57 protein-coding genes, 2 tRNA genes, 1 other RNA gene and 1 pseudogene (2 of these 61 running past the window's edge) are annotated in these 57,671 nt (G+C 52.5%); 22 read left to right on the forward strand and 39 right to left on the reverse strand.

The features are described from left to right. The 4 genes from curA to HGO41_RS09040 form a co-directional block, all read left to right on the forward strand. A protein-coding gene (gene curA, locus HGO41_RS09025; RefSeq protein ID WP_013576393.1) for an NADPH-dependent curcumin/dihydrocurcumin reductase crosses the window boundary here: on the forward strand, positions 1-134 show its 3' portion. 904 nt of this gene lie to the left of the window's left edge; 134 of the gene's 1,038 nt are visible here — the last part of the coding sequence; its start codon lies beyond the left edge, outside the window; its stop codon occupies positions 132-134. Positions 135-175: 41 nt separating this feature from the next. After that, positions 176-871, forward strand: a complete 696-nt coding sequence (locus tag HGO41_RS09030) for a type 1 glutamine amidotransferase domain-containing protein (protein ID WP_013576394.1) — start codon at positions 176-178, stop codon at positions 869-871. A gap of 37 nt (positions 872-908) precedes the next feature. Further along, positions 909-1,391 (forward strand): kinase inhibitor, encoded by a 483-nt coding sequence (locus HGO41_RS09035; protein ID WP_013576395.1) that lies wholly within the window; start codon positions 909-911, stop codon positions 1,389-1,391. Positions 1,392-1,513: 122 nt separating this feature from the next. After that, positions 1,514-2,794 carry a putative acyl-CoA thioester hydrolase gene (locus tag HGO41_RS09040; RefSeq protein ID WP_013576396.1) on the forward strand — a complete coding sequence of 427 codons (1,281 nt, stop codon included), beginning with the start codon at positions 1,514-1,516 and terminating at the stop codon, positions 2,792-2,794. Between the two features lie 82 nt (positions 2,795-2,876). Here HGO41_RS09040 and HGO41_RS09045 read toward each other — a convergent pair whose 3' ends face one another. Further along, entirely contained in the window at positions 2,877-4,388 is a 1,512-nt protein-coding gene (locus tag HGO41_RS09045) for a methyl-accepting chemotaxis protein (RefSeq protein ID WP_013576397.1), read from the reverse strand. Positions 4,389-4,642: 254 nt separating this feature from the next. Continuing rightward, positions 4,643-5,641, reverse strand: coding sequence for a 6-phosphogluconolactonase (gene pgl / locus HGO41_RS09050; RefSeq protein WP_013576398.1), 999 nt, complete (start codon positions 5,639-5,641; stop codon positions 4,643-4,645). Between the two features lie 170 nt (positions 5,642-5,811). Here pgl and HGO41_RS09055 point away from each other — a divergent pair, with 170 nt between their 5' ends. After that, positions 5,812-6,633: a pyridoxal phosphatase gene (locus HGO41_RS09055; protein ID WP_013576399.1), complete on the forward strand. Its 822-nt coding sequence runs from the start codon at positions 5,812-5,814 to the stop codon at positions 6,631-6,633. A gap of 55 nt (positions 6,634-6,688) precedes the next feature. On the opposite strand, the gene HGO41_RS09060 is transcribed toward HGO41_RS09055, so the two are convergent. Further along, positions 6,689-6,958 (reverse strand): helix-turn-helix domain-containing protein, encoded by a 270-nt coding sequence (locus tag HGO41_RS09060; RefSeq protein WP_015690238.1) that lies wholly within the window; start codon positions 6,956-6,958, stop codon positions 6,689-6,691. Positions 6,959-7,102: 144 nt separating this feature from the next. Here HGO41_RS09060 and HGO41_RS09065 point away from each other — a divergent pair, with 144 nt between their 5' ends. Beyond that, entirely contained in the window at positions 7,103-7,366 is a 264-nt protein-coding gene (locus tag HGO41_RS09065; RefSeq protein ID WP_013576401.1) for a helix-turn-helix transcriptional regulator, read from the forward strand. Positions 7,367-7,378: 12 nt separating this feature from the next. Here the strand turns inward: HGO41_RS09065 and modC are convergent, their stop codons facing one another. The 4 genes from modC to HGO41_RS09085 form a co-directional block, all read right to left on the reverse strand. Then, complete coding sequence (gene modC, locus HGO41_RS09070; RefSeq protein ID WP_013576402.1) at positions 7,379-8,440, reverse strand: molybdenum ABC transporter ATP-binding protein ModC; 1,062 nt, start codon at positions 8,438-8,440, stop codon at positions 7,379-7,381. Position 8,441: 1 nt separating this feature from the next. Further along, on the reverse strand, positions 8,442-9,131 hold the full coding sequence (gene modB / locus HGO41_RS09075) for a molybdate ABC transporter permease subunit (protein WP_013576403.1): 690 nt from the start codon (positions 9,129-9,131) through the stop codon (positions 8,442-8,444). A gap of 177 nt (positions 9,132-9,308) precedes the next feature. Beyond that, a complete protein-coding gene (gene modA / locus HGO41_RS09080; protein WP_013576404.1) occupies positions 9,309-10,082 on the reverse strand; it encodes a molybdate ABC transporter substrate-binding protein in 774 nt (257 codons plus the stop codon). Positions 10,083-10,277: 195 nt separating this feature from the next. After that, positions 10,278-10,433 (reverse strand): AcrZ family multidrug efflux pump-associated protein, encoded by a 156-nt coding sequence (locus HGO41_RS09085; RefSeq protein ID WP_013576405.1) that lies wholly within the window; start codon positions 10,431-10,433, stop codon positions 10,278-10,280. 189 nt (positions 10,434-10,622) lie between these two features. Here HGO41_RS09085 and modE point away from each other — a divergent pair, with 189 nt between their 5' ends. Together modE and modF are read left to right on the forward strand one after the other, a co-directional pair. Further along, positions 10,623-11,405 carry a molybdenum-dependent transcriptional regulator gene (gene modE / locus HGO41_RS09090; RefSeq protein ID WP_015690240.1) on the forward strand — a complete coding sequence of 261 codons (783 nt, stop codon included), beginning with the start codon at positions 10,623-10,625 and terminating at the stop codon, positions 11,403-11,405. 121 nt (positions 11,406-11,526) lie between these two features. Continuing rightward, positions 11,527-12,996: a molybdate ABC transporter ATP-binding protein ModF gene (gene modF / locus HGO41_RS09095; protein WP_250980976.1), complete on the forward strand. Its 1,470-nt coding sequence runs from the start codon at positions 11,527-11,529 to the stop codon at positions 12,994-12,996. Here modF and HGO41_RS09100 read toward each other — a convergent pair. Then, on the reverse strand, positions 12,950-13,780 hold the full coding sequence (locus HGO41_RS09100) for an MFS transporter (protein WP_013576408.1): 831 nt from the start codon (positions 13,778-13,780) through the stop codon (positions 12,950-12,952). The two genes, modF and HGO41_RS09100, sit on opposite strands and share 47 nt — an antisense overlap. A gap of 138 nt (positions 13,781-13,918) precedes the next feature. On the opposite strand from HGO41_RS09100, the gene HGO41_RS09105 reads away from it, so the two are divergent. The 8 genes from HGO41_RS09105 to HGO41_RS09140 all read left to right on the forward strand — a co-directional run bounded on the left by HGO41_RS09105 (position 13,919) and on the right by HGO41_RS09140 (position 22,296). Further along, complete coding sequence (locus HGO41_RS09105) at positions 13,919-14,866, forward strand: LysR substrate-binding domain-containing protein (protein WP_250980977.1); 948 nt, start codon at positions 13,919-13,921, stop codon at positions 14,864-14,866. Between the two features lie 200 nt (positions 14,867-15,066). After that, complete coding sequence (gene galE, locus HGO41_RS09110) at positions 15,067-16,083, forward strand: UDP-glucose 4-epimerase GalE (RefSeq protein WP_112198509.1); 1,017 nt, start codon at positions 15,067-15,069, stop codon at positions 16,081-16,083. A gap of 19 nt (positions 16,084-16,102) precedes the next feature. Then, positions 16,103-17,152 (forward strand): galactose-1-phosphate uridylyltransferase, encoded by a 1,050-nt coding sequence (gene galT / locus HGO41_RS09115; RefSeq protein ID WP_013576411.1) that lies wholly within the window; start codon positions 16,103-16,105, stop codon positions 17,150-17,152. Further along, entirely contained in the window at positions 17,152-18,300 is a 1,149-nt protein-coding gene (galK, locus tag HGO41_RS09120) for a galactokinase (RefSeq protein ID WP_112151661.1), read from the forward strand. Before galT ends, galK begins: the two co-directional genes overlap by 1 nt. Then, positions 18,294-19,340 (forward strand): galactose-1-epimerase, encoded by a 1,047-nt coding sequence (gene galM / locus HGO41_RS09125; protein ID WP_015690244.1) that lies wholly within the window; start codon positions 18,294-18,296, stop codon positions 19,338-19,340. The genes galK and galM overlap by 7 nt, the downstream gene beginning before the upstream one ends. 151 nt (positions 19,341-19,491) lie before the next feature. Beyond that, positions 19,492-19,824 carry a PsiF family protein gene (locus HGO41_RS09130; protein WP_037037122.1) on the forward strand — a complete coding sequence of 111 codons (333 nt, stop codon included), beginning with the start codon at positions 19,492-19,494 and terminating at the stop codon, positions 19,822-19,824. A gap of 207 nt (positions 19,825-20,031) precedes the next feature. Next, a complete protein-coding gene (gpmA, locus tag HGO41_RS09135; protein WP_013576415.1) occupies positions 20,032-20,784 on the forward strand; it encodes a 2,3-diphosphoglycerate-dependent phosphoglycerate mutase in 753 nt (250 codons plus the stop codon). Between the two features lie 246 nt (positions 20,785-21,030). Next, entirely contained in the window at positions 21,031-22,296 is a 1,266-nt protein-coding gene (locus HGO41_RS09140) for a DUF1479 domain-containing protein (RefSeq protein ID WP_013576416.1), read from the forward strand. A gap of 264 nt (positions 22,297-22,560) precedes the next feature. On the opposite strand, the gene HGO41_RS09145 is transcribed toward HGO41_RS09140, so the two are convergent. Continuing rightward, positions 22,561-22,884 (reverse strand): hypothetical protein, encoded by a 324-nt coding sequence (locus HGO41_RS09145; RefSeq protein ID WP_013576418.1) that lies wholly within the window; start codon positions 22,882-22,884, stop codon positions 22,561-22,563. A gap of 137 nt (positions 22,885-23,021) precedes the next feature. On the opposite strand from HGO41_RS09145, the pseudogene HGO41_RS09150 reads away from it, so the two are divergent. Further along, positions 23,022-23,132, forward strand: a pseudogene (locus HGO41_RS09150) (GNAT family N-acetyltransferase); the annotation flags it as partial. A gap of 107 nt (positions 23,133-23,239) precedes the next feature. Here HGO41_RS09150 and aroG read toward each other — a convergent pair. Further along, positions 23,240-24,292, reverse strand: a complete 1,053-nt coding sequence (gene aroG, locus HGO41_RS09155; RefSeq protein ID WP_112151663.1) for a 3-deoxy-7-phosphoheptulonate synthase AroG — start codon at positions 24,290-24,292, stop codon at positions 23,240-23,242. Between the two features lie 203 nt (positions 24,293-24,495). Here aroG and HGO41_RS09160 point away from each other — a divergent pair, with 203 nt between their 5' ends. Together HGO41_RS09160 and zitB are read left to right on the forward strand one after the other, a co-directional pair. After that, positions 24,496-24,825, forward strand: a complete 330-nt coding sequence (locus HGO41_RS09160) for a protein YbgS (RefSeq protein ID WP_013576421.1) — start codon at positions 24,496-24,498, stop codon at positions 24,823-24,825. 126 nt (positions 24,826-24,951) lie between these two features. Next, entirely contained in the window at positions 24,952-25,905 is a 954-nt protein-coding gene (zitB, locus tag HGO41_RS09165) for a CDF family zinc transporter ZitB (protein ID WP_013576422.1), read from the forward strand. A 65-nt stretch (positions 25,906-25,970) separates the two neighbouring features. Here zitB and pnuC read toward each other — a convergent pair whose 3' ends face one another. From pnuC to sdhC, 24 genes are all read right to left on the reverse strand, one after another. Continuing rightward, entirely contained in the window at positions 25,971-26,693 is a 723-nt protein-coding gene (gene pnuC, locus HGO41_RS09170) for a nicotinamide riboside transporter PnuC (RefSeq protein WP_015690252.1), read from the reverse strand. 58 nt (positions 26,694-26,751) lie between these two features. Further along, complete coding sequence (gene nadA / locus HGO41_RS09175; protein ID WP_241917023.1) at positions 26,752-27,816, reverse strand: quinolinate synthase NadA; 1,065 nt, start codon at positions 27,814-27,816, stop codon at positions 26,752-26,754. A 306-nt stretch (positions 27,817-28,122) separates the two neighbouring features. Then, a non-coding RNA gene (locus HGO41_RS09180) (RtT sRNA) lies at positions 28,123-28,242 on the reverse strand. A 14-nt stretch (positions 28,243-28,256) separates the two neighbouring features. Further along, positions 28,257-28,332: transfer RNA gene (locus HGO41_RS09185), tRNA-Lys, on the reverse strand. 143 nt (positions 28,333-28,475) lie between these two features. Beyond that, a tRNA-Lys gene (locus HGO41_RS09190) sits at positions 28,476-28,551 on the reverse strand. Between the two features lie 197 nt (positions 28,552-28,748). Beyond that, a complete protein-coding gene (gene cpoB, locus HGO41_RS09195) occupies positions 28,749-29,540 on the reverse strand; it encodes a cell division protein CpoB (RefSeq protein ID WP_013576425.1) in 792 nt (263 codons plus the stop codon). A 9-nt stretch (positions 29,541-29,549) separates the two neighbouring features. Next, the gene (gene pal, locus HGO41_RS09200) at positions 29,550-30,062 is read right to left on the reverse strand and encodes a peptidoglycan-associated lipoprotein Pal (protein ID WP_013576426.1); all 513 of its coding nucleotides are present in this window, start codon (positions 30,060-30,062) and stop codon (positions 29,550-29,552) included. A gap of 48 nt (positions 30,063-30,110) precedes the next feature. After that, positions 30,111-31,403 (reverse strand): Tol-Pal system beta propeller repeat protein TolB, encoded by a 1,293-nt coding sequence (gene tolB / locus HGO41_RS09205; RefSeq protein WP_013576427.1) that lies wholly within the window; start codon positions 31,401-31,403, stop codon positions 30,111-30,113. A gap of 129 nt (positions 31,404-31,532) precedes the next feature. Then, entirely contained in the window at positions 31,533-32,744 is a 1,212-nt protein-coding gene (gene tolA / locus HGO41_RS09210) for a cell envelope integrity protein TolA (protein ID WP_013576428.1), read from the reverse strand. Between the two features lie 113 nt (positions 32,745-32,857). Then, positions 32,858-33,289, reverse strand: a complete 432-nt coding sequence (gene tolR, locus HGO41_RS09215) for a colicin uptake protein TolR (RefSeq protein ID WP_013576429.1) — start codon at positions 33,287-33,289, stop codon at positions 32,858-32,860. An 11-nt stretch (positions 33,290-33,300) separates the two neighbouring features. After that, complete coding sequence (gene tolQ, locus HGO41_RS09220; protein ID WP_013576430.1) at positions 33,301-33,990, reverse strand: Tol-Pal system protein TolQ; 690 nt, start codon at positions 33,988-33,990, stop codon at positions 33,301-33,303. Beyond that, positions 33,987-34,391, reverse strand: coding sequence for a tol-pal system-associated acyl-CoA thioesterase (gene ybgC / locus HGO41_RS09225; protein ID WP_013576431.1), 405 nt, complete (start codon positions 34,389-34,391; stop codon positions 33,987-33,989). The genes tolQ and ybgC overlap by 4 nt, the downstream gene beginning before the upstream one ends. 149 nt (positions 34,392-34,540) lie before the next feature. Beyond that, positions 34,541-34,834 (reverse strand): cyd operon protein YbgE, encoded by a 294-nt coding sequence (gene ybgE, locus HGO41_RS09230; protein WP_013576432.1) that lies wholly within the window; start codon positions 34,832-34,834, stop codon positions 34,541-34,543. Between the two features lie 2 nt (positions 34,835-34,836). After that, a complete protein-coding gene (gene cydX, locus HGO41_RS09235) occupies positions 34,837-34,950 on the reverse strand; it encodes a cytochrome bd-I oxidase subunit CydX (protein WP_013576433.1) in 114 nt (37 codons plus the stop codon). A gap of 10 nt (positions 34,951-34,960) precedes the next feature. Then, positions 34,961-36,100, reverse strand: a complete 1,140-nt coding sequence (cydB, locus tag HGO41_RS09240; protein WP_013576434.1) for a cytochrome d ubiquinol oxidase subunit II — start codon at positions 36,098-36,100, stop codon at positions 34,961-34,963. Positions 36,101-36,114: 14 nt separating this feature from the next. After that, positions 36,115-37,683: a cytochrome ubiquinol oxidase subunit I gene (gene cydA / locus HGO41_RS09245; RefSeq protein WP_013576435.1), complete on the reverse strand. Its 1,569-nt coding sequence runs from the start codon at positions 37,681-37,683 to the stop codon at positions 36,115-36,117. 723 nt (positions 37,684-38,406) lie between these two features. Further along, entirely contained in the window at positions 38,407-39,279 is an 873-nt protein-coding gene (sucD, locus tag HGO41_RS09250) for a succinate--CoA ligase subunit alpha (protein ID WP_013576436.1), read from the reverse strand. Continuing rightward, complete coding sequence (gene sucC / locus HGO41_RS09255) at positions 39,279-40,445, reverse strand: ADP-forming succinate--CoA ligase subunit beta (protein ID WP_013576437.1); 1,167 nt, start codon at positions 40,443-40,445, stop codon at positions 39,279-39,281. The genes sucD and sucC overlap by 1 nt, the downstream gene beginning before the upstream one ends. Positions 40,446-40,537: 92 nt before the next feature. Next, entirely contained in the window at positions 40,538-41,767 is a 1,230-nt protein-coding gene (gene odhB, locus HGO41_RS09260; RefSeq protein WP_013576438.1) for a 2-oxoglutarate dehydrogenase complex dihydrolipoyllysine-residue succinyltransferase, read from the reverse strand. Positions 41,768-41,813: 46 nt separating this feature from the next. Then, on the reverse strand, positions 41,814-44,621 hold the full coding sequence (gene sucA / locus HGO41_RS09265; RefSeq protein WP_121020042.1) for a 2-oxoglutarate dehydrogenase E1 component: 2,808 nt from the start codon (positions 44,619-44,621) through the stop codon (positions 41,814-41,816). Positions 44,622-45,021: 400 nt separating this feature from the next. Next, the gene (locus HGO41_RS09270; protein WP_013576440.1) at positions 45,022-45,738 is read right to left on the reverse strand and encodes a succinate dehydrogenase iron-sulfur subunit; all 717 of its coding nucleotides are present in this window, start codon (positions 45,736-45,738) and stop codon (positions 45,022-45,024) included. Positions 45,739-45,757: 19 nt separating this feature from the next. After that, on the reverse strand, positions 45,758-47,524 hold the full coding sequence (sdhA, locus tag HGO41_RS09275; RefSeq protein ID WP_250980978.1) for a succinate dehydrogenase flavoprotein subunit: 1,767 nt from the start codon (positions 47,522-47,524) through the stop codon (positions 45,758-45,760). 3 nt (positions 47,525-47,527) lie between these two features. Further along, the gene (gene sdhD, locus HGO41_RS09280) at positions 47,528-47,875 is read right to left on the reverse strand and encodes a succinate dehydrogenase membrane anchor subunit (RefSeq protein WP_013576442.1); all 348 of its coding nucleotides are present in this window, start codon (positions 47,873-47,875) and stop codon (positions 47,528-47,530) included. Next, complete coding sequence (gene sdhC / locus HGO41_RS09285) at positions 47,869-48,258, reverse strand: succinate dehydrogenase cytochrome b556 subunit (protein WP_013576443.1); 390 nt, start codon at positions 48,256-48,258, stop codon at positions 47,869-47,871. Before sdhC ends, sdhD begins: the two co-directional genes overlap by 7 nt. A gap of 827 nt (positions 48,259-49,085) precedes the next feature. On the opposite strand from sdhC, the gene HGO41_RS09290 reads away from it, so the two are divergent. Together HGO41_RS09290 and HGO41_RS09295 are read left to right on the forward strand one after the other, a co-directional pair. Then, positions 49,086-50,369, forward strand: coding sequence for a citrate synthase (locus HGO41_RS09290; RefSeq protein WP_013576444.1), 1,284 nt, complete (start codon positions 49,086-49,088; stop codon positions 50,367-50,369). A 420-nt stretch (positions 50,370-50,789) separates the two neighbouring features. Next, positions 50,790-53,594, forward strand: coding sequence for an autotransporter family protein (locus HGO41_RS09295; RefSeq protein WP_250980979.1), 2,805 nt, complete (start codon positions 50,790-50,792; stop codon positions 53,592-53,594). A gap of 51 nt (positions 53,595-53,645) precedes the next feature. Here HGO41_RS09295 and nei read toward each other — a convergent pair whose 3' ends face one another. Genes nei through pxpB form a run of 5 tightly spaced genes read right to left on the reverse strand, consistent with a single transcriptional unit; the run spans position 53,646 to position 57,433 of the window. Then, a complete protein-coding gene (nei, locus tag HGO41_RS09300) occupies positions 53,646-54,440 on the reverse strand; it encodes an endonuclease VIII (protein WP_250980980.1) in 795 nt (264 codons plus the stop codon). Beyond that, a complete protein-coding gene (pcp, locus tag HGO41_RS09305) occupies positions 54,440-55,090 on the reverse strand; it encodes a pyroglutamyl-peptidase I (RefSeq protein WP_013576447.1) in 651 nt (216 codons plus the stop codon). The genes nei and pcp overlap by 1 nt, the downstream gene beginning before the upstream one ends. A gap of 27 nt (positions 55,091-55,117) precedes the next feature. Then, on the reverse strand, positions 55,118-55,855 hold the full coding sequence (gene pxpA / locus HGO41_RS09310; RefSeq protein WP_112198160.1) for a 5-oxoprolinase subunit PxpA: 738 nt from the start codon (positions 55,853-55,855) through the stop codon (positions 55,118-55,120). Further along, positions 55,845-56,774, reverse strand: a complete 930-nt coding sequence (gene pxpC, locus HGO41_RS09315) for a 5-oxoprolinase subunit PxpC (protein WP_112198161.1) — start codon at positions 56,772-56,774, stop codon at positions 55,845-55,847. The genes pxpA and pxpC overlap by 11 nt, the downstream gene beginning before the upstream one ends. Then, positions 56,768-57,433: a 5-oxoprolinase subunit PxpB gene (pxpB, locus tag HGO41_RS09320; protein ID WP_013576450.1), complete on the reverse strand. Its 666-nt coding sequence runs from the start codon at positions 57,431-57,433 to the stop codon at positions 56,768-56,770. The genes pxpC and pxpB overlap by 7 nt, the downstream gene beginning before the upstream one ends. Positions 57,434-57,657: 224 nt before the next feature. Here pxpB and HGO41_RS09325 point away from each other — a divergent pair, with 224 nt between their 5' ends. Continuing rightward, positions 57,658-57,671, forward strand: partial view of an MFS transporter gene (locus tag HGO41_RS09325; RefSeq protein WP_013576451.1) — the 5' end (the start) only. Its footprint extends 1,417 nt past the window's final position; the window shows 14 of its 1,431 coding nt (coding positions 1-14); it begins with the start codon at positions 57,658-57,660; the stop codon falls past the right edge of the window.

Genomic DNA, 57,671 nt, shown 5'->3' on the forward strand with positions numbered 1-57,671 from the left:
AATGGTTTGAACAAGGGAAAGTGAAATTCCGCGAAGATATCGTGGAAGGATTAGAGAATGCACCGCAGGCGTTCTTTGGCCTGCTTGAGGGTAAAAACTTTGGCAAACTGGTCGTTCGTGTCGGTCAGGACTGATTACTCCTTAACTAAAGCTGACGGCGTCCACAGGAGGTAACATGAAATTACTGATTGTATTGACATCACACGATAAGCTCGGCGAAACCGGTAAGAAAACCGGTTTCTGGCTGGAAGAATTTACCGCGCCTTATTACGAGTTTCTGGATGCAGGCGCCGGGCTGACGCTGGCCTCGCCGAAAGGCGGACAGCCACCACTCGATCCGAAAAGTGATGAGCCGGATGCGCAGACCGAAACAACCGAACGCTTCCGCAGTGATAAAGATGCGCAGAAGGTGCTGGCGAACACGCACAAACTTGCTGATGTTAACGCTGATGACTTCGATGCCATTTTCTATCCGGGTGGTCATGGACCGTTGTGGGATCTGTCTGAAGACCCGCATTCCATCGCGCTGATCCAGGCTTTCTGGGCAGCGGGCAAACCGGTTTCTGCGGTCTGCCACGCGCCGGGGGTGTTGCGCAATGTGCTGGTGGAAGATGGCACGCCGCTGGTGAAAGACAAGCGCGTAACCGGCTTTAGTAACAGCGAAGAAGACGCGGTTGGCCTGACCGACATCGTGCCTTTTTTGGTTGAAGACGAGCTGAAGAAAAATGGCGGCGATTACAGTAAGGCAGCGGACTGGCGGCCTTATGCCGTCACCGATGGCAAACTGATCACCGGTCAGAATCCGGCCTCTTCCAGAGCAGTCGCGCAGGCATTACTGAAAATGCTGGGCGGCGGCGAGGTCGGCAAGTAATCTGCCCGTGACTATTTCATCATCTGAAGAGGGTTCTATGGCATTTACACTCACCAGTAATGATTTGCGCGATGGCGACAAAATGCCGGAAACGCAGGTTTTTAACGGCATGGGCTACAACGGCGACAACCTTTCGCCGCATCTGGCCTGGTCCGGTGCCCCCGAGGGCACCAAAAGTTTTGTGATAACCGTTTATGACCCGGATGCCCCGACCGGCTCCGGCTGGTGGCACTGGGGCGTCGCGAATATTCCGGCAGACGTCACCGAATTGCCGCAAGGCGCGGGCTCCGGCAAAGGCGGTTTACCTGCCGGTGCCGTGCAGACCCGCACCGATTTTGGCAAAGCCGGTTATGGCGGCGCAGCCCCTCCGCAGGGCGAACACCATCACTATCATTTCACCGTATACGCCATCGATACAGAAACGCTGGAAGTCGATGAGAATGCCAGCGGCGCGTATCTCGGCTTCAATGTGCATTTCCATACTCTCGGCAAAGCATCACTGACAGTGATATACAGCTGATTCCTGTGGTATAAAAGACGCAGAAAAGGTGGTCAGTTTTACTGGCCACCGTTTTTTTATTGCGGCGATGACCGCAACATTGAAAAAAAAGAACAATCTTCTTCATCAAGGAGTCAGTCACAGTGAAAATTTCCACCCTGTCGCGCGCGTGCGCTATGTTGTCTGCCAGCCTGATCCTGGCGGCATGCAGCAGCAGCCATCAAGGCTTATCCAGCCAGGTTGCTCCGGGCACCGCGTCACTGCCCGTGTTATCAGCGGACGAAGCGGCCAATTTTACAACGAAAAATTATCTGGCCTTTGGCGGCCCTTCTTTGCAGGTTCAGCAACAGGGCTGGTTCCCTAAACTGGCCAGCACTGACGGTGTGAACACCCATTTCGTGGTCGGCCCGCAGTTAGGCACCGACGGCGCAGAATACTCTAACGTTCAGATGGCGGTAAACGCGGCACTGGCTGTGCGTAACCACGGTGAACGTATCTTCATTAAAATCCTGCCAGGCACTTACAACGGCGCCGTGTACATCCCGGCGGGTTCACCACCGGTCACCTTATTCGGTGCGGGCAACAGCTCTGCTGATGTGACCCTCGCACAAGGTCTGGAAGCCGCAGCGGCACCCGCCACTTACCGTTCAACCGTCAGTCCTAACGGCCAGTTCCTGCCGGGCGATCGCGCGTTCTATATGTTCCAGAACTGCGCCACCCTGACCACTGAAACCATCGGCACCGGCTGTACCGCGACCGTGTGGTCACAAAGCAACGGTGTGCAGATTCAGAACCTGACCATCGGCAATTCCCTGCTCGATACTGTTGACGGGGGCGATCATTCCGCCGTTGCGCTGCGTACCGACGGTGACAATGTGATTCTGGATAACGTGCGCCTGATTGGCCGCCAGAATACCTTTATGGTGAACACCGCCAACATCCACAACCAGACTGACAACAGTCGTTACAGCCGTGCATACGTGCATAACAGCCTGATCGTGGGTGATGTGGATTACGTATTTGGTCGGGCGAATGCCGTCTTTGACCACGTTGAATTCCACACCGTCAGCAGCCGTGGCGTGAAACAGGCGTCTGTCTTTGCGCCAAACACGCCAGCAGCTGCACCGTATGGCTTCCTGGTGATCGACAGCAACCTGACCGGCGACCGTGGCTTCGAGCAGGCTGCGAAAGCGAAAATGGGGCGTGCGTGGGATGCTGATGGCGCAAGCAGCCAGCTGGTAATCCGCGACAGCAGCTTCGACAACAGCTATGACCAGATGAATCCGTGGGGCGCTTCTGTCTTCTCCGGCCAGCCATTTGCCGGCAACGTGCCAAAAGATGAGAAACAACAGCGCAATCTGAATGACACTAACTTCAACCGCCTGTGGCAGTACAACAACGTGCTGACACAGCCTGCGAAGTAATTCAGTCTGATGCCATGAAAAAACCGCCGGGGTTGCCTCCGGCGGTTTTTTTTCGTTCTGCGGACTTCGTTCTGCGAAAATGTTACAACGCTTCGTTGCCCAGACGGAATACCGACACCGTGCGTTCCAGATTCACCGCCTGCTCATCGAGCGAAGCCGCCGCACTGGCAGACTGCTGAACCAGCGCCGAGTTTTGCTGGGTGACGGTATCCATCTCTGCCACCGCCTGCGCAATCTGACTGATGCCGCGACTTTGCTCGTCAGACGCCGATGCGATCTCATGAATGATTTGCGTGACATGACGGACAGAGCCGACGATTTCTTCCATGGTGTCACCCGCTTTGCCAACCAGCACAGAGCCGTTATTGACGTTAATCACCGATTTACCAATCAGCCCTTCAATCTCTTTCGCCGCCTGCCCGCTGCGCTGCGCAAGGCTGCGGACTTCGCTGGCGACCACGGCAAAACCGCGGCCCTGCTCCCCTGCCCGCGCCGCTTCAACCGCAGCATTCAGCGCCAGAATATTGGTCTGGAAAGCGATGCTGTTGATGACCGTGGTAATTTCGGAAATCTGCTTCGAACTGACAGTAATCTCTTTCATCACGCCCACGACATCGGCCACCAGTTTACCCCCCCGTGCCGCCGTATTGGCCGCATCGGAGGCCAGCTGACTGGCCTGCGCGGCATTGTCGGCGTTCTGTTTCACCGTTGAGGTCAGTTGTTCCATGCTGGCCGCTGTTTGCCCCAGCGCTGCCGCCTGCTCTTCGGTACGGGCTGACAGATCGATATTACCTGCGGCTATTTCGCCCGAAGCGCGGGTCACCTGCGTTACGCCTTCGCGGATATCACCGATGATGCCGTGCAGGTTCTGGTTCATGGTTTCAATGGCGCGGCTCAGTTGCCCCACTTCGTCAAAACTGTGGCTGGTGGCATGAGTAGAAAGATCACCGGCAGCGATACGTTCTGCGGTTTGCAGCGTGCGGCGCAGAGGAAGTGTCAGCTGACGGGTCATGCGCCACGAAATCAACACACCGGCAACCACAGTCGCCACAATGATCACCAGCATTTCAGAAATGGTGCGCGTCACTTCGTTATGCAGATTGTTCATCTCATGATCGAGCAACGTGTTAGACGCAGAGGTCAGGGCCAGCCCGGCTTCGGCCAACTGCGCGGTGATTTTTTCCGCATCGCTGCCTGCCGGAGGATTCAGCGTGTGCTGCCAGCTTTCACGATAACGGCGGATATTTTCCGGCATGGTTTCCACCAGACGCTGGTCTTGCGGATCCCAGGAGTACGCCTCAACATCAGCCTGACGGGCTTCCAGTTTATCCAGCGCCTGGCGGTTTTCTTCAACAAATTTGGGGTCTTTGCTGGCCATATATGAAAGCCGGGTAAATTTGGCATCGCTCAGCAGATCGTTAACGGTCTTGAGCAAGGACGCTTTTTCAGCGCGTTGATTGATGCTGGTCAGATGGTAGACACCGGACACAGCGATAAAGGATCCCAGAAGCAACACCAGCGCAAATCCTGCACCGAGCTTGCTGGCAATTGAGGCATGGCGAACCCGGCCAGCGATCCCTGAAAGTACATTCATTTTCTTCTCCCTGATAACCAAAAGGACTGACTCTGAAGTGGCAACGCCACCGAAGAATCAGTGAATAACGGGAGAGTTATCGACCAGCAATGTTCAACATTTATAGAAACATTAAAATATTTCTTATATATAGCACGTATAGCACAGGCAATAAAAAAGCCCCTTATTACAGGGGCTTGATCATTATTTCAGAGCGGTATTATTGATCAGTTAAAAATAAATCATTAGATAAACTAACCAGTAAACAGCCGTGATTAATTAATTTCCAGAATGCTTACCCACATCGGGCCTTTGCCCACCGCGTAGGTTTTCAACGTCGTCAGCTGACCGTTTTGCGGATCAATTTTAGCGACTTCAATCGCATCCGATTTCTGTCCTGCGGTGATCACATACTGGCCGGAGTGATCAATATTGAAACCACGCGGCTGTGTCTGGGTGGCGTGATGCCCGGCCAGTTCAAGCACGCTGCCATCTTCTGAGACGGTCAGCACAGAAATCAGGCTGGCAGTACGGTCTGAGGCATACAGGAATTTGCCGTCCGGCGTGATGTGCAAATCGGCCGCCCAGCAGGTGCCGGTGAAATCAGCGGGCATAATCCCCAGTGTCTGCACCTGACGGTATTCGCCGCTGGTGACGTCTTTCTGGTACACATCCACGCTGCTGTTCAGCTCATTTACACAGTAGGCAAAATGATGATTCGGGTGGAATGCCATATGACGCGGGCCCGCACCCGCTGCGGTTTTCAGCTCCGGCGCGTTATGCGGCGTCGCTTCGCCGTTCACACTGAAGTCAAACTGGCGGATACGGTCTTCTTTCAGCGCCGGGATCATCAGCACCTGATTGGTCGGGTCAATATTGGCTGAGTGCGGAGCCTGGATGTTTTCCAGCACCTGCACCGGGGCCAGTGCGAGGCCTTTTTCATCCAGCGGATGAATGCTGACATTGTTAAAGCTGTAGGACGCGGAGAACACAAAACGCCCCTGAAGGTCTATACCCAGATGCGTCGGACTGCCCGGCAGAGGTGCCATCGCGGCTTCTTCCAGTTTACCTTCATGGTCGATGCGGTAGGTCAGCACGCCGAACTCAGGACGTACGCCGACGTAAAGACGATGACCATCGGGATGAATCACCATCGGCTGAACCTGTCCCGGAACGTCCACCGTTTGCAGCAGGCTCAGTTCACCATTGTCTGCCAGACGAAAAGCGTGGATTTGCTGGCTCTCAGGGCTGGCAATGTAGACAACTTGCTTCATCACATCTCCTTATTAAGACTGAATGAGTCGTTATGTTTTTTACAGCGTAGCTCAGGTTAGCACGATACGACGGCACCTTTAGTGCCGGATACCCGGTTTAATTAGCAGGCTAAAAAAGGTAATATGGCGATAATTTCCCCTTATTCCCCCTCACTTACGATGGACTGCTCATGACTTATCGCATTATTGCGCTCGATCTCGACGGGACGCTGCTGGACCGCCAAAAACGTATCCTTCCAGAATCCCTTGCCGCACTGGCCGATGCCCGTGCACAGGGAATCAAAGTGGTCGTCGTGACCGGACGCCATCATGTCGCTATCCATCCGTTTTATCAGGCATTGCAGCTCGATACACCTGCTATCTGCTGTAACGGCACCTATTTGTATGATTATCAGGCACGTAAGGTCTTAACTTCTGATCCGCTGGATCCGGTCAAAGCAAAAAAAGTGGTCGACTTGCTGGAATATCACGGCATCCACGGTCTGTTGTATGTCGATGACGCCATGCTGTATCAGCAACCGAGCGGCCACGTCAGCCGGTCCATTGCCTGGGGGCAAACCCTGCCGGAACATCAGCGCCCAAACATTATTCAGGTGAACAGTCTTCGCGAGGCCGCTGATGATGCGCAGTCGATCTGGAAATTCGCCACCTCACATCAGGATCTCGATGCCCTGCATACGTTTGCCTCGCAGGTTGAAAACGAGCTGGGTCTGGCCTGCGAATGGTCATGGCATGATCAGGTGGATGTGGCGAAGGGAGGCAACAGCAAAGGTCGCCGCTTGCAGGAATGGGTCGAATCGCAGGGTATGAGCATGCAGGATGTGGTGGCGTTCGGTGATAACTACAACGACCTGAGCATGCTGGAAAATGTCGGTCTGGGCGTGGCGATGGGCAATGCAGCAGATGCTATCAAAGAACGTGCCGCGCTGGTGATTGGCGATCACGAAACACCCGGCATCGCTGAGGTTATCCGCAATAAAGTGTTGAACTAATTTTACCAATGCACCTTCCTCTGCCATAGAGGAAGGTGTTTTTTTTGCAGGATAATCAGTCGCTTTTCAGCGTCTTATTTCTGACCGGCCGGACGGCGCGGGTAATTAATTGCTGATTTTCGTCGAAGTACCGGCTGGGCCAGATCACCGACGGATGGATATCCAGAGCCTGAGCAATGATCAGTTCCCCTTTCGGCCACGGACGCGCCAGCGCATTGGCCAGTGTGGATGAGCCTAAACCGGCTTGACGCGAGACCGCCGCCAGTGAGGATTTTTTCTTACGTAATGCAGCAATGATATCTGCCGGATGCCAGTCATTTTCCATTTTTATCCCTCTTCCTTATGTTGTTTGTTCAACTATCTGAATTGTGAATTACACTGACATATAACGATGTCCAGTAACTCTAAACAACAATAATGTTAAGTGATGCTAAACATAACGTCAATACAGTTTCTATGGTTATTGATAATGATCCCACATCGACTGAAATCCGCACGGACAAAAGCCAGACTTACGCAGGAAAAATTGGGTGTTTTAGCCGGAATAGATGAGAGCACTGCGCGTTCGCGGGTGTCGCAATATGAAAACGGCACGTACAGCCCGAACTTCGACACCATGTGTCATTTCGCCCGGGTGCTTAACGTGCCGGAATGCTATTTCTATATTATTGATGATGCGTTTGCCGAAGAGGTTCTGGTGCTTTACGCCGCCTTTAACCCGTCAGAAAAGTAAGGTGCAATACGATTAACGACTGACCGACACACTTTTGATCTGCGCATACAACCACTGGCCTGCGCGGATCATCAGTTCGTCCCGCGCCCACGGCGAGATCCGCGCCCAGATGATGTGATCGGCCATCGCCAGTTTGACCTCCACCTGATTCCCCAGATCCAGACATTCGAGCACTTTCGCTGGCAGAATATTGCGGATACTGCTGTTGTTAGCCGTCGGTTGCAGCACCAGCGAAACGTCCGTGGAATTCACGCGAATGCGCAACGCCGTGCCGGGCGCCTCTTCGACTTTACTGATCCATAAACGCTGATCGCCAATGGCCAGTGCGGTCATTTCATAGCGCGGATGATGTTCCAGTACGCTGACATTCAGCACGCTGCTTTGCTCTTCTTTCGGCAGCCACGGCCGCATCACATTGCTCGCCCACACGTCTTCCAAAGTGCCCATGGCCAGCACTTTACCGCCGTCGAGCACCAGCACTTTTTCCGCCAGACGTAAAATCTCATCGAGGCTGTGCGTCACATACAAAATCGGAATGCTGACTTCCTGCGCCAGACGCTCCAGGTAAGGCATCAGTTCGCGTTTACGCGGGATATCGAGCGCGGCCAGCGGCTCATCCATCAGTAAAATTTCCGGTGCTGTCAGCAGCGCACGACCAATTGCCACGCGCTGTTTCTCGCCACCTGAAAGCGTGAGCGGGAAGCGGTCCAGTAAGGGGGCGATACCGAGCAACCGCACGATGTTATCGAACTGTCCGCGCATCGACGGCGCCATGCCGTATTGCAGATTGCCTTTCACACGGTAATGCGGGAACAGTCGCGCATCCTGAAAAACATAACCGACGCGGCGTTTTTCTGGCGGCAGGAAAATGTTGTTTTGCTTATCCGATAAGATGCGGCCGTTCAAGGTAATGCGGCCACTATCAGGTTGGGTCAGGCCGCCGATCGCATTAATCAGCGAGGTTTTTCCTGCGCCTGACAAACCAAAAATGGCCGTTATCCCCTGCGCCGGTAAGGTCTGCGATACCTGTAATTCCAGGCTGCCCAGCGTCTGGCTGAAATCGAGTTCAAGCATGTCAGCCTCCCAGCCGGATACGGCTGCGTTTTGCCAGCCAGTCAGAAATCAGCAATGCCGCCAGAGACAGCAGGATTGCCAGCACGCAGAGCCGTGCGGCAGCGCCTTCCGCGCCCGGCGTTTCAATCAGGGTATACATCGCCAGCGGAATGGTGCGGGTCTCACCCGGAATATTCGAGACGAAGGTGATCGTTGCACCAAACTCGCCCAGCGAACGGGCAAATGCCAGCACCACGCCGGCAATGACGCCCGGCACGGAAAGCGGCAGTGTGATGGTGAAAAAGACCCGCCACGGCGAAGCACCGAGCGTGCGGGCGGCGAGTTCAAGTTTGGGGTCAACCGCCTCCAGCGACTGGCGTATCGCCCGCACCATCAGCGGAAATGCCACCACCGCCGAGGCCAGCACTGCACCATGCCAGCTAAAACTGAAGCTGAAACCAAACCATTCGTACAGACGCTGGCCGATAAAGCCGCGTCGCCCCATCACCACCAGCAGCAAATAGCCAATCACCACCGGCGGTAATACCAGCGGCAAATGAATAATACTGTCGAGCAGGGACTTGCCGGGAAAGCGGCCGCGGGCGAGGACCCACGCCATCAGAATACCAAGCGGCAGACTGCAAACAACGGCCAGGCTCGATACTTTCAGACTAAGAAGTACCGCCTGCCACTCATATTCACTCAACATCATGTCGGTTTCTTAATCCTGAATTTATGTGTCGCAGAGATAAAATATCGGCAAAAATTTCGCAGGCTTTAATTTACGTCAAAGTATAGAGAATCACACACGGGGAAAGAAACCGGGATGGACAGATAAAGCCTCCTGGCGCAGCGCAGGCTTTATCTGTTTTCAGCAACAGCGATGAACTTAGCCGCGAGGCGTGAAACCGTATTTTTTGAAGATTGCAGCCGCTGCCGGGGTTTTCAGATAATCATAAAAACCGCTGACGGTGGCATTTTCGTGCCCTTTCACCATCGCCATCGGATACTCAACCGGCTTATGGCTGGAGGCAGGGAAAATCCCGATCACTTTCACTTTTTTACTGGCGACGGCGTCAGAACCATAAACTATGCCCACTGGCGCTTCTTCGCGTTCAACCAGCGCCATGGCCGCACGGACGTCGCTGGCGCGCGCCAGTTTAGGTTCCAGCGTGGTCCAGGCCCCCAGTTTTTGCAGCGCTTCTTTGGCATAAATCCCGGCCGGGACATGATCAGGGTCACCCACCGCCAGGCGGCTGTCGCCCGTCAGTTTGGTCCATTCGGTTTTCTCAGAGATGTCGACTTTGTTGATTTTGCTGTTAGCCGCAGAAATCAGCACCAGTTCGTTGCCCAGCAACGTGTAACGGGTGTTATCGACCATCTGCTGCTTGCTGATGGCATAATCCATCCATTGCTGATCGGCAGAAATAAACAAATCTGCCGGCGCGCCCTGTTCAATCTGGCGGGCCAGTGTCGAAGATGAGGCGAAGGATGAGACCACCTGCACGCCTTTTTCTTTCTGGTATTGGGTGGCGATATCCTGCAAAGCATTGGTGAGTGATGCAGCGGCAAACACCGTGATTTTCTCTGCTGCCTGCGCCTGAACGCCAAGCCCTGCGACCAGAATGGTTGCGGTGAATACTTTACCCCATTGATATGTCATCGTTTTCCTTCGCCTTTATGAAGAGATATTTCGCTATGTAATCTTTAATATAGCGCGACGAAAAACGATGTCATTCATTTTTATGAATCAGGGGGAGATAACCTATGTTTTTTTGATCTGAACTATAAAAAGAAAACCCGGAAAAAAGAAAACCCGGCGCAAGGGCCGGGTTCCGGAAACAAACAGTCTCATTAATCAGTAATGAGGTTTCTCACGGGATTCTTTAGAGTGGCCCACGTGAGAGATGATGTTGAATACTTCGCCCAGCCCCCAGATCAAGCCCAGGATCACAGCGATGAAGACCGGCACCATGATGGCAGCGAAAATCAAACTTTCTAATAGTTCTAACATGATAGCCTCACTTAACTGGCTGAATCGCCCTGAGGCGATGTTGGACTTCGTACATGAAGTCAAAAACGAAAAATCAAACTGTTGCGGATAATAACAGCACGGGACGGTAATTACTTTAGCATTTAGCCAACTTGCCTGCCTGCAGGTTTAGCGGCGACAATAAGCCATGATTCTAACAAGGAAGCTGCGATGCAAGCCGAAATTCTCTTAACCCTTAAACTTCAGCAACGTTTGTTTGCCGATCCGCGCCGTATTGAATTACTGCGGCAGGTGCGCCACACCGGTTCAATCAGTCAGGGGGCTAAGCTCGCGAACATCAGTTACAAAAGCGCCTGGGATGCCATCAATGAAATGAATCAGCTTGCCGATCAGACGCTGGTCGATCGCAGCACCGGCGGGAAAGGCGGTGGCGGCGCAGTGCTGACACCTTACGGCGAGCGCCTGATCCAGCTTTATGAATTACTGGCGCAAATCCAGCAAAAAGCCTTCGACGTGCTAAAAGAAGATTCGCTCCCTCTCGACAGTTTGCTGGCGGCCATTTCACGCTTCTCCCTGCAAACCAGCGCGCGCAACCAGTTCTTCGGCAACGTGATTGAACGCGATAACAGCACCGTTCAGCAGCATATTGATGTCCTGCTGGCTGACGGCAAAACAAAAATCCGCGCCGCGATCACTGAACAAAGCGCAGACCGTCTGGCGTTAACGCCCGGCAAGGAAGTGCTGGTGCTGATCAAAGCGCCCTGGATCACCCTTGGCTTCACCGCAGAAAATCCGCATAACGCCTTGCAGGGCAGTGTCACCCACATCCAGCGCGGTGAAAACAACAGCGAAGTGCTGATGAAACTGCAAAGCAGTGAAATTCTGTGTGCGACGGTACCGAATGCCGAAGCCGATAAACTGGCTCTGAAAAACGGTCAGAGCGTTTACGCGCAGTTTGATGACGACAAAGTGATCCTGGCCACCCTGTGCTAAAAGCAGAATTTAATCAGTATCTTGCAAAATCAGCGTTTTCATTTTGCAGATTTGTCAATTGACTTGCGAAGGTGCAGCGCTTATCCCTTGTTTTATAATCATTTGAAAATGAGAGATTAAGATGTCGTCGTTACATATCTCGCAAGGCGTTTTCCGTCTCAGTGATACCCGAACCCTCACACTTTCTGATCTGAATATCCAGCAGGCCGACAGCTGGGCGTTTGTCGGCTCAAATGGCAGTGGAAAATCCGCACTGGCACGAGCGCTGGCAGGCGATTTAACCCTGCTGAAAGGTACCCGGGAAAACAATTTTCCGCATATTGTGCGTCTCTCATTCGAACAGTTGCAGAAGCTGGTGGCCGATGAATGGCAGCGTAACAACACCGACTTACTGAGCGAAGGTGAAGACGATACCGGCCGCACCACCGCTGAAATTATTCAGGATGAAGTGCGCGACCCTGCCCGCTGTGCTGCCCTTGCCGCGCAGTTTGGTATTGAGAAATTGCTCGACCGCCGCTTCAAATATTTATCCACCGGCGAAACGCGCAAGACACTGCTGTGTCAGGTGCTGATGCAAAAACCCGATTTGCTTGTGCTTGATGAGCCGTTCGATGGCCTCGACGTCAACGCCCGGGCGCAACTGGCACAGTTGCTGGAAACCTTGTCCGGCGAAGGTCAGACGATGGTGCTGGTGCTTAACCGCTTTGACGACATTCCTGCATTTGTGAAAAATGTCGGCGTTCTGGCTGACTGCACGCTGGCCTCGGTGGGTGCGCGCGAACAGGTGATGGCTGATGCGCTGGTCGCGCAACTGGCACACAGCGAAAGCCTGAACGGCATGGCTGTGCCGGAAGCAGAAGATCCGACAGCCCGCGTCAGTCCGCCTGCCGACAGCCCTTTGATCGTACTGCGTGACGGCGTGGTGCAGTACAACGACAAGCCGATCCTGCACAATCTGAGCTGGCAGGTCGATCACGGTCAGCACTGGCAGATCACCGGCCAGAACGGTGCCGGGAAATCCACCTTACTGAGCCTTATCACCGGCGATCACGCACAGGGCTACAGCAATGATCTGACGCTGTTCGGTCGCCGGCGTGGCAGCGGTGAAACCATCTGGGACATCAAACGCCATATCGGCTACGTCAGCAGCAGTCTGCATCTGGATTATCGCGTCAGCACCAGCGTGCGCAATGTCATTACTTCCGGCTTCTTCGATTCGATCGGCATTTATCAGGCGGTATCTGACCGGCAGAGATTGCTCACCTCGCAATGGCTGACACTGCTCGGACTGGACGGCGATGCCGGTGATAGCCCGCTCCACAGTTTATCCTGGGGACAACAGCGGCTGGCGCTCATCGCCCGCGCGCTGGTCAAGCATCCGGCGCTGTTAATTCTGGATGAACCTTTGCAGGGTCTGGATCCGATCAACCGCCAGCTGGTGCGCCGTTTTGTCGATATTCTGATCGGCGAAGGCGAAACCCAGTTGCTGTTTGTTTCGCATCATGCGGAAGATGCGCCGGAATGTATTACTCACCGGCTGAGCTTTATTCCTGATGGCGAAATCTACCGTTATCAGATTGACGCGCTGTAACGTTATTTTGCTTCGCCTTTGCGGGAACCATCAGCGCGGTCACGACACCAGCCAGCGCCAGTGCCGCCAGCAATGCAAATCCGTTTTCAATCCCCTGCTGGCCGGGGTTATTTCTCAGTAGCAGAATGAGCAGTGCCAGTATCACTATGGTACTGCTCACCCGAACCCAACCTCCCAGCAGGATTGCATAATGGTATTCGGCCCCGGTGAGCAGATCCCTTTCTGCCGCGGCGGCCTGGCGAACCATACCCGCCCCGAATCCGGTCAGTAACAATCCCGGCAGCAGCACCGGCCAGAACGAGGGTGTCATCGCCATCCCCTCCAGTCCGCCCGCCACAATCATAAAACCCCACAGCAAGGTGCGGGCAGATGTCATTCTCCGCCCGAGCTTTTCGCTGAGCGCTTTGCCCGGCAGCATTATCAGCAATAAGGCAACAAAGCTGAGAATAATGCCCGGTACGCCCAATCCGTAAAGCTGATACATCGCCACCGCCAGCATGAACCACGTGGCATAAGTGACCGCTGTGACGAAAATACGCGTCCAGAGACTTATCTGTAACAGCAACGACGACCGCAGATGACGTGGCAGTAGCGGTTCGGGGTGATAACGTTCGCTGATGATAAACAGTACAAAAAAGAGTGCGGCAGCCCCCGCCAGCGAGTGGGACAGCGGTGTGTCCAGACCGTAAAAGGCGACGCTCAGCAGTGTCAGCGCCAGGTTCAGCACAAACAGCGTGCCCAGCGCAGACGCCAGCAACGGCATGGGTAATTTTTTGGCGTTCATAGCAAGTTCCTTTATCAACATTCATCGGCTCAGCAGATGAATATGCTTCATCTTCATCGTGTTGATAAAAGAGCTTACACCGCCTATTTTAGCTAACTCAAAGTCATAGATTTCAGCAATGGATGAAAATAACTCATCATGAAGAAGATCCGTTTACCGCCGCTGGGTTCGCTCAAAGCGTTTGATGTCGTGGCGCAGCAAAGGAGTTTCAAACGCGCGGCAGAAGATATCGGCGTGACGGCCACCGCCATCAGCCATCAGATCCGTGTGCTTGAAGAAGCACTGGGCACGGCGGTGTTTGAGCGCAGCGCCCGTGAGGTCAGGCTAACCGCTGCGGGGAAAATTCTGCGCCACGCCACCCGGCAGGCATTTGCCGGATTACAGGCAGCCGTCGAAGAAATCCATCACGCCGGGTTGCCTGCGGCACTGACACTGACCACCACGTCCAATTTCCTGACGCACTGGCTGGTGCCGCGGCTGGCGGACTTAAAAGCCGCAGCGCCCGAAATGGATTTACGCCTGCACACCGGCATCGAACTGGTGGATTTAACCCGTAATACCGTGGATGTGGCGATCCGTTACAGTGAATCCGCCAATGAAAGCCTCGATTCAACGTTGCTTTATCACGACACTTTTGTGCTGGTTGCCAGTCCTGCACTGGCGCTGAAAACGATGGAAGATCTGAAAGAGGTGACGTTGTTTCATGTGGAAAACCGTCATATTCCCCATCCTTCTCCCGACTGGGAAAACTGGAAAAAACACGTCGGTCCCGCGCAATTAAATACCGACAGCGGCCTGCGCTTTACAGATGAAACCCATGCCATTCAGGCGGCAATTGCCGGCCAGGGCGTGGCGATTGTCAGCAGTTTACTGGCCCATGACTTCATTGAAAAAGGCATTCTGACCACGCCATTCCCTCAATATCTTCCCGGCGCAAACTATTATCTGGTGACCGCAAAAGAGAAAGCACTGCGCGATGACATCGTGACGCTCCGCCGCTGGTTACTGGACAAAATGTCGGCATTTCCCCGGCTGGAGTCTGAAAATGAGCACGGAAAACTGATTCAGACAAAGCATAAATGTTAGTGTAAGCGATTACACAACCCATCCTTTCTGGATTGCTGCCGGCTGCAGAAGGCTTTCTGCATGGCACGCAGCACCTGTTGAGTCATGTTGAAAGGTGGTAAACTGTTTGTGTAAGCGATTCCATTTTATTGGGGATGGATCACCTTTTTCAGCCTTGCAGCGTGATATCGTTGCATCAAGATAATCATCGGGGAGCTCTTATGTACGTCTTAGTCACAGGTGGTAGCGGTTACATCGGTAGTCATACTTGCGTGCAACTGATTGATGCAGGCTTTACGCCAATCATTCTTGATAACCTTCATAACAGCAAAGTCAGCGTACTGGAACGCATCCACAGCCTGACCGGCAAAACGCCGCTGTTCTACGAAGGTGATATTCGCGACCGCACGCTTCTCGATAAAATTTTCAGTGAGCACCCTGTTCATTCCGTCATTCATTTCGCTGGCTGGAAAGCCGTGGGTGAATCGGTGGCAAAACCGCTGGCTTATTATGACAACAACGTCACCGGCACGCTGGTGCTGGTTGAAGCCATGCGTGAAGCTGGCGTTAAAAACCTGATTTTCAGCTCTTCAGCGACCGTGTATGGCGATCAGCCAAAAACGCCTTACGTTGAAGATTTCCCGACCGGCAATCCGTCCAGCCCGTACGGCCGCAGCAAACTGATGGTCGAGCAAATTCTGCAGGATGTGCAGCGTGCAGAACCTGAATGGAGCATTACGCTGCTGCGTTACTTCAACCCGGTCGGCGCGCATCCATCTGGCCTGATGGGTGAAGATCCCCAGGGCGTGCCAAATAACCTGATGCCATTTATCGCGCAGGTAGCGGTAGGCCGTCGTGAGTCCGTGGCGATTTTCGGCAACGATTATCCGACACCGGACGGCACCGGCGTGCGTGATTATATCCATGTGGTGGATCTTGCCGACGGCCATCTGGCGGCAATGAAAACCCTGCACAACAAAGCGGGCGTACATATTTATAACCTGGGCGCGGGCTTCGGCCACAGCGTGCTGGATGTGGTAAATGCCTTCAGCAAAGCCTGCGGCAAGCCCGTGAATTACAAGTTTGCACCGCGCCGTGAGGGCGACTTACCGGCTTACTGGGCGGATCCGACCAAAGCGGCGAAAGAGCTGAACTGGAAAGTCACCCGAACGCTTGAAGACATGGCCAACGATACCTGGCTATGGCAGTCGAAAAACCCGCAAGGCTACCCGGACTAAGGTGCACTAAGGAAAGTTTATGACCACGTTTAACCCGATTGATCACCCGCATCGTCGCTACAACCCGCTGACCGATCAGTGGGTGTTAGTCAGCCCGCACCGCGCAAAACGTCCGTGGCAAGGCCAGCAGGAAGCCGTTTCGCAGGAAACGCTGCCTGCGCATGACCCGGACTGTTTCCTGTGTCCGGGCAACACCCGTGTGACTGGCGATGTGAATCCGAAATACACCGGCACGTTTGTGTTTACCAATGATTATGCCGCGCTGATGCCGGATACCCCTTTTGCGCCGGAAAGCGACGATCCACTGATGCGCGTTCAGAGCGCACGCGGCACCAGCCGGGTGATCTGTTTCTCGCCGGATCACAGCAAAACGCTGCCACAACTGTCGGTTGAAGCCCTGACGGAGATCGTCAGAACCTGGCAGGAGCAAAGCGCGGATCTGGCAAAAACCTATCCATGGGTGCAGGTTTTTGAGAACAAAGGCGCGGCGATGGGATGCTCCAACCCGCATCCGCATGGTCAGATCTGGGCCAACAGCTTCCTGCCTAACGAAGCCGAACGCGAAGATCGCCTGCAACGCACCTATCTTGAACAGCAAGGTTCGCCGATGCTGCTGGATTACGTGCAGCGCGAACTGGCCGATGGCAGCCGTACGGTGGTCGAAACCGAACACTGGCTGGCGGTGGTGCCTTACTGGGCAGCGTGGCCGTTCGAAACCTTGCTGTTGCCGAAAGTTCACGTCAAACGCATTACCGAACTGAGCGATGCACAACGCGGTGATCTGGCGCTGGCGCTGAAAAAGCTGACCAGCCGTTATGACAACCTGTTCCAGTGCTCTTTCCCGTATTCGATGGGCTGGCATGGCGCGCCATTTACCGAAGACGACAACGAACACTGGCAGTTGCACGCACATTTCTATCCGCCGTTGCTGCGTTCAGCCACGGTGCGCAAATTTATGGTCGGCTACGAAATGCTGGCTGAGACCCAACGCGACCTGACAGCGGAACAAGCCGCCGAGCGTCTGCGGGCGGTGAGTGATGTCCATTATCGTGAGGCCGGAGAAAAATAATGAAACTGAAGACCAAAACCCTGGAAATCTTTGCCGATAAATTCGGCTACCCTGCCACCATTACCATCAAAGCACCGGGCCGCGTAAATCTGATCGGCGAACATACCGATTACAACGACGGTTTCGTGCTGCCATGCGCCATCGATTATGAAACAGTGATTGCCTGTGCACAGCGTAATGACCGCACCATCCGCGTGATCGCCGCCGATTTCGATAACGACGAAGACAACTTCTCGCTCGACGAGCCTATTTTGCACAGCGATGCGCACCCGTGGGCCAACTACGTGCGTGGCGTGGTGAAGCATCTGATGCTGCGTAACAAAGATTTCTCCGGCGCGGACATGGTGATCAGCGGCAATGTGCCACAGGGTGCAGGCCTGAGTTCATCCGCATCGCTGGAAGTGGCGGTCGGTCAGGCGCTGAAATCATTGTACGATCTGCCGCTGGACGGCGTTGCGCTGGCACTGAACGGTCAGGAAGCGGAGAACCAGTTTGTCGGCTGTAACTGCGGCATTATGGATCAGCTTATTTCTGCGCTGGGCAAAGAAAATCATTCACTGCTGATCGACTGTCGCTCGCTGGAAACCCGTGCAGTGTCCATGCCGAAAAACGCCGCGGTGGTCATTATCAACTCCAACGTGAAACGCGGTCTGGTGGACAGCGAATACAATGCCCGTCGCGAACAGTGCGAAGTGGCGGCACGCTTCTTTGGCGTAAAAGCGCTGCGTGACGTTGACCCTGCCCTATTCTTCTCCATTCAGGATGAGCTGGATCCGGTCGTTGCCCGCCGTGCACGTCACGTCATCACAGAAAATGACCGTACGCTGGCAGCAGCTGATGCGCTGGCCAGTGGCGACCTGAAACGTATGGGCGAGCTGATGGCAGAATCTCACGCCTCAATGCGTGATGATTTTGAAATCACCGTGCCGCAAATCGATAAGCTGGTGGAAATCGTTAAAGAAGTGATTGGCGATAAAGGCGGCGTGCGCATGACCGGCGGCGGCTTTGGCGGTTGCATCGTGGCGCTGGTGCCGGAAGACATGGTGGAGAAAGTCCGTCATGCCGTTGAACAGCAATATCACGCGCACAGCGGTCTGAAAGAAACCTTCTACGTTTGCACAGCTTCCCAAGGAGCAGGCATATGCTAAAACCTGAAAACACGCAACTGGCGCCCGATGGCCAGCCGTTTGAACAGGTTACGCTACAGAATGCGGCAGGTGCCACCGCCACATTCATGGACTGGGGCGCGACCTGGTTATCCTTTACCCTGCCGCTGACAGATGGCTCCACGCGTGAACTGCTGCTGGGCTGCCAGTCACTGCAGGAATACATGAACCAGAGCGCGTATCTGGGCGCGACCGTCGGACGTTATGCCAACCGTATCGCCCGCTCGCAGTTTGATATTGACGGCAAACCGCATCTGGTGGTCGCCAATCAGGGCGTGCATCAGCTTCACGGCGGGCCGGAAGGTTTCCATGCGCGTCGCTGGACTATTCTCGAACAGACCGCGCAGAAGCTGACGTTCCAGCTATTTTCGGCCGACGGCGATCAGGGTTATCCGGGCAACATGACGGCGAAAGTGCATTACCAGCTGACTGACGATAACCGTCTGGAAATCCGTTACGAAGCGACGGTTGATAAGCTGTGCCCGGTCAATCTGACCAATCATGCCTATTTCAATCTCGACGGCGAAGGCACCGATGCGCGCCAGCACAAGCTGCAACTGTTTGCGGACCGTTTCCTGCCGGTCGACAGCGATGGCATTCCCTGTGCGGATCCGACCCCGGTTGAAAACACCGGCATGAATTTCAACGCAGCCAAAACGCTGGCGAAAGATTTCCTCACCGACCGCGACCAGCAACGCGTGAAAGGCTATGACCACGCCTATCTGCTCAACCGCACCTGCAACAGCGGCAGCAATCCGGCAGCGCATTTGTGGTCTGCCGACGGCAAAGTCAAAATGACAATGTTTACGTCTGCGCCCGCCGTGCAACTCTACAGCGGTAATTTCCTGGGCGGAACACCGAACCGCAGCGGCGGTGAATACGCCAGTTACAGCGGTGTCGCGCTGGAAAGCGAATTTCTGCCGGACAGCCCGAATCACGCCACCTGGCCGCAACCGAGCTGCTGGGTCAAACCGGGTCAGACGTATAAGTCCTCGACGACGTATCAGTTCTTCGCGTTGTAATTCGTTCAGGACAGGGCTTCCAGGCTCTGTCCTTTTCCCAAACTTCTTCGAATTTGTGACTGACTGCGCATCTGCTTCCGCACTTTCTCAGCTAAACATCTAAACTCAGAGGGTGTCCTGCATAAAAGGACGTTTATTAAGGAGTTTTGATATGCGTTTACCTGTTGTGCTATCCCTGCTGGCAACGCTGTGCGCGGCGGGTTCCGCTCTGGCGGCGGACCCGGTGAAAGTCCCTTCTCCTGCTCAGACTGAGCAACGCCAAAAAATGACCGATTGTAATCAGCAGGCCACTACGCAGTCCCTGAAAGGGGATGAACGTAAAAAATTCATGAGCAATTGTCTGAAAGCAGAGGCTAAAACTGACGATAAAATGAATCCTCAGCAGATGAAAATGAAAACCTGTAATGCCGATGCCGCGAAGCAAAATCTGAAAGGCGATGCGCGTAAATCCTTCATGAGTACCTGCCTGAAAAAAGCCAGCTGATCACGCTGACCTGCTTGTACAAAACGCGCTGTCAGGGTGACCTTCTGCGCGTTTTGTTTTACATCGTCGCAGCAAATTCGTTATGTTTAATACAAACAGCGTCCCGCAAAGATTTCCTGAGGAAGTTTCAGATTGCTGAGTGGGATGCCCAGACCCTATAATGATAACTGTTATCATTGAAAATTGAGTTAACTGAGGAGTTTAGCTATGGCTGTAACCAAGCTGGTGCTGGTAAGACACGGTGAGAGTGAGTGGAATAAAGAAAACCGCTTTACCGGTTGGCATGATGTTGAACTGTCCGATAAGGGCCGCACCGAAGCAAAAGCTGCTGGTCAGCTGCTGAAAGACGAAGGCTTCCAATTCGATTTTGCATACACCTCTGTGCTGAAACGTGCCATCCACACACTGTGGAGCGTTTTGGACGAACTGAACCAGCCATGGCTGCCAGTTGAGAAATCCTGGAAACTGAACGAACGTCATTACGGTGCGTTGCAGGGTCTGGATAAAGCAGAAACTGCACAGAAATACGGTGACGAGCAAGTTAAACAATGGCGTCGTGGTTTTGCTGTGACGCCACCAGAACTGGATCGCGCTGACGAACGTTTCCCTGGCCACGACCCACGTTACGCTAAACTGACTGCGGCAGAACTGCCAACGACAGAAAGCCTGGCGCTGACCATCGAACGCGTCATCCCTTACTGGACTGAAGTGATCAAACCACGCATCGCCAGCGGCGAGCGCGTCATCATCGCGGCACACGGTAATTCCCTGCGCGCACTGGTTAAATATCTCGACGACCTGAGCGAAGAAGAAATTCTGGAACTGAACATCCCTACCGGTGTTCCACTGGTTTACGAGTTTGACGAAAACTACAAACCAATCAAACGTTACTATCTGGGTAATGCCGACGAAATCGCAGCGAAAGCAGCGGCCGTGGCAAACCAGGGTAAAGCGAAGTAATTTCACGTTTTCTTCTGCGTTAAGCAGGAAGATTGGCAAGGCACGCACACGCGTGCCTTTTTTGTTTTCTGAATCCGACACTCCCTCGCCCTTATCCGGATTTCCGGTAAATCCTCCCTGTTGTGAAAATCGTGATCCAACGCCGGCTTTTCAGATAACAGTTTTGCTACATTCATTTAAACTTTCGAATGAAAGTAATTTAATATTCGTACGAAATAATCATTTCAGCAACCTGCCGGAGGTTTTATGGATAACAGATTTACGTCAACGACATTACCTGTTGATTATAAAAAGAATATTATCGAGATGAAAAAACAACTCCGCGCACAGATTAGCGATGTTGAAGGACTCTTCCGTCAGGTATGCGAAAAAATTGAAACGGAGATCGCCGCAGCACGGGCGGAGGAGGCAGCGAACGGGACTGCATGGCCACAAATCAGCTGGGCAGCGCTGGCGGAAGGCCGGGTTTCTGATGCGCAAATTGCTCAGGTGAAACGCCGCGGCTGTCTGGTGGTCCGTCAGACATTTGACCGCGATGACGCGCTGGCGATGGATAAATCCATGCTGCATTACCTCGATGCCAACCATTTCGATGAGGTCTACCGCGGGCCGGGTGATAACTTCTTCGGATCGCTGGAAGCTTCCCGGCCTGAAATTTATCCGATCTACTGGTCTCACGCGCAAATGGAAGCCAGACAGAGCCAGGAAATCGGCACGGTTCAGTCATTTTTAAACCGTCTCTGGAAGTTCGGGGACCATCAGGGCGCATGGTTTAATCCTGACGTAAATATTATCTATCCGGACAGGATCCGCAGGCGTCTTCCGGGCACCACTTCTAAGGGGCTGGGCGCGCATACCGATTCCGGCGCGTTAGAACGCTGGCTGTTACCGGCGTATCAGAAAGTCTTCCGCAAGATTTTCACCAACCGTTTTGAGGAATACGATCCATGGGATGCGGCTTTCAGACCCGACGTCAATGAATACGATGTGGAAAACACGACGAAATGCTCAGCGTTCCGGACATTCCAGGGCTGGACTGCGCTATCTGATATGCAAACCGGACAGGGCTTGCTGCACGTCGTTCCGGTGCCTGAGGCGATGGCGTATGTGCTGCTGCGTCCGCTGCTTGATGATGTGCCGGAAGATGAACTCTGTGGCGTTGCGCCTGGCCGCGTTTTACCTGTTTCAGAAAAATGGCATCCGCATCTGATTAAAGGCCTGTGCAGTATTCCGGAACTTCAGGCGGGCGACTCGGTATGGTGGCATTGTGACGTCATTCATTCCGTCGCGCCGGTTGAAGATCAGCAAGGATGGGGAAATGTGATGTACATTCCAGCCGCGCCGCTGTGCGAAAAGAATGTCGCTTATGCCCGTAAGGTACACGAAGCGCTGAAGACAGGCGCTTCACCAGCGGATTTCCCCCGCGAAAACTATGAAGCAAACTGGACAGGCCGATTCCTTGAACGAGATCTCAACGCTAACGGACGGCTGGGCGTAGGGCTGAAGAAGTAACTCCGCGGCTACGTTTTCAGTAATGCATAAAACAATAAGCCCCGATAATTAACCGGGGCTTTGACTTTCTCATCAGGCAAAATCAGAAACACGTTAGCACTGAAAATAACGTTGTATTAATTGCGCAAGGAAAGCCATAAACAAGCCAAACCACAAGATTTTGATAAACCAGCGAGCGTACCGCCAGAGATAACGTTCCCTTTCATTAGCTTTGTGAATGGCTTTATCCAGTTCGTCTTCTGTCATCATCCTGCTCTTGCTTTATCAGGTATTTGAATCTTCTACTATCCTGATATTCATCCGTTTAATACGTGAGTAAATCCACAATCCCAGGCAAATAAATGTTCCAAAGAATAGCGTGAACACTTGTGACATTAAGCAGGCAAGGACCGGCGCGGTGATAAACGCTGTAATGCCATAGACGTATTCGCCATTAAGTAAAATCACGTCATACCCAAAAGCCCCCATAACTCCCATCAGCAAACCCACAGGTAAGGCTGCAAACAGCATGCCGACAGACACCAATTTATAGACAGTCCCGGCGGTGATTTTTCGGATTTCTATTGTTCTTATCTGTACTGCGTTCATCTCTCATCCCTGTCCGTTTTTATTGTTAGCAAAAGATAATGTTACACCTCGCGGTGAAAAAATAAACTTCATATTCAACACATTGAGCGATGAATTCATGTAAGTTATTTCTGAACGCCATCAAAAAGGAGATAACAATGCCCGTCAGACTCGCCTGCCCCGATGAAGCGGAAATACTCTGGGAAATCAGAAATCAGGCTATCCGCCACGGATGTAAAAATACCTATGGCGCAGACATTGTGATGGCGAATGCTGATTTGCGTTGTATGGATATGAAATGCACGCTCTGAACATATTCAGGTAATAAAAAGCCCCGCAAAAGCGGGGCTCAGAAAGATATGCTGGCGTTAAAGAATTATCCGCGACGCGCTTTAACGGCGTTCGCGAGATTACGCAGCAGCACTTCGGTATCTTCCCAGCCGATGCAGGCATCGGTCACGCTCTGGCCGTAAACCAGTGGCTCGCCGCTGTCGAGGCTCTGATTCCCTTCGACCAGATGACTTTCGACCATCACGCCCATCACCGCCTGTTCGCCACCCGCAATCTGACCACAAACGTCTTCACACACTTCCATCTGCTTTTTGAATTGCTTACTGCTGTTGGCGTGGCTGAAATCGATCATAATACGGGCTGGCAGTCCGCCTTTTTTCAGGCCTTCTTTCACTTCCTGCACATCCTGAGCACTGTAGTTTGGCTTTTTGCCGCCGCGCAGAATGATATGGCAGTCGTTGTTCCCGCTGGTGTTCACGATAGCGGAGTGACCCCATTTGGTGACAGACAGGAAGCAATGCGGCGCGCCAGCCGCGTTGATGGCGTCGATCGCCACTTTAATGGTACCGTCGGTGCCGTTTTTGAAACCAACCGGGCAAGATAAGCCGGAGGACAACTCACGGTGTACCTGAGATTCCGTGGTACGTGCGCCGATGGCGCCCCAGCTCATTAAATCCGCCAGATATTGTGGCGTAATCATGTCCAGGAACTCGCCCGCCGCTGGCAGACCGCTGTCATTAATATCCAGTAACAGTTTGCGGGCAATGCGCAAACCGTCGTTAATCTGGTAGCTGTTATTCATGTGCGGATCATTAATGAGCCCTTTCCAGCCTACCGTAGTGCGCGGTTTTTCAAAATAAACACGCATCACCACTTCCAGCTCACCTTGCAGCTCTTCACGCATTTTCAGCAAACGGGCAGCGTATTCTTTCGCGGCTTTCGGATCGTTAATGGAGCACGGCCCGATGACGACAAGAAGGCGATCATCGTTTCCTTTCAGTATCTTATGAATGGCATTGCGAGCCTGAGAAACTGTTTTTGCCGCTTTGTCAGTGGCGGGAAATTTTTCGAGCAGGGCAACCGGAGGTAAAAGTTCTTTGATTTCTTTAATGCGTAAATCGTCGTTTTGATAATTCATAACTGTTCCATTCGGGTGTTCATAAGAGACAAAGCGAAACGCTGACCGCGTTCAATCTAGCCGTATTGAATGTCAGTGTAAACCTGCTTTTACACTTACGATTCGTCTCATTTTGATTTAGGACATAATTTATTTAGCTAGGCTTTTATCAGGCACATGAAAAACGACCATGGACCTTTAACGAAACAATGGAGATGAACATTATGAAAAAGCTCGCAATCATGTTACTGACCGCAACCATGGCTCTGACCACCGGCGCTGCTTATGCTGCCGGCGAATCCTCAGCCAGCGATAACAATGGCCAGGCAAATCAGTCCGGCTCGCCGGGTTCAATTCAGAAAATTGCGCCAAAAAGTGTGAGCAACGATCAGATCAACAATACCAGTAAACCTGTGAATGAAGTGAATACCAAAACGGATACCACTACGCATCACATGAGCAAAGACAAACAGCATAAGAAAACCATGTGCAAAGATGGCCGTTGTCCGAATCAGACCCCGGGCACAACACCGTCGAAAGAAACCGGTAACTAATCCCGTCACGGTTGTTCACACAGGAGGAACTTTGTTTCCTCCTTCTTCCTTAACTTCCCCTTCTTGCAACACGTTATGATTACGCTATTGTGATTGTCTCGGTTCATCATTTTTGTGAATATAATTATGTCTTCTTCCCTGTTACCACAGGACAAAAACAGTCGCCGTTTGTTGCTGGCTTTCCTCGTTACTGTGATTTTCATGGTGGCCGAAGTGATTGGCGGGCTGGTCTCCGGCTCTCTGGCGCTTCTGGCCGATGCAGGACACATGCTGACTGACGCCGCCGCGCTGCTTGTCGCATTGCTTGCCGTACGCTTTGCTAAACGTAAGCCGAATACCCGCCATACTTTTGGCTATTTGCGCCTGACGACCATGGCGGCCTTCGTCAATGCCGCTGCGCTGCTGGTGATTGTCGTTCTGATTGTCTGGGAAGCCATCGCGCGATTCTTTAATCCGCAGCCGGTGATGGGCACCACTATGCTGGTGATCGCCATCGCTGGCCTGTTTGCCAATATTCTGGCCTTCTGGCTGCTGCATCAGGGCCAGGAAAAAGCCAACATTAATGTGCGTGCCGCCGCGCTGCATGTTCTGGGTGATTTGCTGGGGTCAATTGGGGCGGTCGCTGCGGCGCTGATCATCATGTATACCGGCTGGACACCTGTGGACCCGATTTTATCAGTGCTGGTTTCCTGCCTGGTGTTAAACAATGCCTGGCGGTTGCTGCGGGAGAGTTTCCATGAGTTGCTGGAAGGCACACCGGAAGAGATCGATATCAATAAACTGCGCCGGGATTTATCGCTGAGTATCCCGGAGGTGCGCAACGTGCATCACGTTCACGTCTGGCAGATTGGTGAACAGCGTCTGATGACCGTGCACGTGCAGGTTGTTCCACCGCACGATCACGACGCGCTGCTTTACCGCATTCAGCACCATTTACTGGAAAAATGCCGCATCGGCCATGCCACGATACAGATGGAATATGGCCAGTGTGAAGCACCGGATTGTGAGATGAATGAAATTCCGGTGACCAGCGCCGGGCACGATCATCATGGTCATAGCCATGCACATCATCACCACTGATTCCTCAGGTCAGAACCAGAAAGCAAAACGCCTCCGTTATGGAGGCGTTTTTTATGGTCGCAAAATCAGGCCGGTTGCAAAGGCTGAGAACCGTTTTGCTTTGCACTTTTGATCCACAGCCACGAACCGTTCAGTGCAATCAGCGTCAGCAGCACGTATTCAAGCGCCATCGCATAAACGCCCTGATAAGCGAAAATCGCGACGCTGATGACATCAATGATGACCCACAGCAGCCAGTTCTCGACATATTTTCGGGTCATCAGCAGCATTGCCACAATCGACAACACCATCATTGACGAATCCCAGAACGGGAAGGCATCAGGTTGCAGTTCAGGCATCTGCACATTCAGCCCCAGCGCCTGCATCAGATTCACCGCCACTAGCGTCAGGGTGGCAAAAACGCGGTCAATGTTGAAGGTCATCAGCAGAATGCCTGCGACGCACACTACGCCCCATATCAGCGCTTTGCCACGCGGCAACCAGCGGATCTGCAATTCAGCTTCCTGATCGGCTGTCTGACGACTCCAGGCATACCAGCCGTAGATATTCGCGGCAAAGAAGAAAATCTGCAGCAGCAGGCTGGCGTAAAGCTGGATCTGGAAAAAGATGATCGCAAACAATGTGACGTTGATCAGACCGAACGGATAGTTGATCAGCTTTTCTTTGCTGGCGTACCAGATGCAGAGCAATCCAAAAAGGGTGCCTACAGCTTCAATCCACGACAGGTCATATCCGCCCTTTCCAAGCGGTATATGAACCAGAATATTGCTGGTACTGAAAAAATCCATCATCACATCCTTTTCCTTTTATTGTCAGTCACAAGACATTATCAGTCACAAAAAATGCTTACAGCGCTTTAGCCTGCGTCCGTAATCTAAGTTGGGCAGCAAAATCCAGCATGCGATTCAGGGGGATCAGTGATTTCACACGCAGCGCTTCGTCAACCTCGATAGCATGTTCCGTGCCGCCGTGTTCCAGACCTTCAGCAATGGCTTTAAGGCCATTCATCGCCATCCACGGACAATGTGCGCAGGTACGGCAACTTGCGCCCTCACCCGCCGTCGGCGCTTCAAATAATTCTTTGTCCGGGCACGCCTGCTGCATTTTGTAAAAAATACCACGGTCAGTGGCGACGATCAGTTGCTTCTGAGGCAACGTTTTTGCCGCCTGAATAAGCTGACTGGTAGAACCGACCGCATCAGCCATATCAACGATCGCCTGAGGAGACTCCGGATGCACCAGAACAGCGGCGTTCGGATACAAGCCTTTCATTCGGGTCAGGGCCTGTGTTTTAAACTCGTCATGGACGATACAGGCGCCCTGCCAGCACAAGACGTCTGCCCCCGTCTGCTTACGGACGTAATTTCCGAGGTGCCGGTCAGGTGCCCAGATTATTTTTTCACCCAGACTATCGAGATGTTCAATCAGCTCAACCGCAATGCTTGAGGTCACGACCCAGTCGGCTCTGGCTTTTACTGCTGCTGAGGTATTAGCGTAGACCACAACGGTGCGGTCGGGGTGCTGGTCGCAAAAATCTGAGAAAGCTTGCTCCGGGCAGCCCAGATCCAAAGAACATTCAGCGTTGAGGGTTGGCATCAGCACGGTTTTTTCCGGGCTGAGGATTTTGGCCGTTTCTCCCATGAAGCGCACACCCGCGACAAGCAGGGTCGAAGCAGGATGCTGGCTGCCAAAACGCGCCATCTCTAAAGAATCCGCGACAATACCACCGGTTTCTTCAGCGAGCGCCTGAATTTCAGGATCGGTGTAATAATGCGCCACCATCACGGCATCACGTTCCTTCAGCAGTTTTCTGATCTTCTCTTTATAGAAGGTCTTTTCATCTGCATTCAGCACGGCGGGTTTCGGAGGGAAAGGATAAACCGTCGCATTCAGATCCAATGTTTCGCTCATACTCGTTATCTCATTCAGTCAGGCAACTTGCCCGGATAGCCATAAGCCACAACAGATCCCACCCGGGAATCCTTAGTTTTGTATGCTAAACAAAATACCGCAAAAAGCAGGGAAAGTCGTCCAAATAATAGACGCAGGGCTTAAAATGTTTACTGGACTTAAAAGAGTCTCGAATGAGACACGCAACGGGGGAACAAAAAGCGAAGACTTAAGAAAAAATGAGGTCTTTTGGGACTCACATGCGAAAAAAGCGCCAAAAGGCGCTTTTCTCTGAATTCTGCAATTTAGATGGCTTCACTAAAAAAGTGGTGGGCCGTGCTGGATTGACTCGGTTTCACCTCGCCCTGCGGGCAACGCTTGCGCGTTGTCGTCTCGCTTCGCTCGGCTCGAACTTGTGGTTCTCATCCTGCACTGCTTCACTACATTTTCCACTTTGAAAGTGGTGGGCCGTGCTGGATTCGAACCAGCGACCAATTGATTAAAAGTCAACTGCTCTACCAACTGAGCTAACGGCCCTTCCTGAATACTTCTTATTGCCAGCGTGTCTTGCAGTTGGTGTGCAAGCCACATGCAATGCTGATTTAGATTGGTGGGCCGTGCTGGATTGACTCGGCTCGAACTCATCCTGCACTGCTTCACTGCATTTTCCACTTTAAAAGTGGTGGGCCGTGCTGGATTCGAACCAGCGACCAATTGATTAAAAGTCAACTGCTCTACCAACTGAGCTAACGGCCCATCTAAACCTGCTGCATATTGCCTAAATCTCTGACAGCGTTAGCCGTTTGGAGTTGTCTGGGCAACGGCGGCATATATTACTTATTTAACTTTTCAGTGCAACTTTAATTTTCAGAAAGAGTGCTAACTGATGGTGTTTCACACACTCAAGCCCAGAAAATGCACGATATGTACATTTTCCGGACCTGAACGAGGAACTATTTTGCAGATAAACGTTTTTGAGCTTGTTTTGCCGCATCGGTATTTGGGTACTGTTTCACGACCTGTGCGAAGACGGCTTTGGCTTTATCAGCCTGCCCTTTCTCCTGCATGATCACCCCAACCTTGAACATTGCGTCAGAACTTTTTGGAGACTTAGGGTAGTTTTTGACCACAACCGCAAAATAATAGGCAGCATCGTCTTTTTTACCCTTGTTGTAATACAACTGTCCCAGCCAGTAATTGGCATTAGGCTGATAAGTTGAATCAGGATATTTTTTTACGAAACTCTGAAAAGCCGCGATGGCTTCATCATACTGTTTCTTTTCCAGCGCCAGTGAAACTGCAGCATTGTAGTCACTGTTCACGTCACCGGTGCTTGCCGGGGCTTGTGCAGCACCCGCATCAGGCGTTGTGGCAGCAGAACCGGAAGCGTCACCTGTGGCTGCTGCAGCACCCGTGCTGGCGGCTCCGGCAGAACTCTGGCTTAAGCTGTCCAGTTGATTAAAAATCTGCTTCTGGCGATCACCAAGCTGACTCAACTGATATTGGTTCTCCTGGATTTGACCACGAAGAGTATCCATATCACGTTGGGTATCAGAAAGTTGTTGCTGGAGTTGAGTTAATAGCTGGCTGTGAGCGTTAGAAATACGCTCCAGAGAGGTGACCCGATCTTCAATCGAGCCTGAGCCGACATTACTGATTGGCGCTTGGGCAGTAGCGGCCCATGGGACCGCTACGCCAACCAGTAACGACAGACTCAACAAGTGAGTTCTGAAGTTACTGCTCATACTACTCTCTTAGTATACCAGTACGGCACGACGGTTTTTAGCGTATGCCGCTTCGTCATGGCCCAGTACAGCTGGTTTTTCTTTACCGTAAGAAACGATAGAGATTTGGTCAGCAGAAACGCCTTTGCCTTGCAGGTACATTTTAACAGCAGTAGCACGACGTTCGCCCAGGGCGATGTTGTACTCTGGAGTACCACGTTCGTCAGCATGACCTTCTACAGTCACTTTGTAAGACGGGTTGCTACGCAGGAAAGCAGCGTGCGCGTCCAACATCTGAGCGAATTCAGAAGACACATCGTATTTGTCCAGGCCAAAGTAAACGATGTTGTTTTTCTGCAGTTCTTGCATCTGCAGACGAGCTTGCTCTTCTGAAGACATGTTTGCGTTTTCAGTGCCTGCGCCAGAGTTCAGACCCATACCGTTGGATTGGTCGTTGTCTGCGTTCTTGTGAGAACTACAAGCAGCTACTGCCAGTACAGGCAACGCCAGCATCAGCCCTTTCAGCACTTTATTCAGTTGCATCTATTCGATCCTTTTATAATTTTTTGCCATACATAGTTTTTCTATGCATTACAGATACGGCGACCAGGCAGGAAATTTGACCTGTCCATCAGTTGCCGGAAGACGCGCTTTGAAGCGCCCATCAGTCGATACCAACTGCAATACGGAACCCAGTCCTTGAGAGGAACTGTAAATTACCATGGTGCCATTTGGTGCGAGGCTAGGCGTTTCATCCAGGAACGTGTCCGTCAATGTTTGAACGGCTCCCGTTGCCAGATCTAGTTTAGCGATGTGCTGTGTACCGCTGGCGCTGCTCACCATAACCAGGAACTTGCCATCTGTACTTACATCAGAGTCCTGATTCTGCGAGCCTTCCCAGGTCAGACGCTGAGGCGCACCGCCATTAATGTTGACTTTATAAACCTGCGGACGACCGCCCTGATCCGACGTGAATGCCAGATTCTGGCTGTCCGGGAACCAGGTTGGTTCCGTATTGTTGCTACGTCCGTTAGTCACCTGACTAATCTGGCCAGAAGACAGATTCATCACATACAGGTTCAGGCTACCGTCTTTAGACAGTGCGAAAGCCAGTTTGCTGCCATCCGGAGAGAAAGCTGGTGCACCGTTGTGACGAGGGAATGAGGCAATCTGCTTGATTGCACCGTTTGCCAGCGTCTGAACCACCAATGCTGAACGACCGCTCTCAAAGGTGACGTAAGCCAGTTTGCTGCCGTCCGGAGACCAGGCCGGAGACATCAGAGGCTCAGGTGAACGGTGAACGACAAACTGATTGTATCCATCGTAATCCGCTACACGCAGTTCATACGGGAATTTCCCGCCGTTAGTCTGCACGATATAAGCGATACGGGTACGGAATGCGCCTTTAATACCGGTCAGCTTTTCAAACACTTCATCGCTGGCGGTATGGGCGGAATAACGCAACCATTGTTTGGTCACTTTGTACTGGTTTTGCGCCAGCACGGTACCTGGTGCGCCAGAGGTATCCACCAGTTGGTAAGACACCACATAGCTGCCATCGGCTGCAGGCTGAACCTGACCGATAACAACAGCATCAATACCCAGCGCGGTCCAGGCAGCAGGAGTCACTTCTGCGGCGGAGGTTGGCTGCTGAGGCATACGTGATGCATCAATAGGATTGAATTTGCCGCTGTTACGTAAGTCAGCAGCAACGATACCACCCACATCTTCAGGTGGTGTACCCGGGCCAGCCCATTTGAATGGCACAACGCCAATCGGACGAGCTGTATCTACCCCTTGGGTAATTTCAATGCGAACTTCTGCATGAACCACAGATGCCCACATCATCAAAAGGCCGAACGCTACTCGAAATGCCTGCTTCATTGTATCTCCCTTATCTGGACGTATCTGCCCGCGATAATTTAGCAGAATTTTAACAAACCAACGCACACAAAACTAGAATTACACCCTGCAAACCATCGTAAAAATCTGAAAAGTTATCATTTTCATCTTTTATTGAGGTTTGAAATCTATCGGAGCATTTTTAAATACTTCATAGACGGCTTCAGAAGGCGGTTTCGGGAACTTCGCCTGTCGGGCTGCGGCAAGCGCCGCCTGACACAGTGCAGGATCCCCACCTTCTGCCGACACACTGATTAATGAGCCATCAGGGTTCATTTTAACGCGCAACGCACAGGTTTTGCCTGTATAAGATGACGCGTCATAGAATCTGCTCTCGATGGCAGCCTTAATCTGGCTACCATAGTTCGCAATATCAGCCCCGGATGCCCCCGCTTTTTTCTGAGTCCCCTTCCCTGAAGGAGCAGAAGCGCCGCCACCTGTTGCGCCTTTCGGTGCATTTTTGGAGTCGGCAAGGCCATCAAATAAGTTATTCGCATCAGCGGCTTCTTTGGCTGCTGCGGCGGCGGCAGCTTTTTTATCCGCTGCAGCTTTCTTGGCAGCAGCGGCAGCTTCCGCTTTTTTCTCTGCGGCAGCGGCAGCTTTTGCATCGGCGGCGGCTTTGGCATCGGCGTCAGCTTGTGCCTTCGCATCAGCCGCGGCCTGAGCTTTTGCCTCAGCAGCAGCCTGTTTTTTGGCTTCTGCGGCCGCTTCTTTCTTAGCGTCCGCTTCGGCTTGTTTCTTCGCTGCGGCAGCGGCGGCGGCAGCTTCAGCCTCTGCTTGTTTTTTAGCATCAGCTTGTGCTTTAGCCGCTTCTTTCGCAGCATCTGCTTTCGCCTGAGCGGCCGCTTTGGCCGCTTCAGCCTTCGCTTGTGCGGCAGCAGCTTCTGCCTGTTTCTGCTGTTCTTTCGCCTGCTCAGCGGCTTGTTCAGCCTGCTTCTGCTGCTGAGCCTGTTCCTGAGCCTGCTGCTTGGCATTTTCCTGCGCTTGCAGACGCTCTTTCTCAAGTTCTTTCAGGCGTTGCTGTTCTGCGGCCTGTTTCTGTTGCAGCTCTTCAGCCTGTTGTTCTGATTTTTTCTGACGCGCTGCGGCAGCACGTTGGGAATCAGCCTGTTGCTGCTGCTGACGGTTGTACTGATCGACCACGGCACTTGGATCAACCATTACGGCAGAGATATCGCTACCGCCACCGCCGCCACTCATGCTGGTATCTTCGTCCAGCGATCCCCAAATCAACAGGGCTATAATGATGATATGCAGAACGACCGAAACAATAACGGCGCGTTTGAGCTTATCGTTTTGTTCAGTTGCAGTTGCCTTTACCAAAATAGATTTCCCAAGACAGGATTACTAAAAACCCGGTTTCCTGTATTGCCTGTCATACTTTTAACAAGCCAGAGAATGCCGGGTTTCAAATAAGTGTTACAAATTACCTATCCTCAGATAGGTTGTGTCATCAATCCGACAGACTTCACGCCAGCCTGATGCAGCATGTTCAGCGCCTTAATAATTTCATCATAAGGCACATCTTTCGCACCACCGATCAGAAATACCGTCTTCGGATTGGCCTGAATACGGCTGGTCGCTTCCGCGATCACCTGCTGTTCAGGCAATTGTTCCATACGCTGATGGTCAACCACGATGGTGTATTGACCCACGCCAGACACTTCAACAATCACTGGCGGATTATCATCGCTGGACACCGTTTTAGAATCCGTTGCGTCAGGCAAATCAACTTCCACACTCTGGGTAATGATGGGCGCTGTTGCCATAAAAATCAGTAACAGAACCAGCAGTACGTCCAGCAGCGGAACGATATTGATCTCCGACTTACCTTCGCGACGGTTACGACGACCTCGTGAACGAGCCATACTCTCCCCCTTTAGTTACTGCTGGTTTCGCGAGAGAAAGCCTGACGGTGCAGGATAGCCGTGAATTCTTCCATGAAGTTATCGTAGTTTTGCTCAAGCTTGTTCACACGCTGGTTCAGGCGGTTGTACGCCATAACAGCAGGGATAGCGGCAAACAGACCAATCGCGGTGGCGATCAGTGCTTCTGCGATACCCGGAGCAACCATTTGCAACGTTGCCTGTTTCACAGAACCTAAACCGATAAAGGCGTGCATGATCCCCCAGACTGTACCGAACAGACCGATATAAGGGCTGATAGAACCGACAGTACCAAGGAACGGAATGTGAGTTTCAAGTGATTCGAGTTCACGGTTAAAAGAAATACGCATCGCACGTGAAGAACCTTCAATCACGGCTTCTGGCGCGTGGCTGTTGGCACGATGAAGACGGGCGAACTCTTTAAAACCGGAATGGAAGATCTGCTCTGCCCCGCTCAGGGTTTCGCGGCGGCCCTGACTTTCCTGATACAGACGGGAAAGTTCGATACCGGACCAGAATTTATCTTCGAACGCTTCTGCCTCGCGGGTGGCGGCATTCAGCACCTTGGTGCGTTGAATGATGATCGCCCAGGACGCGATAGAGAAGCACACCAGGACAAGCATAATCAGCTTGACCAGGATGCTGGCCTTCAAAAATAAATCAAGAATGTTCATGTCAGTCACTGCTTAAACTCCGCGACAATAGACTTAGGAAGCGCTCGGGGCTTCATTTGGTTTGGATCAATGCATGCGATCAACACTTCTGCAGAACTCAGAAGGTTTCCATGCGAATCAAGAATTCGTTGTGCAAAAGTAAGAGAAGCTCCGCGAATGGACGTAATCTCACTCTGAACATCCAGCAGGTCATCTAAGCGAGCTGGTGCAAAGTATTCGACCGTCATGCGGCGGACAGCAAAAGCGACGTGTTCACTCAGCAACTGCTGCTGGTGAAAATTGCGTTGGCGCAACATCTCTGTGCGAGCCCTTTCATAAAAGGCGACGTATCGGGCATGGTAGACCACACCTCCCGCGTCTGTGTCCTCAAAATAGACACGAACCGGCCATCGGAACAACGAATTACTCACTGTACATCCCGTAATGCAATTTGACGGCACTACTATACGCAAGAGAATTGGGGTTGGGAATGGGTAGGATTGCTGGAATGAAAATAATTATGGGCCAGCACGGCCCATAAGAAAATTACTGTAAATTTGTCTTTTTTTTATGCAAAAAATCAGCTGAAAAAGTAATAAAGTCCTGCAGCTAGCGCAATCATCGCCAGCAATGGCGAGAAGAAAGCCTTCCAGACTGATTTATTCGGGCGAAAACCCAGGCCGTGGATCACGCCACTGCACACAGCCCATATCAAAATGAGCCCATGCCAGACTTCAAGCTGACTGGTCGACGAGGCAAACATGCCCGGTTTCCAGAAAACGCAACCGGCCAGTGCCAGTGACATCACAAGCGAAAGGGCCCGCAAGGGGCCCTTGTCTGTGATGGCGTAGAGTTTATCCACGATCACACTCATTATTACTTCTCTTCTTTAGCCGCTTTATTGGCTTCGCTGTGTTCAAACGCCAGCGCGGTAATGATACCGAATGAGCAAGCCAGTAAGGTGCCGAGGATCCAGGCAAAATACCACATGGTGTTCTCCTTAATACAACGAATGCTTGTTGTTCTCGATGTAGTGTTTATCGAGGCGCCCGAACATCTTGTAATACGCCCATGAGGTGTAAATCAGGATGATTGGCACAAAGATACAAGCGACAACGGTCATCACTCTCAGCGTCAACAGCGTAGATGTTGCATCCCACATTGTCAGGCTGGCATTCGGTTCAGTGATAGAAGGCATCACGAACGGGAACATAGTGATACCGGCAGTCAGGATCACACAGGCGATAGTCAGTGAGTTACTGATGAACGCCAGCGCGGCTTTATTCATGCGCGAGAACAAAATGGTCAGCAGCGGCAAAATCACACCTAACGCAGGAATTGCCCACAGGCCCGGCGTCTTGTTGAAGTTCGCCAGCCATGCACCCGCTTCATGAGACACAGTTTTGCGCAGCGGGTTAGACGGACCCGCGTGATCCATAACGGATGTCACGGTGAAGCCATCAATCCCTTTCACTAACCAGATACCCGCCAGCAGGAAGCACACCATCATCACCAGCGCAGAAATCTGCGACGCGGTACGGGTACGCAGGTGCAGTTCACCCACAGTACGCATTTGCAGGTAGGTAGCGCCCTGGGTGATCAGCATAGTCAGGCTCACCAGACCGGCCAGAATGCCGTACGGGTTCAGCAAGCCCAGCAGATTACCGGTGTAGAACAGACGCAGGTCGCTGTCGATATGGAACGGCACCCCTAACAGAAGGTTACCGAAGGCCACACCGAACACCAGAGCGGGCACGAAGCTGCCGATAAAGATGCCCCAGTCCCACATGCCACGCCAGCGAGCGCTCTCGAGTTTTGAACGGTAATCAAAGCCCAGCGGACGGAAGAACAAGGCGCACAACACCAGCACCATCGCGGCATAGAAGCCGGAGAAAGCCGCTGCGTAGACCATCGGCCAGGCAGCGAACAATGCGCCACCGGCCGTAATCAGCCAGACCTGGTTGCCGTCCCAGTGCGGGGCGATGGCGTTAATCATCACGCGGCGGTCAGTATCGGTTTTACCGATAATGCGCACCAGGATGCCTACGCCCATATCAAATCCATCGGTGACGGCGAAGCCGATAAACAGCACGCCAATCAGCACCCACCAGATGAACCGTAAAACTTCATAATCAAACATAAGTGGACTCCCTATTACCGAGCTTGCTCAAGTGGCGCTGAAGTTTGTTCATAATGATAACGGCCAGTTTTCAGGCTGCTTGGGCCCAGGCGCGCATATTTGAACATCAGGAACATTTCAGCGACCAGGAACAGGGTGTACAGACCGCAGATGAGGATCATCGAGGACAGTACATCACCCACAGTCAGTGAAGAGTGTGCAACCGCAGTCGGTAACACTTCACCAATCGCCCAAGGCTGACGGCCATATTCAGCCACGAACCAGCCCGCTTCGACAGCAATCCACGGTAATGGCAGGCCGATGAATACCGCGCGGTGTAACCAGCGTTTCTGACCAATCTTGCCGCGCAGGACAGTATAGAAGGACAGCGCAATCAGGACGAACATCAGGATGCCGCAGGCAACCATGATACGGAATGCGAAGTACAGAGGCAGAACGCGTGGAATAGAATCTTTGGTCGCTTTCTGAATCTGTGCGTCAGTCGCTCCCGCCGGGTTGTCGGTATAGCGTTTGAGCAACATACCGTAGCCCAGATCCTGCTTAGCATTTTCGAAATCGCTGCGGACTTTCGGGTCAGTATTGCCCGAACGCAGTTCTTCCAGCAGGGTGTACGCTTTCATACCGTTGCGGATACGCACTTCATGTTGCGCCATCAGGTCTTTCAGACCAGTAACCGGCGTATCCACGGAACGCGTAGCAATCAGGCCGAGCAGGTAAGGAATTTGAATGGAATATTCATTTTCCATTTTGTCCTGATTAGGCATGCCGAACAGCGTGAAACTTGCCGGTGCAGGTTGGGTATCCCACTCTGCTTCGATAGCCGCCAGTTTGGTTTTCTGTACGTCACCCATTTCATAACCGGATTCATCACCCAGTACGATAACGGAGAGCACTGCGGCCAGACCGAAGCTTGCAGCGATAGCAAATGAACGCTTCGCAAAACCTACGTCGCGGCCTTTTAACAGGTAGTAAGAGCTGATAGCCAGAATGAACATCGCGCCAGTCACATAACCAGACGCTACGGTATGAACGAATTTAACCTGTGCGACCGGGTTCAGAACCAGCTCAGAGAAGCTGACCATTTCCATACGCATGGTTTCGTAGTTGAAGGTCGATGCAATCGGGTTTTGCATCCAGCCGTTCGCCACCAGGATCCACAGTGCTGACAAGTTTGAGCCAAGGGCAACAAACCAGGTCACTGTCATATGCTGAACTTTAGAAAGACGGTCCCATCCGAAGAAGAACAGGCCCACTAAAGTGGATTCCAGGAAGAACGCCATTAAACCTTCAATCGCCAGAGGCGCACCGAAGATATCACCGACGTAATGTGAGAAATATGACCAGTTAGTCCCGAACTGGAATTCCATGGTTAAACCGGTTGCAACGCCCAATGCAAAGTTAATTGCAAAAAGTTTGCCCCAGAATTTGGTCATATCTTTATAGATTTGTTTGCCGGAAAGCACATAAACCGTTTCCATAATTGCCAGTAAAAACGCCATACCCAGCGTTAATGGGACAAATAGGAAATGGTACATGGCTGTTAAAGCAAACTGTAAACGCGACAGTTCAACGATATCAAACATCTTGACCCCTTGCTCCTCGGAGGAAGACCCCAAATTGCGATCTCTGACGAACCGGTTGCCGGAACGCCTCATGACTACCAGTATTCAAATGTGTGCAGAACAGAGAGCCAGCATTCAGTGCGAGTAACGCTGTCAGCGGGACACTCTGAACCCGGAAAAAGCGCGATCAGCGGGCCTGTAACAGGCTGATGAACGGGCAAAATCACGGGAAAAATAATCATACAAAAAACGGATGGTTACAGGAGCATTATGTTACGCCAGTAATCCCACACATTAAATAGGTTTTTTAGTGACCCAAAGCGGATTTCCGTGTACAGGTCAATTTAAGAACAAAACAGTGATAATCGCTGTAATTGATCTGACGCAATTTAAGCCTATCTCATTGTTTATTTCTATAATGTCTTCATCAATTTCGAAAAAAATATTTCAGGATGTTAACCGTTGGTTTCATTGAGCTTTAAGGGTGGCTTTTATGTTAATTAATTGTGTTTATATGGTTATCGTTAATATTTATTTTGCTACCTATTTAAACCTAATTATTAACCTTTTATTTCCAATGAACCTATCGTGCTGTGTTAATAAATATAGCTCAATTCAGCGAATGTTAACTATTTCGCTTAAAATAAAAAAGGCCACCCTAAGGTGGCCAACATGTCGAATCTTTTTCTTAAATAAAATGGCTTCACCCGCACCGTAATTTCACCGGTGCGGGTGGGGTAATACTTATTGCGGAAGCAATGATTTCACGGCTTCGCCGATATCGGCCAGGCTGCGAACGGTTTTCACGCCTGCCGCTTCCAGCGCTGCAAATTTCTCATCAGCAGTGCCTTTACCACCGGCAATGATGGCGCCTGCATGGCCCATACGTTTGCCTTTAGGCGCAGTCACACCCGCGATATAGCCCACAACCGGTTTAGTCACGTGTGCTTTGATGTACGCGGCAGCTTCTTCTTCCGCGTTACCACCGATTTCACCGATCATCACGATCACTTCAGTCTGTGGATCTTCCTGGAACAGCTTCAGGATATCGATGAAGTTAGAGCCCGGGATCGGGTCACCGCCGATACCGACGCAGGTAGACTGGCCGTAACCGTAATCAGTTGTCTGTTTAACGGCTTCATACGTCAGCGTACCGGAACGGGAAACGATGCCCACTTTGCCTGGCAGATGAATGTGGCCCGGCATGATGCCGATTTTGCATTCGCCCGGCGTGATAACACCCGGACAGTTTGGCCCGATCATCACTGCATCGCTCTGATCCAGTTTCACTTTAACCACCAACATATCCAGCGTCGGAATGCCTTCAGTGATACAGATGATCAGTTTAATACCTGCATCCAGCGCTTCCAGAATAGAGTCTTTACAGAACGGTGCCGGCACATAAATCACAGACGCCGTTGCACCGGTAGTTTCTACCGCTTCACGCACGGTATTGAACACTGGCAAGCCCAGATGCTCGGTGCCGCCTTTGCCTGGCGTAACGCCGCCAACCATTTTGGTGCCGTAAGCGATGGCTTGTTCGGAGTGGAAAGTCCCCTGGCTACCGGTGAAACCCTGGCAGATAACTTTGGTGTTCTTGTTGATTAAAATCGACATTATTTCCCCTCCACTGCCGCGACAACTTGTTGAGCCGCATTCGTCAGGCTGGTCGCTGCAATGATGTTCAAACCGCTGTCTGCCAGTTTTTTGGCACCCAGCTCGGCATTGTTACCTTCAAGACGCACCACAACCGGTACGCTGACGCCCACTTCTTCCACCGCGCCGATGATACCGTCGGCGATCAGGTCGCAACGAACGATACCGCCGAAGATGTTAACGAAGACAGCTTTGACTTTTTCATCGGACAGGATGATTTTGAAGGCTTCGGTCACGCGTTCTTTGGTTGCGCCACCGCCAACATCCAGGAAGTTAGCCGGTTCGCCACCGTGCAGTTTCACGATATCCATGGTACCCATTGCCAGACCGGCACCGTTCACCATGCAACCGATGTTGCCGTCGAGTGCAACGTAGTTCAGTTCCCACTGCGCTGCCTGAGATTCACGGGCATCTTCCTGGCTGTAATCGCGCATCTCGCGCAATTCTGGCTGACGGAACAAGGCGTTGCCGTCTGCACCCAGTTTGCCGTCGAGGCAGATCAGGTCGCCAGCGGTAGTCACCACCAGCGGGTTGATTTCGATCAGCGCCAGATCGCGCTCAAGGAAGATGTTCGCCAGACCCATGAAGATCTTGGTGAACTGCTGAACCTGCTTACCGGTCAGGCCCAGTTTGAAAGCCAGTTCGCGCCCCTGATAAGGCTGCGGACCTGCCAGCGGATCCAGTGCCACTTTATGGATCAGGTGTGGCGTCTCTTCTGCCACTTTCTCAATTTCCACGCCGCCTTCTGTAGACGCCATGAACACCACGCGACGGGAGCTGCGATCCACTACCGCACCGAGGTACAGTTCCTGATCGATATCCGTTGCCGCTTCAACCAGGATCTGGTTAACCGGCTGACCGCTGGCGTCTGTCTGGTAAGTGACCAGACGTTTACCCAGCCAGTGCTCAGCAAAAGCGCGGATCTCTTCTTTGCTTTTGACCACTTTCACGCCGCCCGCTTTACCGCGGCCACCGGCATGAACCTGACATTTCACCACCCACGGACCGGCACCGATTTTCGATGCAGCCTCTTCCGCTTCACGCGGGGTGGAACAGGCGAAGCCCGTCGGTGCTGGCAGGCCGTAGCGCAGGAACAGCTGTTTCGCCTGATACTCGTGTAAATTCATGATGTTCTATCCATTCTTAGTAGGAAGGCTTATCAGGGCACAGCGAACTGTGCCGCAGATTTTTCGATCTCTAATCTTTCGCAGTGCCGGGACTAGACGTCCAGCAGCAGACGAGCCGGATCTTCCAGCATCTCTTTAATGGTCACCAGGAAGCCGACCGATTCACGGCCATCAACCAGACGGTGATCGTAGGACAGCGCCAGATACATCATTGGCAAAATCACTACCTGACCATTGACCGCCATAGGACGATCTTTAATGGCATGCATGCCGAGGATCGCACTCTGTGGTGGGTTGATGATTGGCGTGGACATCAGGGAGCCGAAGACGCCGCCGTTGGTCACAGTAAAGTTACCGCCGGTCAGTTCTTCCACTTTCAGTTTGCCGTCACGACCTTTGATCGCCAGCTCTTTGATTTGCTTCTCGATATCTGCCATGCCCAGCGTATCGACATCACGCAGAACCGGGGTCACCAGGCCGCGTGGCGTGGATACCGCGATGCTGACATCGAAATAGTTGTGGTAAACCACATCCTCGCCGTCAATAGAGGCATTCACTTCCGGGTAGCGTTTCAGTGCTTCAACCACGGCTTTCAGATAGAAAGACATGAAGCCCAGACGCACGCCGTGACGTTTTTCGAAACCATCACCGTACTGCTTACGCAGATCCATGATTGGCTTCATGTTGATTTCGTTGAAGGTCGTCAGCATCGCAGTGCTGTTCTTCGCTTCAAGCAGACGCTCAGCAACACGCTTACGCAGACGGGTCATAGGCACACGTTTTTCGCTACGTGAACCCAGAGCCGGAGCGGCGCTGGTCGCTGCCGGAGCGGCGGCTGGCGCGGCTGCCGGTTTCGCGTCTTTGGCTTTCGCCAGATGCTGTTCGATATCTTCACGGGTCAGACGACCACCAACACCGCTGCCTTTAATCGCGCTGGCATCCAGAGAATGTTCTGCAATCAGACGGCGGATAGCCGGGCTGAGTGCGTCGTTGTTCTCTTCTTCCAGTGCTGCTGTGTGGCGTGCCGCAGGAGTCGCTTCTTTATCGGAGCTTTTCTCAGTGCTTGGCTTACCGCTGCTGTTACCCGGACGAATACGCGCCAGGATCTGACGGGAAATGACCGTCGCACCTTCGTCTTCGATAATGCTGTCCAGGATACCGGCTTCACTCGCCGGGACTTCCAGAACCACTTTGTCGGTTTCAATTTCTACCAGTACATCGTCACGCTCAACACTGTCGCCCGGCTTTTTGTGCCAGGTGGCAACCGTCGCATCCGCAACGGATTCAGGAAGGTCAGGGACCAGAATATCTACGCTACTCATTATCAATCCTTCTTATGTTCCATATAGTTAACTGACACCGACGCGGTTATTTAACGTTCAGCGCATCGTTAACCAGATCTTGCTGTTGCTTCTGGTGAACGGACATGTAGCCCACTGCCGGAGAGGCAGAGGCCGGGCGTCCTGCGTAACGTAAAGAAGCCCCGAAAGGAATCACTTCACGGAAATTGTGCTGGCTGCAATACCACGCGCCCTGGTTCAGTGGCTCTTCCTGGCACCAGACGAAATCATGAACGTGTGAGAATTTCTCAAGCACTTCCTGAATTGCCTTGTGCGGGAACGGGTAAAGCTGTTCGATGCGGACAATCGCCACATCGGTTTGCTCGTTTTTGCGACGTTGTTCCAGCAGGTCGTAATAAACCTTACCGGAGCACATCACCACGCGCTTAACCTGTTTCGGATCCAGTTCGTCGACTTCACCAATCGCTGGCAGGAAGCTGCCGTCAGCCAACTCATCAAGCGTAGAAACCGCCAGAGGATGACGCAACAGAGACTTCGGTGACATCACGATCAGCGGACGGCGCATACCGCGCAGTGCCTGACGGCGGATCATGTGGTAAACCTGCGCCGGGGTAGACGGGATACACACCTGCATATTTTGCTCAGCGCAAAGTTGCAGATAACGTTCCAGACGCGCGGAGGAGTGCTCCGGCCCCTGCCCTTCGTAGCCGTGCGGCAGCAGCATCACCAGACCACACATGCGGCCCCATTTCTGTTCGCCGGAACTGATGAACTGGTCGATAACCACCTGTGCACCGTTGGCGAAGTCACCGAACTGCGCTTCCCAGATGGTCAGGGTGCGCGGTTCAGCGGTCGCGTAACCGTATTCAAAGGCCAGCACCGCTTCTTCGGAAAGCACGGAATCCCAGACATTGAATTCGCCCTGGCTGTTATGAATATTGGCCAGCGGCACGTACACGGAACCGTTTTTCTGGTTATGGATCACCGCATGGCGATGGAAGAAGGTGCCGCGGCCGGTATCTTCACCGGAAAGACGAATCGGAATACCTTCATCTACCAGCGTCGCGTAGGCCAGATTTTCCGCGCCACCCCAGTCGAACTTCTTATTGCCTTCGGCCATCTCGTTACGGTCGCCGTAAATCTTGGCAACGCGGGATTGCATTTCGATCGCATCAGGCACATGGCTGACACGACGCGCCAGTTCCTGCAGGCGTTTCAGCTCGACCTTGTTCGGATAAGCCTCATCCCACTCATGATTCAGATACGGTGACCAGGTGAAAGTGTGCATGTCATTCTGACGCCACTCTTCCACTACGCATTCACCGGCATCCAGCGCATCGCGGTACAGGTTGACCATTTCCGTGGCATCTTCGAGGCTGGCTACGTTTTGCTCAGTCAGAACATCAGCGTAAATCTTGCGTGGCGTCGGGTGTTTCTTGATCTTGTTGTACATCAGCGGCTGGGTTGCGCTAGGTTCGTCGGCCTCGTTATGGCCGTGGCGACGGTAGCAAACCAGGTCGATCATGACGTCACGTTTAAAGGTGTTACGGAAATCCAATGCCAGGCGGGTCACGAAAGCCACCGCTTCAGGGTCATCGGCATTGACGTGGAAAATCGGTGCCTGCACCATTTTCGCGATATCGGTACAGTAATCGGTAGAACGCGCATCTTTCGGATTCGAGGTGGTGAAGCCCACCTGGTTATTGATGACGATACGCACGGTACCGCCCACTTCATAACCGCGTGCCAGCGACATGTTCAGGGTTTCCTGAACCACACCCTGACCGGTAATGGCCGCGTCACCGTGAATGGTGATTGGCAGAACCATGTTGCTGCGCGCTTCGTCCAGACGATCACGACGGGCACGAACAGAACCGATGACGACCGGGCTGACGATTTCCAGGTGCGACGGGTTAAACGCCAGCGCCAGGTGAACCATACCGCCTTCGGTTTCCACATCAGACGAATAACCCATGTGGTATTTCACATCACCGGTGCCCAGGTGTTCTTTATGCTTACCGGAGAATTCGTCGAACAGGTCCTGAGGTTTTTTGCCCAGCACGTTGATCAGTACGTTCAGACGACCGCGGTGCGCCATACCCAGCACGACTTCGCGGGTTCCGTTTTTGCCGGCATGACGGATCATTTCTTTCAGCATCGGAACCAGCGCATCGCCACCTTCGAGTGAGAAGCGTTTTGCACCCGGGAATTTCGCCCCCAGATAACGCTCCAGACCTTCTGCTGCGGTCAGCTCTTTAAGAAACGTTTTCTTCTCATCATTGGTGAAACTCGCACGACCTGCCACGGATTCGATTCGCTGTTGGATCCAGCGTTTCTCTTCAGTGTTGGTAATGTGCATGTATTCCGCACCAATGGAACCGCAATAGGTTTGCTTCAGGGCTTTATACAGCTCGCCGAGCTGCATGGTTTCCTTGCCAATGGCAAATGAACCGACGTTGAAGGTTTCCTGGAAATCAGCTTCAGTCAGATGGTGGAACGCCGGGTCCAGATCAGGCACGGCGTCCAGCTTCCACAGGCCGAGGGGATCAAGGTTTGCATTCTGATGACCACGGAAGCGGAAGGCGTTGATTAACTGCAGCACCTTGACTTGCTTGGCATCCGTTTCCGGATCGCTGATGGAGGAGTTATAACGTGACGCGTCTTTCGCCAGGCGGCGGAAGTAGTCCCGAGTTTGAGAATGGAGTTGCTCTGGTTTCACACCCACTGTTGGTAGCTGTTTAAAAATCGAACGCCAGCTATCGTCAACGGAACCAGGATCGGTTAAGTAGTCTTCATAGAGTTGCTCTATGTAAGACTGGTTTGCACCCGCCAGATAGGAGGAATCCAGCCAGGCCTTCATTGCGCCGTTCTGCATCGTGATCCCTTAAGCTTTGAAGCTTTAGTTTTCGCCGTGGTTAATAATAATGACCGTGATACACCGCGGTAAAACGGTTTTCCATACTAAAACAGTTCGTTGGTTGAGCGGTTGGCTCTTCAAGGAACCTTCAGAAATCCGCCATGCGCGTGACTGATTTTTGAAGTTACCCTGCTTATTTCTGCTGCCTTTCGGGGGATTTTTATCTCCCGGTTTTTGACCCGGCTATCTTACTCCAGTCAGGCGCAACTTTGTTGCACTTGTTGCTACTTTGTTATTAAAAAATTAATTATTTGCTATCCCCACCTCAGTTACCACATTTGTAACTAAAGAAAGCGAAAAACCGGTGGTAACTAAATAACAGCGGGAACCTGAGTTCCCGCTGTGCGTGGCTTATCAATCAGGCACCGCGTTGTAGCAGCATCGATTTAATATGGCCGATAGCCTTGGTCGGGTTCAGCCCCTTTGGACATACACTCACACAGTTCATGATGCTGTGGCAGCGGAATACGCTGAAAGCATCATTCAGATCGTCAAGGCGCGATTGAGTCTCGGTATCGCGGCTGTCGATCAGGAAACGGTAAGCGGCCAGAAGGCCTGCCGGACCGACAAACTTGTCGGGATTCCACCAGAAAGACGGGCAGGACGTTGAACAGCAGGCGCAGAGAATACATTCGTACAATCCGTCCAGCTTTTCGCGGTCATCCGGCATTTGCAAATGTTCACGCGCCGGAGGATTTTTCCCATCATTCAACAAGTAAGGCTTAATCTTCTCATACTGCTTATAGAATTGTCCCATGTCTACTACAAGGTCACGGACAACCGGTAACCCCGGCAACGGACGGATTACAATTTTCTTGCTGCCGTTACGCAACGTCGAGACGGGTGTGATACACGCCAGGCCGTTTTTGCCGTTCATGTTGACGCCATCTGACCCGCAAACACCTTCACGGCATGAGCGGCGGAAAGCCAGCGTCGGATCCTGTTCTTTCAGCAAAATCAGCGCGTCGAGCAACATCATATCGCGCCCTTCTTTAGCTTCCAGCACGTAATCTTTCATGTACGGCACGTCATCAACGTCCGGGTTGTAGCGATAAATCGAAAATTCAATTTTCATAATCTGTCTCCGCTCCGCCCTAGTAAGTACGCGCTTTCGGCGGGAACGCCGCGCGAAGCTTAGGCTGCATGTTCACATCACGGCGGGTCATGCTTTCTGTTTCTGGCTGATACAACGTGTGGCACAACCAGTTCGCATCATCACGCTCAGGGAAGTCGAAACGGCTGTGAGCACCACGGCTTTCAGTGCGGTAGTTTGCAGAGACAGCGGTGGAGAACGCAGTTTCCATCAGATTATCCAGTTCCAGACACTCAACGCGCTGGGTATTGAACTCTGAGGACGTATCATCCAGACGGGCAGATTTCAGACGCTCGCGGATCACTTTCAGTTCTTCCAGACCTTTCGCCATCGCATCACCTTCACGGAATACCGAGAAGTTGTTCTGCATGCACGATTGCAGGTCTTTACGGATAGCCACCGGATCTTCACCTGAACGGGTGTTGTTCCAGCGGTTCAGACGCTCCAGAGATACATCAATGTCGTCCTGAGAAGCATCACGGCTTTCGCCCTGCTCAGTGATAGATTCCTGCAGATGCATACCCGCTGCACGACCAAACACCACCAGATCCAGCAGTGAGTTACCACCGAGACGGTTAGCGCCGTGTACCGATACACAGGCAATTTCACCCACCGCGAACAGACCCGGAATCACTTCATCCTGACCCTGTGCGTTAACACGCAGCGCCTGACCGGTCACTTTGGTCGGAATGCCGCCCATCATGTAGTGACAGGTTGGGATAACAGGGATCGGTTCTTTCACCGGATCAACGTGTGCGAAGGTACGCGACAGTTCAAGGATGCCCGGCAGGCGGGATTCCAGAACGTCTTTACCCAGATGATCGAGTTTCAGTTTAGCGTGCGGGCCCCACGGACCTTCGCAGCCACGGCCTTCACGGATTTCGATCATGATGGAACGCGCCACCACGTCACGACCCGCCAGGTCTTTGGCATTCGGCGCATAACGTTCCATGAAACGTTCGCCGTCTTTATTGAGCAGATAACCGCCTTCACCACGGCAGCCTTCTGTCACCAGAACGCCTGCGCCAGCGATACCGGTCGGGTGGAACTGCCACATTTCCATGTCCTGCACCGGAACACCTGCACGTAGCGCCATGCCAACACCGTCGCCGGTATTAATGTGGGCGTTGGTGGTGGACTGGTAAATACGGCCTGCGCCGCCGGTCGCCAGTACGGTCGCTTTGGCTTTGAAATACACCACTTCGCCGGTTTCAATGCAGATTGCGGTACAGCCGACGATCGCGCCGTCCTGGTTTTTCACTAAATCCAGTGAATACCATTCAGAGAAAATCGTGGTGCCTTTTTTCAGGTTTTGCTGATACAGCGTGTGCAGCAAGGCGTGACCGGTACGGTCAGCGGCGGCCGCAGTACGTGCCGCCTGCTCGCCACCGAAGTTTTTCGACTGGCCGCCAAACGGACGCTGATAAATGCGGCCATCTTCAAGACGGGAGAAAGGCAGCCCCATGTGTTCGAGTTCCAGAATCGCTTCCGGCCCGGTTTTACACATATATTCAATGGCGTCCTGGTCACCGATATAGTCGGAACCTTTTACGGTGTCGTACATGTGCCATTCCCAGTCATCCTCATGGGTGTTACCCAGCGCGACGGTGATACCGCCCTGCGCGGACACCGTATGGGAGCGGGTCGGGAAGACTTTTGAAATCAGGGCGCAAGACAGCCCCATTTGTGAAATCTGTAACGCGGCACGCATACCGGCGCCACCTGCACCGATGACGACAGCATCAAACTCTCTGACTGGCAGATTCATTTACTACGCTCCCCAAACAACAATTGTTCCGTAAAGTAGGTAAACCACTAACACCACGACGATAGCCAGTTGCAGCATCAGCCGGACAGCCAGCGGTTTCACATAGTCCGTTAACACCTGCCACATGCCGATCCACGCGTGTATCAGAATTGAGAGCAGCGCCAGCAGTGTGAATACTTTGGTGATGGAGGAAGAGAAGAAGCCATGCCAGACATCAAATGTCAGTTCCTGAGCCAGAACCACGAAGCCCAGAATATAGAGGATATACAGGGTGAGGATAATTGCGGAAGCACGCAGTAACAGCCAGTCGTGCACACCATTACGCCCTAACGCAGAAACGTTGCTTACCATACGAGAACTCCAGCCAGAATTGACAGCACGACGGTCAGCCCGATTGCCACCTGGGCAGAACGGGTACCGGCAGCCAAACTCTCTTCGATATAGCCAAAATCCATCAGCAAATGGCGTACGCCACCGCAAACGTGATAGGCCAGCGCAGTGAGTATTCCCCAAAAGATGAATTTGACGAAGAAGCTATTCATGATGGCGGCAGCATGCGCAAACCCTTCAGGAGAAGAGAGAGACAGGCCTAACAGCCAGAGGAGGATACCGACGGCGACGAAGGTAATTACGCCAGAGACTCGGTGTAAGATGGACGCTATCGCAGTAACAGGAAACCGGATCGTTTGCAGATCCAGATTGACAGGTCTTTGTTTTTTCACGGTTTTGCCCACACAGCTCTTATTATTTTTCCTCCGGTCCGGAGCAGTATGTCAGACAGCACCCTTTCCTTCGTTCTTGTCGTTGTGGATGCGTTGACTTACCGCCTCCCCACAGAACCAATAACGTTGGAAAGCTGAGCTAAAAGCCCAACATTTCACGCGCTCAAACAACGACATCCGATGTGCTTAAACGGCGCAGAAATGTGTTTTCCTTTAAGTCCATTTTCATAAAATCTGAGACAAAAAAGAGAGTGCTGGGTGCTCCTACTTCGGATTGCCCGGAGACCTTGTAGGAGTATAGGTTGATCACATTCCTATTACAATTGCCCTACAAATGCTTTATTCACATTTCTCCGAAACAGTGAGTTAGCTCCCATTTTTCACAAAAGACACGAAATAAATTATCCAGTTTGACATTTGATCAACATTTCCATTACAAATGAACTATCCCTATAGGACTGTGATTCTGCGCACATACCGGCTTCGCCTTCACGCACCAAAATGGTGAAAGTTTCTGAAGAATCAGTGGATCACACAATCGCAATGCAGGGTCTTCCCTGACGGCTCAAGTTATGCAAAAGTGGTGATTGTGTAAATCCTCATACTCTTCACAGGTACTGAGCGACAGAACAGTAATGATTTACCGAATCGTTAACAACGATGAAACGCCGCTTGTTTGTCACAGAGCAGTCTGAGACTGCACTTCGACTCAGCTCTACGTTCCCTTCCCATTCGATCGCAGAGCTAAGGCTGACAATAATAATGACCTTACAAGGCGTCGCTTCCAGGCATTTCTGTTGTTACTGATTTTTAAAAATAAGGCGCTAAGGAGACTGTAAATGGCTGATAAGAAAGCGACACTTACCCTACAAGGTCACGACCCGATTGAACTAAACGTGCTGTCCGGCACACTGGGCCAGGATGAAGTGGATATCCGCACCCTCGGTTCTAAAGGTCTTTTCACTTATGACCCCGGTTTCACCTCTACTGCATCCTGCGAGTCCAAAATCACCTATATCGACGGTGACGAAGGCGTTCTGCTGCACCGTGGTTTCCCGATTGACCAGCTGGCACAGGAGTCCACTTTCCTTGAAGTGAGCTATTTGCTGCTGAACGGCGAAGTGCCGACTCAGAAACAGTACGATGAATTCAAAACCAATGTCACCCGTCACACCATGGTGCATGAGCAAATCACCCGTCTGTTCCACGGCTTCCGTCGCGACTCTCACCCGATGGCGGTCCTGTGTGGCGTCACCGGCGCGCTGGCCGCGTTTTATCACGACTCCATCGACGTAGAAAACGAACGTCACCGTGAAATCGCAGCTTACCGTCTGCTGTCTAAAATGCCGACCGTCGCTGCCATGTGTTACAAATATTCTATCGGCCAGCCGTTTGTATATCCGCGCAACGACCTGTCTTATGCCGGTAACTTCCTGCACATGATGTTCGCCACCCCATGTGAAGAATACAAAGTGAATCCGATTCTGGAACGCGCGATGGATCGTATTCTGATCCTGCACGCTGACCATGAGCAAAACGCCTCCACGTCCACCGTGCGTACCGCCGGTTCTTCTGGCGCTAACCCGTTCGCCTGTATTGCTGCAGGTATTGCGTCCTTGTGGGGACCGGCTCACGGCGGCGCGAACGAAGCTGCACTGAAAATGCTGGAAGAAATCAGCAGCGTTGATCACATCCCTGAATTTGTGAAACGTGCAAAAGACAAGAATGATTCTTTCCGCCTGATGGGCTTTGGTCACCGTGTTTACAAAAACTACGACCCGCGCGCAACCGTGATGCGTGAAACCTGTCATGAAGTGCTGAAAGAGTTGGATCTGAAAGACAACCTGCTGGAAGTAGCGATGGAGCTTGAACATATCGCACTGAACGACCCGTACTTCATCGAGAAGAAACTGTACCCGAACGTCGATTTCTACTCCGGCATCATCCTGAAAGCCATGGGTATTCCCTCTTCCATGTTCACCGTGATCTTCGCGATGGCGCGTACTGTTGGCTGGATTGCTCACTGGAGCGAAATGCATCAGGAAGGTATCAAAATTGCCCGTCCTCGCCAGCTTTATACCGGCTATGACAAACGCGATTTCCATTCTCAGCTGAAAAAATAATTCCCTCCTGTCCTAATATACAAGGCCGATGAATAATTCATTGGCCTTTTTATTTATTCAACCCAAAGAGACCTTAATTATATATTAAGCATAAATTAACGATTCAATATATCAGTACCAATATTTGACGCTTATCCTTCCGTGATATACCATCCCCCGAAATTCATCTGACAATAAACTCATAGTCATCAACAATATGATTCATTGCAATCCGCTAATTAAAAAAGCGTATTAATGAAACATGTAAGATAAACACGCCATTATTAAAACAAAGGACACTTTGACATGGAAGAATATCGGGAACACCCGCATTCATTTAAAAAAACATTATTATCGAGCGCCATCTTTAGTCTTTTATTACCGTCATCTATTGCACTTGCAACAACCACATTTTCAACGGGCATAACCCCTGCTGATGCCTTGAGTTTCGCTACGACGGGGGCGGGCGATCACGCTTACACCATCACCGGCGCGGGTACAGAAGTTATTGTTGATGGTGAAATCACTATTCCCGGAATACCTTCGCCAGTGCCCGTTCAATCCGTAGTTTCCACGACCGGCAGCGAAGCTTATGCATTCAATATTATTAGCGGAGGTAAGTTAATCCTTAATTATGCTGATGTCAGCACAACAGATTCCAGCAAAACATTTAACATTATTACTGGCGCATCAGCCGAAATTAATAATACCGACATCCGTACGGGTAAAGATGACAGCAGTGTTATTTATGTCTCAGATGTCGGTTCAACATTAACAGGTAATGATATACGTATCACCAGTGATGCCGCTCAGGCACAGGGAATTAATATCCAGTCGGGTGCACCGGTGAACCTGAGTAATGTAAACATAGAATTAACTAACGCAAAACATGCGCTCACCGTTTCTGACGCCTCATTGAGCATTGAAAATCTCACGGTTAAACAAAACTCTGCAGGTTCCCAAAATGTCATTTATGCGTCAGGTTCCAGCGATGCCAAAAGAACTACCGTTGACATAATAAACGGCAACGTCGAAATGACCGGCACTGACGATATCATGGTGAATAGCAACGCCTATAGCGATGTGACGTTGACAGGCGGGACCTACACCACGACAGGCAATAATAACATCGGTTTTTTTGCCAGTCAGGGCGCAACGCTAACGGCCAAAAATATAGTGCTCAAGACCGAAGGTACCCGTTCAGCCGCTGCTTTAGCCACAGGCTCCGGGGCTATGGCACTTGATACCGCTGAGATCACCACAACCGGTACGGGAAGTAATCTGCTGGTTGCGATGAATGATTCTACCCTTGATGCCAATGCGGTTACGGGGATTTCTACCGGCGAAGGGGCTTCCGCTGTCCGTTCCTACGCCAACAGCCAGATGACCATCAGCAACAGCGAGTTATCGGCCTCCGGTGCATTCGCAAATGGCATCTATACGCAGGGTTTTGATGCAGATCATCAGGCTATCGTGACGCTGGATAACAGCCTTGTCAGCAGCGCCACCAGTGAGGGAATACTGGCTGCAGGTGCCAATACCCGGATTAACGTGAACAACGGGTCAACCGTGCAAAGCGGAAACGGCATTCTGCTGAGAGCCGGAAGTTTCACAGATACTGATACGGGCGTTACCGCGCAAAGTCAGGTGAATTTATCTGCCAGTAATTCTTATATGGAAGGCGATATCATTGCCGATACCGGCAGTGTTGTGGATGTCTATCTTAACAGCGGCTCTGAATGGCAAGGCATCACCGCCAGTACCAACAGCATTAATATCGACGATTCCAGCCGGTGGACGCTGACCGGTGATTCCACGATTTCGCAGATGAACTCCGGTGGCACCACGTTCTTCACACATAACGGTAATGAATACTCTGAACTTACCGTGAACAGCAATATGACCGGCGACGGCACATACCGTATCAATACCTATCTGGATGACAGCAACTCGCCGACAGACAAGATCCACGTAACGGGCGACATTACCGGTCAAAATACCTTGTTTGTCACCAGCACAGGCGGCAACGGTAACTATACACAGGGCAACGGGATTGAAGTGGTTACCGTGGATGGAACCAATACACAGGGAACCAATGCCTTCACGCTGGGGAATTCTGTCTCAGCGGGTGCGTTCAACTACGGGCTGCGTAAAGGTGATATCACCACCGGTGAGGGTGAAAACTGGTATCTGAGCACCTGCGCTAATTATGATTGTTCAACGCCGATCCCTGCCCCTGCGCCTGATCCAACGCCAGATGATAATCCGGACGCGAATCCTGACGCCAATCCGGATGTGAACCCAACTCCGATGCCATCCGACGACAACCAGCCATGGCGTGAGGAAGTGCCGGGATATATCGCGGCACCGGCGCTGAATATGCAGTATGGCTTTGATGCGATTGGCACTTATCACCAGCGTACCGGCGGTGATGTGCTGCATAAAGACGGCGCATGGGGTCGGATTGTCGGTACTCACACCGAGAATGACGCAGGCCGTTACAGCTATGATACCGATACCTGGTATGCGCAGTTGGGTATAGATCTGATATGGGATAAAAACGAAGAAAACACCGAACGCAGTGCCGGTATTCTCGTGACACTCGGACGTCAGAATACCGACGCGGAAGACAGCCTTCGCAGCAATAACCCGATATATTCCGTACAAGCTGGCAGTGTAGACAGCGACATCTATAGCCTCGGTGGTTACTACACGCTAAAAGCGCAGGATGGCGGCTACATTGACGCGGTGGGTATGGGCAGCTGGTATAAAAACAGCTATGACAGCACGCATGATGCCGATCAGGACGGTTATGGCGTCGCGTTATCAGTGGAAGCCGGCAAACCCTTTACACTGCATGAAAATCTGAAAATTGAACCTCAGGCGCAGGTGATTTATCAGTATCTGAATCTGGAAGATTTCAACGATGGCATCAGCAATGTCTCCGGCGTATCAACCAGTAATGCGCAGGCACGCGGCGGTGTGCGGTTGTTCATGGATAATCCAACCTGGACGCCTTATCTGACGCTGGATGCCGTTACGACTATTGGCGATGAACCCGAAGTACAATTCGCGACTCAACGGCTTAAAGCGGAATTCAGCGACAACTGGTGGCAGACTGGCGCAGGGCTGGCGGGCAAACTCAGTGAAAACACCACAATTTATACAGACGTCCGCTACCAGAAAGGATTTGATTCAGATCTGGAAGGTTACAGCGGTAATCTGGGTATCAAAGTGAATTTCTGATTCTGAAAACACTGAGCAAGGGCACTCCGGTGCCCTTTTCTTTTTTATCTTTCAGACCTGGCACACCGGACACCAGAAGAATGGTCGCGATGACACACTGGTTTTCATGATCGGATCGCCGCAACGTTCACATGGCTGGCCTGTGCGGCCAAATACCTTAAAACGGAACAGCGCGCCGTGATGCACATTTTCATCCATCGTACCTCGCGTGGCGTACGACAACCGCGCAACAGACAAACAGGCATCGGCCAGCGCATCCAGTTCCGTGTCATTCAGCTCTTTCGGTTTATGATCCGGCAGCAGTTTCGCCAGCCAGAGAATTTCCGCCCGCAGATAATTCCCCAACCCGGCCAGAAAAGCCTGATCCAGCAACATTCCGCCTAACTGCCGGTTGCAGAATTTAGGTGAAAGTAACCGTTCACGTACCTGTGCGACCGTCAGTCGCTCATCCAGCACGTCGGGGCCGATACGTTGCAGGAACGGATGCTTTTCGATTTCCGCCGTATCGTAAATACTGATTTCGGACGCGCTGTAGAGCAAAATCGCCGCTTCGGTGGTTTCCAGCTTTACCCGCAGCGAGCGTTTGGTTTCTTTCGCCACTTCACCGGCATTGACCACCCGCCAGACGCCGTAAAGCTGATTGTGGCTGTACAACGTCAGTCCGTTGGAAAAGTGCGTCAGCAGGGCTTTCCCCCGCGTTTCAATCGACGTGATTCTGGTTCCACGCAGCGCTGACTGATAAGGTTCCAGCGCAGGAAACGCAAACCAGACATCCGTCAGAGGCTTATTCACTACCGCCGTAGCCAGCACATCGGCCGCACGGCGAATTTCAGGACCTTCAGGCATCAGTGAGTCGCACCCCCGGCAATTTTCAAATCTTGTTCCGTGTGCAGCGCGATGGCGATCGTCAGCTCAAGGGCGTTCAGAACAGTATGTACTGACATACTTGGCGCCCCCGGATGATGCGCGGCCTGTTCAGGCAGATAAGGAATATGGATAAAACCGCCCTTCACCACCTTACAGGCAGGCTGCGCCAGACGATGCATCAGGCCGTACATCACGTGGTTACAGACATAGGTACCGGCGGTTTGCGACACCGATGCCGGGATTCCCGACTCGCGCAATCCGTTGACAATTGTCTTGATCGGCAGAGTGGAAAAATACGCCGCCGGGCCGTCGCTGACAATCACCTCATCCACCGGCTGATTGCCGTCGTTATCGGCAATACGCGCGTCATCGACGTTGATCGCCACGCGTTCGATGCTGAAATCATTGCGGCCACCGGCCTGTCCGACGCAGATCACCATTTCCGGCAGCACTTCATCGATCGCCGCATTCAGCGCATCAATGGCTTTGCCGAACACGCACGGCAACTGACGAACCACAATCTGCGCGCCCGACAATTCCAGGTCGCCCAGTTGCTTTACTACTTCCCATGATGGATTAACGCGCTCGCCGCCAAAAGGCTCAAAACCGGTGACTAAAACTTTACGCATAGAGGTACTCCTCAGATTCTGCAAAAATCAGCCTGCGCTGATCTGAATATCCTGTTCAGCAAACGCGTGCCTCAACCGGCGGGCAAACGTCAGCGCGTGCTCACCATCACCATGCAGACAGACAGTTTCCGCATTAACGGGCACCCAGACACCTTCGCGGCTGAGCACTTTTTGTTGCTGTATCATCGACAATGTCTGATCCAACGCCAGTTCGTCGCTTTCGATCATCGCATCCGGCTGAGTGCGCGGCACCAGTGATCCGTTGTTCTGATAACGCCGGTCAGCGAACACTTCCTGACGGGTTTGCAGGCCAAGGCGTTCGCCAGCACGAATTAATTCGCTGCCCGCCAGCCCGACCAGACGCAATGCCGGATCCACCGCATGTACCGCTCGGGCGATGGCATCCGCCAGCACGGCGTCGGTTGCTGCCTGGTTGTACAACATGCCGTGCGGCTTTACATGCACCATGTGTCCGCCTTCCGCACGGGTGATGGCAGCCAGCGCACCCAGCTGATACACCACCTGCGCATACACGGTTTCGGCAGGGAGTTGCATGGCGGTGCGGCCAAAATTTTCCCGATCAGGGAAACTCGGGTGCGCGCCAATCGCCACACCGTATTTCAGCGCCCGGCGCACGGATTGCTGCATGGTCTGCGCGTCACCGGCATGAAATCCGCAGGCGATATTGGCTGAACTGACGAGCTGCAACAGCGCCTCGTCATTCCCACAGCCTTCGCCTAAATCGGCGTTAAGATCAATAACCATGCAGCCCCCGTTTAATCTGTTCGATAAAGAGTGATTGCTCACGTAAGGCCTTCTGCGCGTCTTCCGGTGTGCATTTGACGAAATGAATCGGTTCGCCCAGGCGGATTTGCGCCAGATTATACAAATCCGCCTCAATAACACAGGCAATACGCGGATAGCCGCCAGTGGTCTGAGCATCGGCCATCAGAACAATCGGCTGGCCACCATGTGGCACCTGCACCACGCCCGGCAATAAGCCGTGCGACAGCATTTCACGGTCAGTTTCGCGTTTCAGGGTATGCCCGTGCAGACGGTATCCCATACGGTTACTTTGCGGGCTGAGCTGCCAGGCGGCGCGCCAGAATTCATCGCGCGACTTCTCGCTGAATTCCTGATACTCCGGCCCCGGCAATGCACGAATGCGGTTGCCAAACAGCAGTTGTTTAATGCCACCGGTTTTTTGCGGTTGCCGGAACGAATCACCGATGGGCAACATATCGCCATCCTGCAACGGACGCCCGTGGAAACCGCCGAATTTGGCTTTCAGATCGGTACTGCGTGATCCCATAACTTCCGGCACATCGATGCCGCCGGAAACTGCCAGATAGCTGCGCATGCCGCGGGTGGGCATTTTCAGAGTCAGCACCTGCCCCGGTTTCACTTCGTAACACCAGCCGGTCCACACCTCTTTACCATCAAGTTGTGCGTGACAACCGGCGCCGGTCAGCGCGATCCAGCCTTCGCGGTGAAACCCGGCACTGAACTGACCGAGGGTAATTTCCAGCGCAGCCGCATTTTCGTCATTGCCAACCAGCAGATTGGCAGACCGCAGCGCCGGGGCATCCAGCGCGCCGGACTGACTGACGCCCTGCTGGCGGTAACCATTGCGGCCTAAATCCTGCACCGTGGACAACATCCCGGCGCGTAAAACCTTCAGCATACGCCCTCCTTCTGTGGCACAAAACGCACGCTGTCGCCCGGCAGCAATAATGTCGGCTGTTCCCGCAGCGGATCAAACATCGCGATGAGCGACTGGCCGATCAGTTGCCAGCCCCCCGGTGTCTCAAGAGGATAAATACCTGTCTGACTGCCGCCAATGCCAACCGAACCCGCAGGCACTGACAGGCGCGGTTCGCCGTGACGTGGCGTGGCAAGTGTCGAAGGCATGCCGCCCAGATAAGGGAAACCGGGCTGGAAACCGAGAAAATAGACGATGTAATCAGCACCTGCGTGACATTCGACGACCTGACGCGGCGTCATGCCGGTATGACGCGCCACGTTGTCCAAATCCGGTCCCTGCGTACCCCCGTAAATCACCGGAATTTCAATCAGCCGCGATTCAGGCTCGATGGCTTCGCTTTCTTCCCACCAGTTTTGCAGACGCTCAATGGCATCCAGCGCCGAACTTTGCGCCTCGGAGAGTAATACCGTCAGATTATTCATGCCGGGAATGACTTCACGCACGCCCGGATACGCGGCGCGATCCTGTAAACGTTGCGTCAGCCCCCAGATCCGTTGCTGGCTTACCAGTGATACCGGGGGTTCAAGTTCCAGCACTACCGCGCGTTCGCCCAGCAGGTAACATCGTGCTCGTTGCACTCAGGCACTCCTTAAAGAAGGGTTGTGGATCATTGGGTTATTCATCGAATCAATAGCGTGAGATTTGTTATCAGTTATGCGTGAAACAGAGTGCTGATGTCAACTCATCTGCCTCTTTGCGCAGGCGACGGAGGTTTCGCCCGCCGCCTGCAACTGCTACTCTCAGAAACGTTGCTGTTTTTTAGCGTTTGGATAACGCCTTCGTTACACAATAGGGATGGCCTGTGAGAAAACCATT

It is taken from the genome of Rahnella sp. CG8 (assembly GCF_023701875.1).
Lineage (GTDB): Bacteria > Pseudomonadota > Gammaproteobacteria > Enterobacterales > Enterobacteriaceae > Rahnella > Rahnella aceris.

Excerpts from the sequence above, each read along its gene's own strand:
- modA (WP_013576404.1), bottom strand. The coding sequence starts at position 10,082 with ATGACATATCAATGGGGTAAAGTATTCACCGCAACCATTCTGGTCGCA.
- HGO41_RS09270 (WP_013576440.1), bottom strand. The coding sequence starts at position 45,738 with ATGAAAATTGAATTTTCGATTTATCGCTACAACCCGGACGTTGATGAC.
- cydX (WP_013576433.1), bottom strand. The coding sequence starts at position 34,950 with ATGTGGTATTTTGCCTGGATCCTCGGCACCTTACTGGCTTGCTCATTC.
- nadA (WP_241917023.1), bottom strand. The coding sequence starts at position 27,816 with ATGAGCGAAACATTGGATCTGAATGCGACGGTTTATCCTTTCCCTCCG.
- modF (WP_250980976.1), top strand. The coding sequence starts at position 11,527 with ATGTCGTCGTTACATATCTCGCAAGGCGTTTTCCGTCTCAGTGATACC.
- sucC (WP_013576437.1), bottom strand. The coding sequence starts at position 40,445 with ATGAATTTACACGAGTATCAGGCGAAACAGCTGTTCCTGCGCTACGGC.
- HGO41_RS09030 (WP_013576394.1), top strand. The coding sequence starts at position 176 with ATGAAATTACTGATTGTATTGACATCACACGATAAGCTCGGCGAAACC.
- gpmA (WP_013576415.1), top strand. The coding sequence starts at position 20,032 with ATGGCTGTAACCAAGCTGGTGCTGGTAAGACACGGTGAGAGTGAGTGG.
- ybgE (WP_013576432.1), bottom strand. The coding sequence starts at position 34,834 with ATGAGTGTGATCGTGGATAAACTCTACGCCATCACAGACAAGGGCCCC.
- HGO41_RS09290 (WP_013576444.1), top strand. The coding sequence starts at position 49,086 with ATGGCTGATAAGAAAGCGACACTTACCCTACAAGGTCACGACCCGATT.
- galM (WP_015690244.1), top strand. The coding sequence starts at position 18,294 with ATGCTAAAACCTGAAAACACGCAACTGGCGCCCGATGGCCAGCCGTTT.
- HGO41_RS09055 (WP_013576399.1), top strand. The coding sequence starts at position 5,812 with ATGACTTATCGCATTATTGCGCTCGATCTCGACGGGACGCTGCTGGAC.
- HGO41_RS09085 (WP_013576405.1), bottom strand. The coding sequence starts at position 10,433 with ATGTTAGAACTATTAGAAAGTTTGATTTTCGCTGCCATCATGGTGCCG.
- HGO41_RS09035 (WP_013576395.1), top strand. The coding sequence starts at position 909 with ATGGCATTTACACTCACCAGTAATGATTTGCGCGATGGCGACAAAATG.
- HGO41_RS09160 (WP_013576421.1), top strand. The coding sequence starts at position 24,496 with ATGAAAAAGCTCGCAATCATGTTACTGACCGCAACCATGGCTCTGACC.
- pxpA (WP_112198160.1), bottom strand. The coding sequence starts at position 55,855 with ATGGTTATTGATCTTAACGCCGATTTAGGCGAAGGCTGTGGGAATGAC.
- nei (WP_250980980.1), bottom strand. The coding sequence starts at position 54,440 with ATGCCTGAAGGTCCTGAAATTCGCCGTGCGGCCGATGTGCTGGCTACG.
- cpoB (WP_013576425.1), bottom strand. The coding sequence starts at position 29,540 with ATGAGCAGTAACTTCAGAACTCACTTGTTGAGTCTGTCGTTACTGGTT.
- galK (WP_112151661.1), top strand. The coding sequence starts at position 17,152 with ATGAAACTGAAGACCAAAACCCTGGAAATCTTTGCCGATAAATTCGGC.
- sucD (WP_013576436.1), bottom strand. The coding sequence starts at position 39,279 with ATGTCGATTTTAATCAACAAGAACACCAAAGTTATCTGCCAGGGTTTC.
- zitB (WP_013576422.1), top strand. The coding sequence starts at position 24,952 with ATGTCTTCTTCCCTGTTACCACAGGACAAAAACAGTCGCCGTTTGTTG.
- HGO41_RS09145 (WP_013576418.1), bottom strand. The coding sequence starts at position 22,884 with ATGAACGCAGTACAGATAAGAACAATAGAAATCCGAAAAATCACCGCC.
- tolR (WP_013576429.1), bottom strand. The coding sequence starts at position 33,289 with ATGGCTCGTTCACGAGGTCGTCGTAACCGTCGCGAAGGTAAGTCGGAG.
- galE (WP_112198509.1), top strand. The coding sequence starts at position 15,067 with ATGTACGTCTTAGTCACAGGTGGTAGCGGTTACATCGGTAGTCATACT.
- aroG (WP_112151663.1), bottom strand. The coding sequence starts at position 24,292 with ATGAATTATCAAAACGACGATTTACGCATTAAAGAAATCAAAGAACTT.
- modE (WP_015690240.1), top strand. The coding sequence starts at position 10,623 with ATGCAAGCCGAAATTCTCTTAACCCTTAAACTTCAGCAACGTTTGTTT.
- pgl (WP_013576398.1), bottom strand. The coding sequence starts at position 5,641 with ATGAAGCAAGTTGTCTACATTGCCAGCCCTGAGAGCCAGCAAATCCAC.
- pxpC (WP_112198161.1), bottom strand. The coding sequence starts at position 56,774 with ATGCTGAAGGTTTTACGCGCCGGGATGTTGTCCACGGTGCAGGATTTA.
- HGO41_RS09060 (WP_015690238.1), bottom strand. The coding sequence starts at position 6,958 with ATGGAAAATGACTGGCATCCGGCAGATATCATTGCTGCATTACGTAAG.
- sucA (WP_121020042.1), bottom strand. The coding sequence starts at position 44,621 with ATGCAGAACGGCGCAATGAAGGCCTGGCTGGATTCCTCCTATCTGGCG.
- pcp (WP_013576447.1), bottom strand. The coding sequence starts at position 55,090 with ATGCGTAAAGTTTTAGTCACCGGTTTTGAGCCTTTTGGCGGCGAGCGC.
- modB (WP_013576403.1), bottom strand. The coding sequence starts at position 9,131 with ATGATGTTGAGTGAATATGAGTGGCAGGCGGTACTTCTTAGTCTGAAA.
- odhB (WP_013576438.1), bottom strand. The coding sequence starts at position 41,767 with ATGAGTAGCGTAGATATTCTGGTCCCTGACCTTCCTGAATCCGTTGCG.
- galT (WP_013576411.1), top strand. The coding sequence starts at position 16,103 with ATGACCACGTTTAACCCGATTGATCACCCGCATCGTCGCTACAACCCG.
- HGO41_RS09140 (WP_013576416.1), top strand. The coding sequence starts at position 21,031 with ATGGATAACAGATTTACGTCAACGACATTACCTGTTGATTATAAAAAG.
- HGO41_RS09045 (WP_013576397.1), bottom strand. The coding sequence starts at position 4,388 with ATGAATGTACTTTCAGGGATCGCTGGCCGGGTTCGCCATGCCTCAATT.
- HGO41_RS09065 (WP_013576401.1), top strand. The coding sequence starts at position 7,103 with ATGATCCCACATCGACTGAAATCCGCACGGACAAAAGCCAGACTTACG.
- pal (WP_013576426.1), bottom strand. The coding sequence starts at position 30,062 with ATGCAACTGAATAAAGTGCTGAAAGGGCTGATGCTGGCGTTGCCTGTA.
- modC (WP_013576402.1), bottom strand. The coding sequence starts at position 8,440 with ATGCTTGAACTCGATTTCAGCCAGACGCTGGGCAGCCTGGAATTACAG.
- tolB (WP_013576427.1), bottom strand. The coding sequence starts at position 31,403 with ATGAAGCAGGCATTTCGAGTAGCGTTCGGCCTTTTGATGATGTGGGCA.
- pnuC (WP_015690252.1), bottom strand. The coding sequence starts at position 26,693 with ATGGATTTTTTCAGTACCAGCAATATTCTGGTTCATATACCGCTTGGA.
- sdhD (WP_013576442.1), bottom strand. The coding sequence starts at position 47,875 with ATGGTAAGCAACGTTTCTGCGTTAGGGCGTAATGGTGTGCACGACTGG.
- HGO41_RS09100 (WP_013576408.1), bottom strand. The coding sequence starts at position 13,780 with ATGAACGCCAAAAAATTACCCATGCCGTTGCTGGCGTCTGCGCTGGGC.
- HGO41_RS09130 (WP_037037122.1), top strand. The coding sequence starts at position 19,492 with ATGCGTTTACCTGTTGTGCTATCCCTGCTGGCAACGCTGTGCGCGGCG.
- sdhA (WP_250980978.1), bottom strand. The coding sequence starts at position 47,524 with ATGAATCTGCCAGTCAGAGAGTTTGATGCTGTCGTCATCGGTGCAGGT.
- cydA (WP_013576435.1), bottom strand. The coding sequence starts at position 37,683 with ATGTTTGATATCGTTGAACTGTCGCGTTTACAGTTTGCTTTAACAGCC.
- cydB (WP_013576434.1), bottom strand. The coding sequence starts at position 36,100 with ATGTTTGATTATGAAGTTTTACGGTTCATCTGGTGGGTGCTGATTGGC.
- HGO41_RS09105 (WP_250980977.1), top strand. The coding sequence starts at position 13,919 with ATGAAGAAGATCCGTTTACCGCCGCTGGGTTCGCTCAAAGCGTTTGAT.